The organism is Microbacterium gawkjiense, assembly GCF_031932225.1.
In the GTDB taxonomy this organism is placed as follows: Bacteria; Actinomycetota; Actinomycetes; order Actinomycetales; family Microbacteriaceae; genus Microbacterium; species Microbacterium gawkjiense.
In genome coordinates, this window is sequence record NZ_JAUZVV010000002.1 from 224,636 (window position 1) to 280,992 (window position 56,357).

A 56,357-nucleotide genomic window follows, 5' to 3' on the forward strand; every position below is an offset into this window, starting at 1 on the left:
CTCCCTCGCCGTCGCGGCGGCCGCGGCATCCCACGTCGCGCTCGCGCAGCCGGCGCGGGACGCGCTGGCCGGTCTCGAGGTCGACGGGGGCCGCAGCGTCACGTTCGAGGTCGACGTCGTCGGCAAGGTGGAGCGCTCCGCCACGGGGCACCGCTTCGACGCGATCACGCGGTCCGCGACCGTCGGCGATGACGACCGGGCCGTGTCGGCCCCCGTCGTCGTCCGCGCGCCCGAGCGTGCACCGGGTCTCGACCTGGGTGCTCGCGCGACGGTCACGGGCACGGCGTTCCGGGCGGACCCCGGCGACCGTGCGGTGCTCGTCGTCGAGGCATCCGCCCTCGTCGTCGACCGGCCTCCCTCGGGCCCGTTGGGCATGGCCGCGACGTTGCGCACCGGTCTCGTGTCGGCCGTCGACGGGCTGCCCGATCCCGGCGCGGGCCTCGTCCCCGGACTCGCCGTCGGCGACACCTCGGCCGTGAGCGACGAGCTCGACCAGCAGATGAAGGCGTCGTCGCTGTCCCACCTGACCGCGGTCTCCGGGGCGAATTGCGCGCTCGTGGTCGGGATCGCGTTCGGTATTGCAGCGCTCTGCGGGGCGCGGCGCGGCATCCGCGTCGCAGCCGGGCTCGTGACGCTCATCGCGTTCGTCGTCCTCGTCTCGCCGGAGCCGAGTGTCGTCCGAGCGGGCGCGATGGCCGCGATCGCGATGCTCGCCCTGCTGCTCGGGCGGATCGGCGCGGGTGTCTCGGTGCTGTCGGCGTCGGTGTGCCTGCTCCTCGTGCTCGATCCGTGGCTCGCGGCATCCCTCGGGTTCGCCCTCTCGGCCGTCGCGACCGGATCCTTGCTGCTGTTCGCCGGACCGCTTGCCGACGGACTGTCGAGGTGGATGCCGTCGCCCGCCGCACTCGCGCTGTCGGTGCCGCTCGCCGCGCAGCTGGCCTGCGGACCGCTGCTCGTGCTCATCGAGCCGACGGTTCCCCTTGTCGGAGTCCTCGCGAATCTCCTGGCGGGTCCCGCCGCGCCCGCCGCCACGGTACTCGGCCTGCTCGCCTGCCTCGCGTTGCCCGTTCCGGTCCTCGCACAGGGGCTCGCGGCGATCGCCTGGCTGCCCGCGGCCTGGATCGCAGGGACGGCGGACCTCGCCGCACGCCTGCCCGGGGCATCCCTGCCCTGGCTCGAGGGGATGCCGGGACTCCTCGCACTCGCCGCGACGGGAACAGCGATCGGGGCGGTGATCGCGGCGCGGCATCCCCGTCTGCGGCGCGTGGCGGCGTGGAGTCTCGCCGGCGTCGTCCTCGTGGTCGCCGCCGCCGGCCCGGTGCGGACGCTGCTGGACCGCACCCGCGTGCCGGACGCGTGGGCGATCGCGGCGTGCGAGGTCGGGCAGGGTGACGCGGTCCTCGTGCGCGACGCCGCTTCCGTCATGCTCATCGACACGGGCCCTGAGCCCGCGGCGCTGGCGGGATGCCTCGACCGCTTCGCGATCGACCGCGTCGACATCCTCGTGTTGACCCACTTCGACATGGACCACCGCGGCGGCGCCGGCGCTGTGCTCGGGCGCGCCGACCTCATCGTGCACGGTCCGGTCCCCGATGCGGAGGCCGCGGACCTGCTCGCGCGGTTCACCGCGCGCGGCGCCCGAACGCAGCAGGTGTCCGCGGGTCAGAGCGGTGCGTTGGGGGAGTGCAACTGGCGCACGCTGTGGCCGAAGCCGCGGGAGCCGGTCTATCCCGCCGGGAACGACGCCAGCGTCATCATCGACGTGACCGGATGCCGCGTCCCCGACGCGATCTTCCTCGGCGACCTGTCGGCTCAGCCTCAGCGCTCCCTCGCGGCGACCGGCGCCGTCGATCGCCGCTACGCCGTCGTCAAGGTCGCCCATCACGGCAGCGCCGACCAGGACGATGGGCTGTACCGCGATCTCGACGCTCGCGTCGCCCTCGTCACCGTGGGCGAGAACACCTACGGCCATCCCCGGGACGAGATCCTCGATCTCCTGCACGAGGAACAGGCGACCGTCGCGCGCACCGACACCTCCGGCGACCTCGTCGTCTGGCGCGACGACGCCGGCCTGCGCCTCTGGCGCTCGCGCGAGGGCTGACGCTCCCGTCACCGTCCGCCGCCCTCGGTAGGCTGGACACCATGCCGAGCCCCCGTCGTCCCGCCGCGAAGACGACGAAGTCGGCGATCCCGCAGATCTCCTGGCGGGCGCCGCAGCCGGCACCGGTCGTGCTCGTCTCCGGTCCCGAAGAGGTCTGCGCCGAGCGGGCGACCGCCGGCATCCGCGATTACCTGCGCGCCGAGGATCCGAGTCTCGAGGTCACCGACGTCCGCGCCGACGACTACGCGCCCGGCACGCTGCTGGCCGTCTCGTCGCCGTCGCTGTTCGGTGAGCCGCGGCTCGTCCGGGTGTCGGGGGTCGAGAAGTGCTCCGACGCGTTCCTCGCCGAGGCGCTCCGCTACCTCGAGGCGCCGCAGGACGGCGCGACGATCGTCCTCCGCCATACCGGCGCGAGCGTCCGCGGCAAGAAGCTGCTCGACACGATCCGCGCGGGCGTCGGCGGCGGTATCGAGATCGCCTGCCCCGCCGTCAAACGCGACTCCGACCGCTTCGACTTCGCCGCGGGCGAGTTCCAGGCCGCGAAACGACGCATCGCCCCGCCCGCCCTCCGTGCCCTCGTCTCTGCGTTCTCGGACGATCTCACCGAGCTCGCGGCCGCGTGCCAGCAGCTCATCTCGGACGTCGACGGCGACATCACCGAGCAGGTCGTCACCCGCTATTACGGTGGTCGCGTCGAGACCACCGCGTTCGCCGTTGCCGACACGGCCATCGCGGGTCGCTACGGCGACGCCCTCATCACCCTCCGGCACGCTCTCGCCTCGGGCGCCGATCCGGTCCCGATGGTCGCCGCCATCGCGTCGAAGCTGCGCACCATGGCGCGCGTGGCCGGCTCCCGCGAACCGTCCGGCGCCCTCGCCGCGCGCATCGGCATGAAGGACTGGCAGGTCGACCGGGCCCGCCGCGACCTCGCTGGCTGGACGGAGTCGTCGCTCGGCGTCGCCATCCAGGCGGCAGCGCGAGCGGATGCCGAGGTGAAGGGCGCCTCGCGCGACGCCGTCTTCGCGGTGGAGCGGCTCGTCACCGTCGTCGCGACGCGCGCGCCCTACGGCGCCTGAGACCACATCCGGGAACGACGAAGGCCCGCCCCCAGGGGGACGGGCCTTCGGAAGTTGCGGCTCAGAGAGCGGCGACCTGCTTGGCGATCGAGGACTTGCGGTTGGCCGCCTGGTTCTCGTGAATGACGCCCTTGCTGACGGCCTTGTCGAGCTTCTTGGTGGCCTTGAGCAGCGCCTTCTCGGCAGCGGCCTTGTCGCCGGCCGAGATGGCCTCACGGGTCTGACGGACGACGGTCCGCAGCTCGCTCTTCACGGCCTTGTTGCGCTCGCGGGCCTTCTCGTTGGTCTTGTTGCGCTTGATCTGCGACTTGATGTTCGCCACGTTCGACGTATCTTTCGTTCGGAGTTATCGGTTGGAAGTGCCGGCGACAGAAGAGGGCTGTCACGCAGCGGTCGTGTGAGGGAGGAACCCACACGCAAGCCAAAAACCGATTCTATCAGGTGCGCGCCTCATCCCGAAGTCGGCCGGTCCCGCGCCATCGTCGCCAGCGCCAGGTCCACGATCGCGTTGAACACACGGGGCCGCATCGCGGTGACGAGATGGGATGTCCGGGGCACGACGATGAGCTCCGCCTCGGGCTTGAGCTTCGTGAACAGGCGCTCGTTGAGCCGCAGCTGGTCCCACTGCCCGTTCACGAACCACATGGGAACGGAGATCCGCTGCAGCGCGACGACGAGGTCGAGGACCGACAGGCTGCGCAGAGCGATGTCCTGCGTGTCGTACGCGTAGCCGCCGGCGCCGAAGTCCGCCCGTGTCTCGGGTGGGAGCGTCCGGTCGAGCACGAGGTCGGCGAGCGGCTGACCGCGTCGGGGCAGGCGATCGAACCCCCGCGCCAGTGCCCGATAGATCGCGAGGCCGGCGCCGCGGGGGATCGACGTGCAGCCGGCGGCGATGAACGCATCCACGGGCGGGGGCTCCTCACGGCCCATGTACTCGATCGCCACCAGCCCACCCATCGAGTGCGCGACCAACAGCACGGGGCCGCGGGCCGCGGCATCCCTCACCGCGGTGTCGATCGTCTCGAACGCGCCGTCCAGCGTGAACGTCTCGCTCATCCGGCGACCGTGCCCCGGCAGGTCGACGGCGATCGCGCCGACGCCCGCCGCGGTGAGATGCTCCACCTGCGCGCGCCACATCGTCGCGGAGGTCCGGATGCCGTGCACGAACACCACCTGAGGCGTCATCCCCTCAGCCTACGAATTCGGCGCCCCTTCGACGCGGAAACGGGGCGGATCCATGGATCCGCCCCCGTTCCGGATGCGTCCGATCAGAAGAGGACGCGCACCTTCACAGCCTTGCTCTCCGATCCCTCGGCGACCGTCGGGTCGTCGGGGACGAAGGTCGCCGTGTAGGCGTGGGTCCCGCGGGACAGCCGGCCGAGCGTCGTCGACGCGGTGCCGCGGCGGACCTCCGCCGTCGCGATCACGGTGTCGCCCTCGCGGAACTCGACGACGCCCTCGGCGCGGCCGCCCTCCTGCGTGACGATCGCGACGAGCGTCGTGGGCAGGAACCGGTTGATGTGGACCGGCGTGACGGCCACCAGACGCGTCCTCGTCGCCGCGGCGGGCTCAGCCGACTCCTCGACGGTGACGGGCACCTGCACGACCGTGCCGCTGGGGGCGGCGGTCACGGTCAGCTGCGCGGCGCCGGCGAGCGTTCCGGCGGGCAGGGTGACGCTGACGGATGCCGCGCCCTCCGACACCGGCGCCGTGCCGAGCACCTGCTCGCCCAGGCTCACCGAGACCTCGGCGTTGGCGGGAGCGCCCTTGCTGGTCAGGTCGAGCCCGGCCACCTGGAACGACACCGTCTCGCCCGCGGCGACCGTTTCGGGCACGCCCGAGACCTGCACACCGTGCTTCGCGAACGAGGGGGCGACGGGCGACCCCTCGGCGAGGTAGTCGACCCACGCCTCGTAGTCGAGCAGACCCGTGTCGACGTAGTCCTCGCCCTCCGTGAAGGCGCGGAAGTTGTCGCCGCCGGCCGCGAGGAACGAGAACGTGCCGATGCGGTAGGTCTCTTCGGGATCGATCGGAGCCCCGTCGACCGTCACGGACGTGATGCGCTCACCCTCCGGCAGCGCCGGGTCGTAGGTGTACGAGACGTTGTCCGAGAGTCCCAGCTGCAGGTAGGGGCGCTGGGGGACGTTGCCCGCGGCATCCCGCTGCCACTGCTGCTCGAGCATCGTCGTGAACTCCTCACCCGTGAGGGTGACCAGCGCGAGCGTGTTGTTGAACGGCAGCACCGCGTTCGCCTGGCTGAACGAGATCGATCCGTCCTCGAGACCCGCGACCGCACCGGCCCCGAACTCCGCCTGCGTGTCGAACAGATCGGCGCGCAGACCACCCGGGTTGGTGACGCCGATGACGGCGCCGTTCGGCAGGTCCGCGAGGCTGTCGCGGAGCATGTTGGCGACCGTGTTGCCGAGCGTCGACTCCGCCGCCCGATTGTCGCGCGATCCGCCGGTGTAGACGCCGTCGACGTACGAGCCGCCGCTGTAGGCGGTCGTGATGTCGCCCGAGACCTGACCGACCTCGGTGTTGCCGATCGCGGCGGCGTTCGCCAGCGCGGCCTTCGTGATGCGGTCGACCTCCGCGACCCGCGGGTAGGCGGCGACGAGGTCGGCGGCGGGGGTCGTCGTCCGGGCGACGTTGCGCTCGGTGTGCGCCGAGACCTCGCCCGTGGCGGCATCCACCGTCAGCGTGATCTCCCCGATCTTGGCGCCGTACGAGCCGGTCTGCACGACGGGACGCGTGCGGTCCGTGCCGGGGATCGGTGCCGACCACGCGTACTCCTTGTGCGTGTGACCGGTGAAGATCGCGTCGACCTCGGGGGAGGTGTCCTCGATGATCGCCCCGAACGCGCCGCCCGCGGCGACCTCCTCCTCGAGGGTCGCGCCGTCCGGCGTGCCGGCCCCGGCGCCCTCGTGGTAGAGCGCGACGATGACGTCCGCCTCGCCGTTGGAGGCGTCGCCGTCGGTCAGCTGCGCGGCGACGCGGTTGACCGCCTCGACCGGGTCGCCGAAGTCCACCGACTCGATGCCGGTCGGCGTGACGAGCGTCGGGGTCTCCTCCGTGACGGCGCCGATGACGCCGACCGTCAGTCCGTCGGCCTCCAGCAGCGCGTACTCGTCGAGCGCCGGGGTCGTCGTGCCCTTCTCGTAGACGTTCGCACCCAGTTGCGGCGTATCGAACGCGTCCGACACCCGACCCGACAGGTCGGCGAAGCCGCGATCGAACTCGTGGTTGCCGACCGCGCTCGCCTGCAGGCCCAGAGCGTTCAGGACGTCGATCGTGGGCTCGTCCTGCGCCACGGACGACGCGAACAGCGAGGCGCCGATGTTGTCGCCGGCCGACAGGAACAGGGTGGGCCCGGATGCGGCCTTCCGCAGCTCTTCGACAGTCCCCGCGAACGCGACGGTGTTGCCGTCGATGCGTCCGTGGAAGTCGTTGATCCCGAGAAGGGTCAGCTGCACGGGGGCGGCATCCGCGTCCATTCCGACGATGACCGGATCGTGGTCGCTCGAACGGAACGGGTCGGCCGAGTAGAACTCGGTGCCGTGGGTGCGGAAGCGGCTGTACTCGAGGGCGATCGACTCTCCGGAGTTGATGTTCCAGATGTCCGCGCCGGTGGAGCGCGCGAGCGCCGCCTCGTTCAGCAGGACGTGGTCGAGCGAGCCCGAGAGCCCCGAGAAGCTGTACGACGACGAGTCGAGGTCGAACGCCTGCTCGGCATCCGCGTACCCCGCCTCGTAGAGCACCTGCAGCGGGTCCTCCTGGCTGTACGAGTTGAAGTCGCCGGCGAGGGCCACCGCATCCACGTCGCCCTGGATCTCCGCCACCCAGTCGCGCAGCGCCGTCGCCTGGCGCACGCGCGACTCGTTCGACGTTCCCTGACCGTCGCCGGTGTCGGCGTCGCCCGGCCAGGGGCCGACCGATCCCTTCGACTTGAAGTGGTTCACGACGAACAGGAACGGGTCGCCGCCGGCGGCCGGCTCGAACACCTGCGCGATCGGCTCCCGCGCGTTGCCGAACGCCTCGCCGTCGGCGCTCTGGTCGCCCAGGGCGCGCGCGGCGCCGACGGGGGAGACGAGGGCGGGCTGGTAGATGATCGCGTTGGTGATGACGTCCTGCTCGGATGCCGAGGGCAGATCCGCCGACGAGGGGACGAAGGCCCAGGTGCCGGCACCCGCCTCCGCGTTCAGCGCGTCGACGAGCGTGGCGGTCGCCTCATCCTTCTCCTCGCCGAGAGCGGCCGAGTTCTCGATCTCCATGAGACCGATCACGGCGGCATCCACCGAGGTGATGGCCTCGACGAGCTTGGCCTGCTGACGCTCCAGGTCGGCGGCGTCCCACGCGCCGCGCTGGGCGCAGCCGTCGCGGACGGTGACGCCGTCGCCGAACCGGTCGGGGTAGGCCTCGCAGCTCGCCGAGTCCGTGCCGAGGGTCGTGAAGTAGTTGAGGACGTTGAACGACGCGATCGACAGGTCCCCGCCGACGTCCTGCGGAGCGTCGGTGCGGACGTTCTCGAAGACGACCTCGTCGGCTCCCGTGCCGTCGCCGACGAGCGGCTCGGTCGGGTTCAGCTTCCACGTGCCGTTGCGGTAGTCGACGATCAACGGCGCCGTGAAGGACACCCCGGCGCCCACGGTGACGGGCTCGGTGAGCGAGACGTACGCCGGGGTCAGCGCGCGGTTGGCGCCCGACGTGTAGTCGATCCCGGCGCCGTCGTCGAGGCGCACACCGCGCGCGGCGTTGTCGGCGGCCACCGCGGCGGCGGCGTCACTGCCCGGGCGGGCGGCGTCGGTGGGCTGACGCAGAGGGGTGTCGCCGGCAGCCAGACCCACCTCGCCGAAGCGGTTCGTGCTGTAAGTGTCGCTGACGGTGAACGCGCCTTCCGGGGCGACGAGCATCGACTCGAGCGACTCGCGCTGCGCCGCCGTCGTCGGCCAGCCGATCGTCGCGGGCGTGGGCGCCGCGGCGTCGTCGATGACGTCGGCGTCGCCCGGCTCCACGGTGATCTCGGTCAGTCCGTCGAACTCCGACACGACGCCGGTGACCGACACGGTGTCGCCGAGCGCGACCTCGCCGGTGGCGCCGGGCGCGTAGACGAAGACGGCGTCGGAGGCGGTGTGCGTGTCGAGATCGAGCGCGCCGCCGGTGCCGGGCGTCTGGATGACGTACCCGTTGTAGCCGCCGGTGGGGTAGTGCGCCGTGACCACGCCGGTCGTGGTGACGGTGCGGCCCGTCAGCGGGGACGCATCCGTCGTGCCCTGGATCTCGGCGATCGTGGCGACCTGCGGCTCGGGGTCGGGTTCGGGCTCAGGCTCGGGGTCGACGTCCGCGCCGAGCCCGGTGGGCGTGGGTGCCCCGGCGGCGAAGTCCGTCGCGTTGTCCGCGCTGTTCGAGGCGTCCTCGTCGCGGGAGACGCTCGTCGCGTTCGAGGTCCCGGGCGCCGGCGCGGAGCCGGCGAAGGCCGAGGCGGTGCTGCCCCAGCCGACCAGGTCGACGACCTGGTCCAGATCGGCGATCCCGGTGCTGCCGGTCAGTGCCGTCTCGGTGGACACAAGGGCGACCTTGGCGCCGCTGCCGCTCATCGCGATCGAGCCGTCGACGTCGGCCTCGAACGCGGGGAGCGTCGTGTTGCTCCCGAAGGCCTGACCGATGAGCAGGTTCTCGCCGGCGGGAAGGTCGACGTCGCCGAGCTTCGTCACCTGCCAGGTGGCGCCGGTCGCAGAGGCGTACTGCACGCTGAACCCGCTGAGGTCGACCGTCTCGTCGCCCGTGTTGGCGAGCTCGATGAAGTCGCGGTTGACGGCGGCGCCGCTGTTGCCGCCGCCGCCGTACACCTCCGAGATGACGACGGGTGCGTCGGCCGACACGGCGGCGTTCGCCGCGCTCGGCACGAGGGCGAGACCCGCGGCCGTCACGGCGGTGACGGTCAGCAGGGCGCCGGTGCGGCGGAAGGCGGACGGTGAGGCGGGCGCGGGAACGGGTGGGTTCGACACGGTGGGATCTCCCGAAGCGGCACGGGCGCGGGGCTTATCGCGCAGGAACCGACCGCCACATTGAGCATTCGGTCGGTTCCACAGCCCCGCAAGTGTCAGATCGGTTAACTCTTTCTCATGCGTCCGCGTGCTGGCGTGTCGTCGACGCGGCGGCTATCGTGCCGGATCCCCGGGCCGGCCGCGCGGCCGTGCGCCGGTAGACTCGGCTGGTCATGTCACCCCGCGCCCTTCAGCCCCTGCAGCCCGCGGCCACGCCGCCCGCGCAGCTCCGCAACTTCTGCATCATCGCCCACATCGACCACGGCAAGTCCACCCTGGCCGACCGCATGCTGCAGATCACCGGCGTGGTCGCCGACCGCGACATGCGTGCCCAGTACCTCGACCGCATGGACATCGAGCGCGAGCGCGGCATCACCATCAAGAGCCAGGCGGTCCGGATGCCGTGGGCCACCGCCGACGGCACCTTCGCCCTCAACATGATCGACACCCCCGGCCACGTCGACTTCACCTACGAGGTCAGCCGGTCGCTCGCGGCCTGCGAAGGCGCGATCCTCCTCGTCGACGCGGCGCAGGGCATCGAGGCGCAGACCCTCGCCAACCTCTACCTCGCCCTCGAGAACGACCTCGAGATCATCCCGGTCCTCAACAAGATCGACCTGCCCGCGGCGGACCCCGAGAAGTACGCCGCCGAGCTCGCGAACCTCATCGGCGGCGACCCGGCCGACGTGCTCAAGGTGAGCGGCAAGACCGGCATGGGGGTCGAGGCCCTCCTCGACCGCATCGTCGAGCGCATCCCCGCACCCGTCGGGGATGCCGACGCCCCCGCCCGGGCCATGATCTTCGACTCGGTCTACGACGCCTACCGCGGCGTCGTGACGTACGTGCGGATGGTCGACGGCAAGCTCGAGCCGCGCGAGCGGATCCAGATGATGTCGTCGAAGGCGGCCCACGACCTCCTCGAGATCGGGGTGTCGAGCCCCGAGCCCGTGCCCACCAAGGGTCTCGGCGTCGGCGAGGTGGGCTACCTCATCACCGGTGTGAAGGATGTCCGCCAGTCCAAGGTCGGCGACACGATCACCAATCACCGCAAGCCCGCATCCGAGGCGCTCGCGGGGTACACCGACCCGAAGCCCATGGTCTTCTCGGGCATCTACCCGATCGACGGCAGCGACTACGCCGAGCTTCGCGAGGCGCTCGACAAGCTGAAACTGTCGGATGCCTCGCTGCAGTACGAGCCGGAGACCTCGGTCGCCCTCGGGTTCGGGTTCCGCTGCGGCTTCCTCGGTCTGCTGCACCTCGAGATCATCACCGAGCGCCTCGCCCGCGAGTTCGGACTCGACCTCATCACGACCGCGCCGTCCGTGACGTACGAGGTGATGACCGACACGGGCGAGACCGTGACGGTGACGAACCCGTCCGAGTACCCCGACGGCCGCGTCGCCGAGGTCTCCGAGCCGGTCGTGAAGGTCGGCATCCTCCTGCCGAAGGACTACGTCGGCACCGTCATGGAGCTCTGCCAGTCCCGCCGCGGCACCCTGCTCGGCATGGACTACCTCAGCGAGGACCGCGTCGAGCTGCGCTACAACATGCCCCTCGGCGAGATCGTCTTCGACTTCTTCGACCACCTGAAGTCCAAGACGCAGGGCTACGCGAGCCTCGACTACGAGCCGGCCGGTTCTCAGACCGCCGACCTCGTCAAGGTCGACATCCTGCTGCAGGGCGAGAAGGTCGACGCGTTCAGCTCGATCGTCCACCGTGAGAAGGCCTACGCCTACGGGACGATGATGACCGAGCGGCTGCGCAAGCTCATCCCGCGTCAGCAGTTCGAGGTCCCCATCCAGGCCGCGATCGGCGCCCGCATCATCGCCCGCGAGAACATCCGCGCGATCCGCAAGGACGTCCTCGCGAAGTGCTACGGCGGTGACATCACCCGTAAGCGCAAGCTGCTGGAGAAGCAGAAGGAGGGCAAGAAGCGCATGAAGATGGTCGGCCGCGTCGAGGTCCCCCAGGAGGCGTTCATCGCCGCGCTCTCGGGAGACGTCGAGGGCAAGGACAAGAAGTAGGCTGGCACGATGCGCCGCGGGAGTTTCCAGGCAGGGACCGTCGACTACGCCGCCGTCGGGGCCACGCAGGCCCCCGATCTCATGGGCTATCCGCCGAAGGGCACGACCCCGGCGGAGGCGTCCTGGCGTCTCGGCAGCGGTGAGAGCCGTTTCGTCACCTCGACCGAGTCGCTCCTCGGGTGGGGAGCGCAGCGCGGGGCGGGTCTCCAGGTGACCGATGTGCGCCCGGCATCCGGTCCGATGTACTCCGGTGTCGGCTTCGACGCCGACGGCAACGCCGTCCAGCCCAGTCGTCTCGACGACGAGCAGCGCTTCGACGCCGACGGTGTGCCGTTCGCGAGCGCCGGGACGACCGTGCACCTTCGGGGGCGCGTCGGCGGGATGCGAGCGGATGCCGAGCTCCGGGTCATCTCGGTCGTCGACGAGCCGCGTCGGGTCGGGTTCTCGCTCGGCACCGTCGGCGGATCCGTCGTCAGCGGCGAGGAGTCCTTCCTGCTCGAATGGCGCGACGACGACGAGGTCTGGTTCACGGTCCGCGCCTTCGACAAGCCGACCGGCGTGCTCTACCGCCTCTGGCGTCCGCTGGTGAAGCGTCGGCGTCGCGCCCTGTTCCAGGGGTACCTGCAGGCGATGTCGCCGATGTACGCCACCGGCTCCTGATGGGCTCGGCCCTTCCCCTCGGCGATCCCGCTCCTCTCGACGGCGCACTGCCCGCCGACGTGCGCGTGTCGGACGACGTCGACTTCGGCGTCTACCTGCACGTCCCGTTCTGCCGCGTCCGCTGCGGCTACTGCGACTTCAACACCTACACGGCGACCGAACTGCGCGGCGCCCGACAGGACGCGTACGCCGACGAGGTCCTGCGCGAGATCGCGATCTCCCGGCGCGTGCTGGCCGAACGCGGACCGCTCCGCCCCGCGCAGACGGTGTTCTTCGGCGGCGGCACCCCGACGCTCCTGCCGCCCGGCGACCTGGCGCGCATGCTCGACGGCGTCCGGGAGGCCTTCGGTCTGGCGGACGGTGCCGAGGTGACGGTCGAGGCGAACCCCGACACGATGACGGACGCCGTGGCCGAGACCCTCGCGGCCGCCGGTGTGACACGCCTGTCGATCGGCATGCAGTCGGCTGTCCCGCACGTCCTCGCCGCCCTCGACCGCACCCACGACCCCGCGAACATCGCCACCGCGGTCGCCGCGGCACGGAACGCGGGGCTGGCGGTCAGCCTCGACCTCATCTACGGCGCTCCGGGGGAGTCGTGGGAGGACTGGCGGACCTCGCTCGAGACGGCGACGGCCCTCGCACCCGATCACGTCTCGGCCTACGCGCTCATCGTCGAGGACGGCACGAAACTCGAGCGGCAGATCCGCCGCGGCGAGGTGCCCGCTCCCGATGACGATCTGCAGGCCGACATGTACGAGCTGGCCGACGAACTGCTCGCCGCGGCGGGATACGGGTGGTACGAGGTCTCGAACTGGGCGACGAACCGCGCGCAGCGGTCACGCCACAACCTGTCGTACTGGCGCGGCCAGGACTGGTGGGGGTACGGCCCGGGCGCCCACAGCCACATCGGCGGACTCCGGTGGTGGAACGTGAAGCACCCCGCGGCGTACGCGCAGCGCCTCGCGGCGGGACAGTCGCCGGCGGCCGGACGGGAGCGACCGGATGCCGAGGCCCGCCGCCTCGAGGACATCCTGCTGCGCTCGCGCATCGTCGATGGGGTGGCCGTCGACGAGGCGACGGCCACCGGGCGGCGGAACGTGGCATCCCTCATCGCCGACGGGCTCGTCGACGGCGCGGCGGCGGTCCACGGCACGATCGTGCTGACCCGCCGCGGGCGGCTTCTCGCCGACGCCGTCGTGCGGGCGCTCACCGAGTGATCCGAGCAGAACGCTCCGCGCGCGGTAGAATTGGCACTCCAAGATCGAGAGTGCCAGCGGAGGAGGGATGATGGTCTCGGAACGCGGTCTTCAGGTGTTGCGCGCGATCGTCCAGGACTACGTGGACACGCGGGAACCCGTCGGCAGCAAGGCGATCGTCGACCGCCACCAGTTCGGTGTGTCCGCCGCCACGATCCGCAACGACATGGCCCTCCTCGAGGACGAGGAACTCATCATCGCGCCGCACACGTCGTCGGGCCGTGTGCCCACCGACAAGGGGTACCGGGTCTTCGTCGACCATCTCGCCGAGGTCCGTCCGCTGACCTCCGCGCAGCGCTCCGCGATCGGCGCGTTCCTGGAGGACACCGGCGACCTCGACGACCTGCTCGTCCGCACGGTCCGCACGCTCACCCGCCTCACCGGACAGGTCGCGATCGTGCAGTACCCGTCGTTCGCCCGGGCGAACGTCTCGCACGTCGAGGTCGTCCACCTCGGCGGCACCCGCATCGTCATCATCGTCGTGACCGACACCGGACGGGTCTCGCAGCGGGTCGCGTTCCTCGCGACCGAGCCGTCCGCCGAGGAGGCCGAGCAGCTCAAGCTCGCGATGGCCGCGCTGCTGACCGGCAAGAGCGTCCGCGACGGTGCCGCGGCGATCGCCCGCATCCTCGAGGAGGAGGCTCCGGCCCCCCGCGAGGAGAACCGGCGGATCGTCCTGCGCGCGATCGGCGAGGAGCTCGACGAGTTCCGCTCGGACCGCATGGTCATGGCCGGGTCCGCGACCCTCGCCCGTCGCGAAGCGGACTTCCGCGGCAGCATCTACCCTCTGCTCGAGGCGATCGAGGAGCAGGTCACGCTCCTCCGCCTCATGGGCGAGATGGTCGCGGACGACCGGGGACTGGCGACCAGCATCGGCCGCGAGAACGAGCCGTTCGGGCTCGCCGAGGCATCCGTCGTCGCGGGGGACTACGACGCCGGCGGCTCGCAGGCGCGCGTGGGCGTGCTGGGTCCGACCCGCATGGACTACCCCACCAATCTCGCGGCGGTCCGTGCCGTCGCGCACTATCTGACGCGTCTGCTCGAAGAAGACGAGAAGTCGCGCTGAACGAATCGGCCTCCGGGCCGGAGAGGTGATTGTGGCTGACCACTACGAGGTCCTGGGTGTCGCGCGCGACGCGAGCCCCGAGGAGATCAAGAAGGCGTACCGCCGACTGGCGCGACAGCTCCACCCCGATGTGAACCCGGGAGAGGATGCGGCGGAGCGCTTCAAGCTCGTGACGCACGCGTACGACGTGCTGAGCGACCCCGACCAGCGCCAGCGGTACGACCTCGGTGGCGACTCCGGGGCGTTCGGCGGCGCCGGGGCCGGCTTCGGCGGCTTCAGCGACATCTTCGAGACGTTCTTCGGCGGAGGCGGCGGGGGCACGCGTGCCGGACGCCCGCGCTCGCGTCGCGAGCGGGGCCAGGACGCCCTCGTGCGCGTCGACCTGACTCTCGGCGACGTCGTCTTCGGCGTGCACCGCGACATCGAGGTCGACACGGCGGTGCTGTGCGAGACCTGCCAGGGCTCGTGCTGCCAGCCCGGCACCCAGCCGGTGACCTGCGACATCTGCCACGGCTCGGGGCAGATCCAGCGGACCGTGCGGAGCCTGCTCGGCAACGTCGTCACGTCGCAGCCCTGCACGACCTGCCAGGGCTACGGCACGACCATCCCCTACCCGTGTTCCACGTGCCAGGGCCAGGGCCGCGTTCGCGCGCGCCGCACCGTGTCGATCGACATCCCCGCCGGCGTCGAGACGGGACTGCGCCTGCAGCTGCCCGGATCGGGCGAGGTCGGCCCCGCGGGCGGGCCCAACGGCGACCTGTACCTCGAGGTGACGGTCGCGCCGCACGACGTCTTCAGCCGTGACGGCGACGATCTGCTCGCGACCCTCGAGGTGTCGATGATCGACGCGATCCTCGGCACGAGTGTGACGATCGATTCGCTCGACGGCCCCGTCGATCTCGAGATCCGCCAGGGTGTCCAGGCGGGCGACGAGCTGACCATCCGCGGGCGCGGCATCACCCCGCTCCGCGGCGAGCAGCGCGGCGACCTCCGCGTCGCCGTGCAGGTGGTCACCCCGTCGCACCTCGATCCCAAGTCGCGGGCCCTCGTCCAGGAGCTCGCCAAGCGCACGCGCCCCGCGCCGCCGCACCTCGCCGAGTTCCACCCGGGCCTGTTCTCCAAGCTCCGCGGCAAGTTCAAGCGCTGACCGTGGCCCTGCACTTCCTGATCGAGGATGCCGGTGCCGCGCGCCCGGGCGACGTCGTCCGGCTGACGGGCGCCGAGGCGCACCACGCGGCCGCCGTGCGCCGCATCCGGGTCGGGGAGGGGGTGAGCGTGGGCGACGGACGCGGCCTCTGGCTCACGGGAACCGTCGCCTCGGTCGCACCGAAGGAGGTCATCGTCGAGGTCGTCGAGCGGCGGGAGCACCCGGCGCCGTCGCCGCGCTCGGTGCTCGTGCAGGCGCTCGCGAAGGGTGATCGCGACGAGCTCGCGGTGCAGGCCGCGACCGAACTCGGCGTCGACGCGATCCTCCCGTGGCAGGCAGCCCGGTCCGTCTCGCGGTGGGACGGCGCGAAGGTCGCCAAGGGCGTCGCACGCTGGGAGTCGATCGTCCGCGAGGCGGCCAAGCAGGCCCACCGTGCCTGGCTGCCCGAGGTGGCCGACCCGGTGACGACGCGGCTACTCGTCTCGCACGCCGAGTCGGCACGGATGCTGGTGCTCGAACCCACGGCATCCGCTGCGCTCTCCGCGGTCGACCTCGACGCCGCAGACACCCGTGACGTGCTGCTCGTCGTCGGGCCGGAGGGCGGGATCTCGCCCGACGAGCTCGACGCGTTGCAGGCCGCCGGCGCTACCCTCGTGCGGCTCGGCGACACGGTCCTGCGCACCTCGACCGCCGGTCCCGCAGCGCTCGCGCTGGTCAACCGGGCGCTCGGCCGCTGGTGAGTCGGCACCGGCCGACGCCGGGAGCCGCTGACTAGACTGGGAGGATGAGCGAGTCTTCGGTGTTCACCCGCATCCTCCGGGGTGAGATCCCCTCCGAGATCATCGCGGAGACCGAGAACGCGTTCGCTATCCGTGACATCGCCCCGCAGGCTCCCGTGCACCTGCTCGTGATACCGAAGAGCGAGCAGTACCGCGACGTCGTCGAGCTCGCCGCGGGCGACCCTGCCCTGCTCGCCGAGCTGGTGGGGCTCGCGAACAGCCTGGCCGCCGAGCACGCCGACGGCGACTTCCGATTGATCTTCAACACCGGCCCCGGCGCCGGTCAGACCGTCTTCCACGTCCACGCCCACGTGCTGGGCGGCGGGCTCAGCGAAGGGAGCCTCGGTGGCTGACAGCACCGAACCCACCGTCGACCGCATCTACGCGGACGGCGTCGCGATGGTGCAGCTGCTGGGTCCTCAGGACCGCCTGCTGCGCACCGTCGAACGCGAACACCCCGACGTGCAGGTGCACGTCCGCGGCAACGAGATCACGCTCACCGGCGAGGGCGACGCCGTGGCGCGTGCCCGCGAACTCGTGGACGAGCTCATCGGCATGGCGCGGGCGGGGCAAGGCCTCGACCCGAGCGACGTCACCCAGTCGAGCCGCATCCTGCGGGACAACGGCGGGATGCGTCCCTCCGAGGTCCTCGGCGAAGCCATCCTCTCCTCGCGCGGCAAGGTCATCCGTCCCAAGACGCTCGGCCAGAAGGAGTACGTCGACGCGATCGAGGAGAACACGATCGTCTTCGGCATCGGCCCCGCCGGCACCGGTAAGACCTACCTCGCGATGGCCAAGGCCGTCCAGGCGCTGCAACGCAAGGAGGTCAGCCGCATCATCCTGACCCGTCCCGCCGTCGAAGCGGGGGAGCGCCTCGGATTCCTGCCGGGCACGCTGACCGACAAGATCGACCCGTACCTGCGGCCGCTCTACGACGCGCTGAACGAGATGATGGACCCCGAGCTCGTCCCGAAGCTCATGGCGTCGGGAACGATCGAGGTCGCCCCCCTCGCCTACATGCGCGGGCGCACCCTGAACGACTCCTTCGTCGTCCTCGACGAGGCGCAGAACACGACGCCCGAGCAGATGAAGATGTTCCTCACCCGTCTCGGGTTCGGCACGCGAATGGTCGTCACGGGCGACATCACGCAGGTCGACCTGCCGCAGGGCGCGTCGGGCCTCCGGCTCGTCACGCGGGTGCTCAAGGACATCGACGACATCCACTTCGCGCGCCTGACGAGCGACGACGTCGTGCGCCACACCCTGGTGGGCCGCATCGTCGACGCCTACAGCGCGTACGACGAGGAGAAGCTCGCCGCACGCCGTGAGCGCGACGAGGCGAGCGAGTTCGCGAACCGCGCCGAGCGCCGCGCGGGCCTGCGGCCCGCCGGACCCCGCGACCGACAGCCCAAACGAGGACGATCATGACCATCGAGATCACCAACGAGTCCGGTGTGGAGGTCGACGAGACCGTCCTGCTGCGCCTCACCGAGCACAACTTCGCCGAACTGCACGTCAGCCCCGACGCGGACGTCGCGATCCTCCTCGTCGACGAGGGTGCGATGGAGGCGCTGCACGTGCAGTGGATGGACGAGCCCGGTCCGACCGACGTGCTGAGCTTCCCCATGGATGAGCTGCGCCCCGGGACCGAGGAGGCGCCCACTCCTCCCGGGCTTCTCGGCGACATCGTGCTGTGCCCGCAGGTCGCCGAGACCCAGGCGCAGGCGGCGAAGCACTCCACGATGGACGAGCTCATCCTCCTGACGACGCACGGACTGCTCCACCTGCTCGGCTTCGACCACGCCGAGCCCGAGGAGGAGCGCGAGATGTTCGGACTCCAGAAGGAACTCATCGGCGCGTTCCACTCCAGCGAGCGCCGCCGGCGCGCATGACCGAGATCCTCCTCCTCGTCGCGGCGGGCCTGCTCGTCGCGCTCGGCGGGCTGATGGCCTCGCTCGAGGCCGCGCTCGACGTGACGGGTCGCGCCGACCTCGCCGACCTCGCGGACGAGGCGCGCTCGGGAACGGCCCTGCGGCGGATCGCCGCCGACCCCGACGCCCACCGCACGGCGGTCGTGTTCATCCGCATCCTCGTCGAGACGGCGGCCGCGGTGCTCGTGACGGTCGCGTTCACGCTGATCTTCGACAACATCTGGTGGGCGATGCTCGCCGCCGTCGTCCTCATGACGATCGCCTCCTTCGTCCTCGTCGGCGCCTCGCCGCGCGCCGTCGGGCGTCAGCACGCGAAGGGCTTCCTGCGGGCCTGCGCCCCGCTCATCCGCGGCGCGCGCATCGTGCTCGGGCCCCTCGCGCACCTCCTCGTCCTCGTGGGGGACCGGCTGACCCCCGGCATCCACCGGGGTGCTTCGTTCGCCTCCGAGGAGCAGCTCCTCAGCATGGTCGACGAGGCCGCCTCGCAGGACCTCATCGAGGCGGACGACCGCGACCTCATCCACTCCGTGTTCGACTTCACCGATCGGTTCGTGCGCGCCGTCATGGTGCCGCGCACCGACATGGTGACGATGGATGCCGCGGCCACGACGCAGCAGGCGATGACGCTCTTCCTCGACAAGGGCGTCTCGCGCATCCCGATCGCCGACGGCGAGGCCGATGACATCACCGGTGTCGTGTACCTGAAGGACCTCGTCCAGTTCGCCTACCGCGACGAGACCGCGTGGCGCGGCGTGCCGGTCGCCCAGATCGCCCGGCCGGCGGTCTTCGTGCCCGAGTCGATGCGCGCCGAGACGCTGCTGCAGCAGATGAAGCGCGAAGCCGTGCACGTCTGCCTCGTCGTCGACGAGTACGGCGGGGTGTCGGGGCTCGTCACCCTCGAGGACCTCATCGAGGAGCTCGTCGGGGAGATTGCCGACGAGTACGACCTGCGCACGAGCGAGGTCACGGACCTCGGCGACGGCCGCTTCCGCGTGAGCACGCGCCTCGGGCTCGACGAGGTCGGCGACCTCTTCGGCATCGAGCTCGAGGACGACGACGTCGACTCGATCGGCGGCCTGTTCGGCAAGGCGCTCGGCAGCGTCCCGGTGCCGGGCGCCCGCGTCGAGCACAGCGGCCTGATCCTCACCGGCGGCACCTCCCTCGGTCGCGGCCGCGGTCTCGCCACCGTGTTCGTCGAGCGCGCCGAGAGCCTGGAGGCCGCCGAGAGCGCCTTCGCACCCACCACCGGAGAGATCCGCGTCTCGCGGGGATCGGAGTGACCGTGACCGACCGTTCCGGTTTCGTGACGTTCGTCGGACGCCCCAACGTGGGCAAGTCGACGCTGACCAACGCCCTCGTCGGCGAGAAGGTGGCGATCACGAGCGACAAGCCGCAGACGACCCGAAAGGCGATCCGCGGCATCCTGAACCGCCCGAGCGGACAGCTCGTCATCGTCGACACCCCCGGCATCCACAAGCCGCGGACGCTGCTGGGTCAGCGCCTCAACGACCTCGTCGAGCAGGTGCTCGGCGACGTCGACGCCATCGGATTCCTCGTGCCGGCCACCGAGAAGGTCGGGCCCGGCGACCGGCGGATCGCGGCATCCCTCGACGGGTACGGTCGCGCGAAGAAGGTGGCCATCGTCACGAAGGTCGATATCGCGACCCGCGAGGAGATCACCGAGCGCCTCATCGAGGTCGACGCGCTGCGCGAGGACTGGGCCGCCGTCATCCCGCTCTCGGCCGTCACCGACGACCAGCTCGACGTGCTCGCCGACGAACTGCTGAAGCTCATGCCCGAGGGCCCCGCGCTCTACCCCGAAGGGGTCGTCACCGACGAGAGCGTCGAGGATCGGATCGCCGAGATCATCCGCGAGGCGGCGCTCGACGGCGTCCGCGACGAGCTGCCCCACTCCATTGCCGTGACGGTCGAGGACATCTCGGCCCGCGAGGACAGTGATCTGACCGACGTGTACGCGAACATCGTCGTCGAGCGCGACAGCCAGAAGGCCATCATCATCGGCCGCGGCGGGTCCCGTCTGAAGGAGGTCGGGGCGCGGTCGCGAGCGGGCATCGAGCCGCTCGTCGGCGGCCGCGTGTTCCTGTCGTTGCGCGTCCGGGTGGCCAAGGAATGGCAGCGCGACCCCAAGCAACTGGGGCGCCTCGGATTCTGACCGGCGACGGCGTCGGCATCTCACGGAAGGACGACGGCATGGCACAGGCATGGTTCGCGACGGGGCCGGAGGGTCTGTCGCAGTGGGAGCTCCGCGAGGTCGAGGTGCCGGCACCGGGCCCCGGCGAGGTGACGATCCGGGTGCACGCCGCCGGGATGAACCCCGCGGATGTGAAGTACCCCACTCGTCCCGGCGCGTCGTTCCCCTTCCCGATCGGGTACGAGGTGTCCGGCGAGATCACCGCGCTCGGTGCCGACACGCAGATCGGCTCGGGCGCGGCGACGGTCGGCGACGAGGTGCTCGCGTTCCGCGTGAGCGGCGGGTACGCGACCGAGCTGACGGTCCCCGCCGAGAAGGTCTTCGCGAAGCCGTCGAGCCTCACGTATCCCGAAGCCGCGAACCTGCTCCTGGCCGGGGCGACGGCCGCCGAGCTGCTCGAGCTGAGCGGTGCGCGAAGCGGCGACACGGTGCTGTTCCACGCCGCCTCCGGCGCGGTCGGCGTGAGCTTCCTGCAGCAGGCGGCGATCCGCGGTGTCCGCGTGGTCGGGACGGCGAGCGAGCGGAACGCCGACGTCGTGCGGCGCTACGGCGGCATCCCGATCGCGTACGGCCCGGGCCTCGTCGACCGGGCGAAGGATGCCGCGGCGGGCGCCTCCTTCGTCGCGTCGCTCGACGGGGTGGGGACCGACGAGGCGATCGAGGCCTCGCTCGCGCTCGTCGAGGACCGGACCCGCATCATCACGATCGTCCGTCGCGACCTCGAGTCCGAGGGCATCGTCGCGATCGGCGGCATGCTGCGCGCGAGCGCGGCCTTCCGTGACGCCGTCCGCGGCGAGCTCGTCGACCTCGCGCAGCGCGGACTGCTCGAGGTGCCGGTCGCCCGCACCTTCCCGTTCGCCGACGCGGTCGAGGCGGCGCGTTTCCTCATGGAGGGGCACCCGGGCGGCAAGCTCGCGTTGCTGCCCTGACGGAGAGCGACGCCGCTCAGTCGACGGAGCGCAGCGCGGACCGGATGATCACCTTGCCGGGACCGAAGTCCTCGTTCGCCGCGCGCTGCCAGGTGCCGTCGTCCCAGATCACGTCGACGTACACCCAGCCGTCCTGTTCGTACGAACCGAGGTAGCCCGAGCCGAGGGCATTGGGCACGATCGACTGGATCGTCGCGGCGTCCTGAGCGGACGCGGCGCCCGCCTTCCCGCCGGTGGGGTCGGGCAGTGCGATCGGGTCGAACAGTGCGAGGGGGACGGGTGTGTCGCGGACGGTGAAGCTCTCGCCGTCGTAGACACCGCGCACCGCGTACGTCCCCCAGGTCGTGCCGCCGGCAGTAGCCGCGTCCGTGAGGCCCTCCCAGGACCATCCGACGAGGGGGATGCCGCTGCACTGCGGCGGCGCGGACTCGGCGACGGCCCCCAGGCACAGCTTCGCCGTCGTCTCGTCGTCGAGGACGGTTCCCTGTGCGAGCACCTCGCCGGTCGGGTTCTCCGGTGTCAGCGCGGCGAGGGCAGCCCCTGGAGGCGCAGCGGAGCCGCCCGCATCAGCCGCGGCGGCGCAGGAGGTGAGCAGCAGGGTGGCGCCGGCGAGCAGGACGGCGGCGGATCGGCGGAGCGTCATACCGGGAGAGTGTCGGGGCCGCGGCATCCGTCTCGTATGTCGGCGCTTCGGATCGGGGTGTAACGTGTCGGTATGCGCTTCTGCGGCCTCCTTCTTCGTCGCCGCGACGAGTCCTCGATCTAGGACCAACTCGTCGCGGAGGTTGTCGTGGGTCCGCACCAGTGACGAGAGAAGAAGCACCCATCATGCGAAACACCCAGAAGCCCTCCGGCGCCCCGATCCACAAGTACCGCCCGTTCCACGAGCAGATCCGCGTCGAGCTGCCCGATCGCACGTGGCCGGGCGAGCGCATCGAGGTCGCACCCCGCTGGTGCGCCGTCGACCTGCGCGACGGCAACCAGGCGCTCATCGACCCGATGAGCCCCGAGCGCAAGCGGATCATGTTCGAGCTGCTCGTGAAGATGGGCTACAAGGAGATCGAGGTCGGCTTCCCGAGCGCGAGCCAGACCGACTTCGACTTCGTGCGCCAGCTGATCGAAGAGGACCTCATCCCCGAGGACGTCACGATCCAGGTGCTGACGCAGGCCCGCGACCACCTCATCAAGCGCACGTACGAGTCGATCGCCGGTGCCAAGCAGGCGATCGTCCACCTGTACAACTCCACGAGCGTGCTGCAGCGCGAGGTCGTCTTCCGCACCGACCAGCAGGGCATCATCGACATCGCCCTCGAGGGCGCCCGCCTGTGCCGCGAGTACGAGAAGACGATCCCCGAGACGACCGTCTACTACGAGTACTCGCCCGAGAGCTACACCGGCACCGAGCTCGAGTTCGCCGTCGACGTCTGCAACCAGGTCATCGAGGTCTTCGAGCCGACTCCCGAGCGCAAGGTCATCATCAACCTGCCGGCGACGGTCGAGATGGCGACGCCGAACGTGTACGCCGACTCGATCGAGTGGATGAGCCGGCACCTGGCGCACCGCGAGAACGTCATCCTGTCGCTGCACCCCCACAATGACCGCGGCACCGCGATCGCCGCGGCGGAGCTCGGCTACATGGCCGGGGCCGATCGCATCGAGGGATGCCTCTTCGGCAACGGCGAGCGCACGGGCAACGTCGACCTGGTCGCCCTGGGGATCAACCTGCTGACGCAGGGCATCGACCCGCAGATCGACTTCAGCGACATCGACCACGTCAAGCGCACCGCCGAGTACTGCAACCAGCTGCCCGTGCCCGAGCGGAGCCCCTGGGCGGGCGACTTGGTCTTCACCGCGTTCAGCGGGTCGCACCAGGACGCCATCAAGAAGGGCTTCGAGGCGATGGAGGCGCGTGCCCAGGCGGCGGGCGTCTCGGTCGACGAGATCGAGTGGGCCGTGCCGTACCTGCCGATCGACCCGAAGGATCTGGGACGCTCGTACGAGGCGGTCATCCGGGTCAACTCGCAGTCCGGCAAGGGCGGTGTCGCGTACCTGCTGAAGACCGACCACGCGCTCGACCTGCCGCGCAAGCTGCAGATCGAGTTCTCGGGGGTCGTGCAGGCGAAGACGGATGCCGAGGGCGGCGAGGTCTCGAGCGGTCAGATCTGGTCGATCTTCTCCGACGAGTACCTGCCCGCTGCCGCCGCCGACGAGAAGTGGGGTCGCTTCGAACTGCTGTCGACCCGTACGCAGAGCGACATGTCCGGGGAGGTCGCGCTCGAGGTGACGCTCCGCGACGGCGAGGAGCGCGTCTCGGCGACGGGCGCCGGCAACGGTCCCATCGCGGCTTTCCTGAAGGTGCTGGGCGAGCGCGGTTTCGAGATCTCCCTCTACGACTACGTCGAGCACACCCTGGGTGCCGGCGGCGACGCGCACGCGGCCGCGTACGTCGAGCTGCAGGTCGGGGACCAGCGCCTGTGGGGCGTCGGCATCGACGGTGACATCTCGACGGCGAGCCTGAAGGCGGTCGTCTCGGCGGTCAACCGGGCGATCCGCAGCCGCGTGTCCGAGAGTGAGCTCGCCGGCGTCTGAGTCCGCGCGGTCGCCGTCGGGACCGGATCACGGTCTGATGATCGGGATGGTCGAGGTCTCGACGGCGACCTTGCGCCGATAGAGGGCGCGCTGCTCCGGCAGCGAGATGTCGAACGCGACGGCGAGGACCCGGATGACGGCGGTCACCGCGATGCAGGTGATCGCCGCCGGCACCGCCGCGACGCCGACGAGGTCGAGGACGGCCAGGACGGCGCATCCCACCGCCGCGGCGACGGCGTAGAGCGAGCCGACGTGCATCATCGCGACGGGGAGACCCATGAACACGTCGCGCAGGAGGCCCCCGCCGACCGCCGCGCACGCGCCGACGAAGACCGACGGGATGAGGGGGAGGCCGAGCGCCAACGCCTTGGTCGTCCCCAGCGCGCCGAACATGCCGATCGCGACGGCGTCGAGCGCCACGATGACGGCGTTGAGCCGCTGGAAGAGGTTCGCCAGCAGCATCCCGACGAGGGCCGCGGCGGTGACGGTGATGAGGTATCCGTCGCTCTGGAGGGCGACCGGTGTCGTGTTCAGGAGCAGATCGCGGATCATGCCGCCGCCGAGGCCCATGACGACGCCGATGATCGCGACCCCGAGCAGATCGAGTCGGCGCTGACCCTGGAACCCCGAGGCGAACAGGGCGCCCTGTACGCCGCCGAGCCCGACGGCGGTCAGGTCGGCCCAGAGGGGGATGAGGAACTGCGGCTCGGTCACGCCTTCATTGTGCCCGGTCACGGGATAATCGAGGGGTGCCCACTTACCGCGACGAGGTCGTGGTCCTTCGCACCCACAAACTGGGGGAGGCGGACCGCATCGTGACGATGCTCAGCCGTCGTCACGGCAAGGTGCGCGCCGTCGCGAAGGGGGTGCGCCGCACCTCGTCGAAGTTCGGTGCCCGGCTCGAGCCCTTCATGGTCGCCGACGTCCAGATGTACAAGGGCCGCTCGCTCGACATCGTGCAGCAGGCCGAGTCCCTCGGCGCCTACGGTGCGGACATCGCGACCGATTACGACCGGTACACCGCGGCATCCGCCATGTCCGAGACCGCCGACCGGCTCAACGAGGCCGAGACGACGCCGCAGCAGTACCTCCTCCTCGTCGGCGGGCTCCGCGCCCTCGCCCGCGGCGACCACGCCCCGCGGTCGGTACTCGACTCGTACCTGCTGAGGGTCATGTCCCTCTCGGGGTGGGCGCCGTCCCTGCGGGAGTGTGCGCGGTGCGGTGCTCCGGGGCCGCACGAGTGGTTCGTCGCGCAGCTGGGCGGCATCGTCTGCGCCGCGTGCGCGCCCACCGGTGCTCCGCGGGTGAGTGTCGAGACCAGCGATCTGCTGCGGGCGCTGCTGGCGGGGGAGTGGGATGTGGTGGATGCCGCCTCGTCCGGCGCCACCGCGGCATCCTCCGGCCTCATCGCCGCCTACGCGCAGTGGCACACCGAGCGCGGCATCCGTTCCCTGTCCCACCTGGAGGCGCCTCGGTGAGTCCCAAGCCGTACACGCATCGCGACGCGGTGCCCTATCGACCGCTCGACTGGACCGGCGTCTATCCGCCGGAGTTCCCGAAGGGCTCGGTCCCCGCTCACGTCGCGATCGTGATGGACGGCAACGGCCGGTGGGCGAACCGCCGCGGGCTGACCCGGATCGAAGGGCACCGCGCGGGCGAGGAGGTGCTGCTCGACGTCGTCGCCGGGGCGATTCAGGCGGGCGTCAGGCACCTCAGCGTCTACGCGTTCTCGACGGAGAATTGGGCGCGTTCGCCCGAGGAGGTGCGCTTCCTCATGGGGTACAACCGCGACGTGCTGCACCGCCGCCGGGACCAGCTCAACGAGTGGAACGTCCGCATCCGCTGGGCCGGACGCAAGCCGCGGCTGTGGGGATCGGTCATCAAGGAACTGCAGTACGCCGAGCAGCTCACGTCCGGCAACACCGGCCTGACCCTGACGATGTGCATCAACTACGGCGGGCGGCTGGAGATCATCGACGCGATGCGGGCGATGGGTGAGGAGATCGCCCGCGGAAAGCTGAAGCCCTCGGCCATCACCGAGAAGACGCTCCGGCGCCACCTGTACGTCCCCGACATGCCCGACGTCGATCTCTTCGTGCGGTCGAGCGGTGAGCAGCGGACGTCCAACTTCCTGTTGTGGGAGGCGGCGTACGCCGAGATGGTGTTCCTCGACACGCTGTGGCCCGACTTCTCGCGGACCGACCTCTGGGGAGCAATCGAGCTCTATCTGTCGCGCGACCGCCGCTTCGGCGGGGCGAAGGACGCCCCGACGTCCTCCTGAGGTCAGTCCGCGGCTCGCGCGGCGGGGCCCGCGAGCCAGCGCTCGACCTCCCGCGGATGCCGGAGGTGCACGACGGGCAGGCCGTACTCGGCCGCGACTCGCGGCATCCGTTCCCGCCAGGTGCCGTGCGTGCGCATCTCCCACCGCAGGATGTGGTCGGGGTCGCGGAGGACCGTCCACAGGGGAGGCTCGACGTTCCCGTTCCACAGGGGTTGCCGCAGGATGCTGCGCCGCAGGGTGCGTCGCACCAGCCGGGCGCGCGCGATGCGACGGGGAAGGTCGAGCCACACCGCGAGGTCGGCGCGCTCGCCGAGCACCTGCCCGCCGCCCGCGCTGAAGTAGTTCCACTCCGAGACCCACCGCTCACCGGCGGCGACGCGGCGCACGTCGTGGAGGAATTCGGGCCGGGGCGTCCAGCCCGGTCCGTGGAAGAGCGAGTCGAGCTCGGTGTACTCGAGGCGCCACAGGTCTGCGAGCCGTCGTGCGAGGGTGGACTTGCCCACCCCCGTCGTGCCCGCGATCACCAGGCGACGCGGCAGGGCCGGCAGCGGGTCGTCGGCGGAGAGCATCCCGCCAGCCTAGGACGGCGGCGGGAATAGATGCGAGTGTCGGGCGCGTTGCAGGCGATGTGACGGATGCCATCAAGATCGACGTGTGGAGTGACATCGCCTGCCCCTGGTGCTACATCGGCAAGCGCAACCTCGAGACGGGGCTCGCGGCGACGGCGGATGACGCCGACGCCCCCCGCGTGGAGGTGACGTTCCACTCGTACGAGCTGTCCCCGGACACCCCCGTCGACTTCGACGGGAACGAGGTCGACTTCCTGTCGCAGCACAAGGGCATGACACCCGAGCAGGTCAAGCCGATGCTCGACCGGGTGACAGGTGTCGCCGCCGAGGCGGGCCTCGAGTACCGGTTCGACCTGCTGAAGCACACGAACACGGTGAAGGCGCACGAGCTGCTCCATTTCGCGAAGGAGCAGGGTCTCCAGAAGGAGATGACCGAGCGGCTCATGTCGGCCTACTTCACCGAGGGCCGTCATGTCGGTCGCATCGACGACCTCGTGGAGCTCGCCGCCGACGCGGGACTCGACCGGGAGGCCGCGCGCGACGCGCTGGAGTCCGGTCGCTACCTCGAGGCGGTGCGGGCCGACCAGGCGCAGGCGCAGGCCTACGGCATCCAGGGTGTGCCGTTCTTCGTCATCGACGGCAAGTACGGCGTCAGCGGGGCGCAGCCCGCCGAGGCGTTCGCGCAGATCGCACGTCAGGTGTGGTCCGAGCGCGCGGAGGCCTCGGCCGCGAGCTGATCAGGCCAGCGCGTCCTCGATCGCCGCGATCACCTCGGGCTCGTTCGGCTTGGTCTGCGGACGGAACCGGTGCAGCTCGCCGTCCCGCGTCACGAGGAACTTCTCGAAGTTCCACATGACGGGGCCCTTCGCGCGCTCCGCGTTCGGGGTCTTCTTCAGCGCCTTGTAGAGCGGAGCGGCGTGCGAGCCGTTCACCCGGATCTTGTCCATGACGGGGAACGTGATGCCCCAGTTGACGGCGCAGTAGTCGAGGATCTCCTCCATCGACCCGGGCTCCTGCCCCATGAACTGGTTGCACGGGAACCCGATGACCTGCAGGCCGCGCTCGCCGTACGTCTTCTGCAGCTCCTCGAGCTGCTCGTACTGCGGGGCCAAACCGCACTTCGACGCGACGTTGACGATGAGGAACGCCTTGTCGCCGAAGTCGCCCAGTGTCGCCTCCTTCCCGTCGGCCGTGGTGAACGGGATGTCGCGGAGGGAGGGGGTCTCGGTCATGTCTCCACGATAGGACGCGCACGTATGCCGCAAGCGCTCGCCGTCTGGGAGAATGGGAAGGATATGTCCTCGACCCTCGCACCCCCCGCGCCCCTGCGTATCGGGCCGATCACCCTCGACGCCCCCGTCGTCCTGGCACCCATGGCCGGCATCACCAACACGGCGTTCCGCCGCCTGTGCCGCGAGTACGGTGCGGGCCTCTACGTGAGCGAGATGATCACGACGCGCGCTCTGGTCGAGCGCAACGCGACGACGATGCGGCTCATCCGCCACCACGAGTCGGAGACCCCCCGGTCGATCCAGCTGTACGGCGTCGACCCGGCGACCGTCGAGGCCGCGGTCCGGATCATCGTCGAGGAGGATCACGCCGATCACGTCGATCTGAACTTCGGATGCCCCGTCCCCAAGGTGACCCGCAAGGGCGGCGGCGCGGCGTTGCCGTGGAAGACCGAGCTGTTCCGCGAGATCGTCGAACGCGCCGCGAAGGCCGCCGGCGACATCCCGTTGACCGTCAAGATGCGCAAGGGCATCGACTCCGACCACCTGACCTACCTCGAGGCGGGCCGGATCGCCGAAGGCGCCGGCGTCGCCGCCGTCGCGCTGCACGCGCGAACGGCATCGGAGTTCTACTCGGGCCACGCGGACTGGTCCGCGATCGCGAAGCTGAAGGAGACGGTCACGAGCGTCCCCGTGCTCGGCAACGGCGACATCTGGTCGGCGGAGGACGCCCGCCGGATGATGGCCGAGACCGGTTGCGACGGTGTCGTCGTCGGACGCGGATGCCTCGGCCGCCCCTGGCTCTTCGGTGACCTCGCGCGCGAACTCGGCACCGGCCACGCCGCTCCGCCCGTCGATGCGACCCTCGGGTTCGTCGCGGCCGCGTTCCGTCGCCACGCGGAGCTGCTGGTCGAGTTCTTCGAGGACGAGGACCGCGGCTGCCGCGACATCCGAAAGCACGTCGCCTGGTACTTCAAGGGCTACCCCGTCGGGGGCGACCTGCGGGCTCGCCTCGCGACCGCGTCGAGCCTCGCGGAGATCGACGAGCTGCTCGCGACGCTCGACCTCGACGCGCCGTACCCCGGCGCCGCCGCGGAGGGTCAGCGCGGGCGTGCGGGCACGCCGAAGCGGCCGGCCCTGCCCGACGGGTGGCTCGACTCGCGCGAGATCGGACACGCGGCATCCACCGCCCTTGCGGATGCGGAGCTCGACACCAGTGGCGGCTGAGTCGGTGGTCGGCGCGAGCGTGGGCATCGCCGCCGGACGTCCCACGGGCTACGACGACCACGACGCCGAGCGTTTCCACCCGGAGAAGCACCGTTCCCTGCGCGACGGGTTCGCCCGTGACCGCGCCCGGGTGCTGCACTCCGCGGCGTTCCGACGGCTCGCGGCGAAGACGCAGGTGCTGAGCCCCGCGAGCCCCGACGACTTCGCCCGCAACCGGCTGACCCACTCGCTCGAAGTGGCACAGGTGGGACGCGAGCTCGCGATCGCGCTCGAGCTCTCGCCCGACGTGGTCGACACGGCGTGCCTGAGCCATGACCTCGGGCATCCGCCCTTCGGGCACAACGGCGAGCGGGCGCTCAACGAGTGGGCCGAGGACATCGGCGGGTTCGAGGGCAATGCGCAGTCGCTCCGGATCCTCGCCCGTCTCGAGCCGAAGGTCGTCGACGACGACGGCGAGAGCTTCGGGCTGAACCTCACCCGCGCGAGCCTCGACGCGACCTGCAAGTACCCGTGGACGGCGGATCACGCAATCCCGGATCCCGGAGGACGCCAGAAGTTCGGTGTGTACGCCGAGGACGAGGCGATTTTCCGGTGGATGCGGCAGGGCGCGCCCGGTCGGGTGCGGTGCATCGAGGCCGAGGTCATGGACCTCTCCGACGACATCGCCTACTCGGTGCACGACTTCGAGGACGCCGTCCTGAACGGCTACCTCGATCCCCGCCGACTCGCGGATGCCCGGGAGCGCGAGGCGCTGCTGACGGCGATCCAGTCGTGGGTCGGGCTCGGGTTCAGCCGCGATGAACTCGCCGATGCGCTGTACCGACTCGTGCGACTTCCCGAGTGGATGACCGACTTCGACGGCACGCGGGCGTCGGTGGCCCGGCTGAAGAACCTCACGTCCGACTTCATCGGGCGCTTCGCTCGTGCCGCGACGGCGGCGACGCGCGAGCACTACGACACGCCCGCGCTGACCCGCTACCGGGGACGGATGATCGTGCCGCGGGTCATCGAAGCCGAGATGGCGGTGCTGAAGGGCACGATCGGGGCGTTCGTCGTGTCGATCGACGGTCGTAAGGGGCTCTACAAGGAGCAGCGTCGGGTGCTGAAGCGCCTCGCGTCGGCTCTGCTGGAGCGTCCGGAGCACCTCGATCGGGTGCACGCGGTGGACTTCGCGGCGGCGTCGAGCGATGTCGAACGCAAGCGCGTCGTGGTCGATCAGGTGGCGACGCTCACCGACCGTTTCGCGATCGAGTGGCACTCGGCTCTCGTCGGGCCGGTGGACTTGCGCGAACTCGGCCTGTGGCCGGCGGGGTCTCGGGTCGTCGCGAACGCGAGCTTCGCCCTTCCCGAGCCGATCGAAGGTCTCTGATGGCCCGCATCCGGCAGTCCGACGTCGACGAGGTGAAGGCCCGGACGAACATCGCGGACATCGTGGGGGAGCGGGTCGCCCTGAAGTCAGCGGGCGTGGGGTCCCTCAAGGGGCTCTGCCCGTTCCACGATGAGCGCAGTCCGAGCTTCAACGTGCGGCCCCAGGCGGGCTACTACCACTGCTTCGGATGCGGGGAGTCGGGCGACGTCTACTCGTTCCTGCGCGCGATGGACCACCTGTCGTTCACCGAGGCGGTCGAGCGTCTCGCGGCTCGCATCGGGTACCAGCTGCACTACGAGGACGGCGGTGCTGCGCCCGAGACCGGCGGCCGCACGCGGCTCTACCAGGCGAACACGGCCGCGGCCGAGTACTTCCGGGGGCAGCTCGCGACGGCGGAGGCCGACGCGGGTCGCCGGTTCCTCGGCGAACGCGGGTTCGATGCCGGTGCCGCCGCGCACTTCGGTGTCGGATACGCCCCGAAGGGGTGGAACAACATGCGCGACGCCCTGCGTGCGCAGGGCTTCACCGACGAGGAGTTGGCGACGGCGGGGCTCGTGTCGCAGGGGCAGCGCGGGGTGTACGACCGGTTCCGCGGACGGGTGGTGTGGCCGATCCGCGACCTCACGGGCCAGACGATCGGCTTCGGGGCGCGGAAGCTGTACGAGGACGACCAGGGGCCCAAGTACCTGAATACGCCCGAGACGCCGATCTACAAGAAGGCGCAGGTCCTCTACGGTCTCGACCTCGCGAAGAAGGACGTCTCCCGCTCGCACCGTGTCGTCGTCGTCGAGGGGTACACCGACGTGATGGCGTGCCACCTCGCCGGGGTGACGACGGCGATCGCGACGTGCGGCACCGCGTTCGGGTCGGACCACATCACGGTGCTGCGTCGGGTGATGGGTGACGACAGCGCTTCGGGCGAGGTGATCTTCACGTTCGATCCGGATGCCGCGGGGCAGAAGGCGGCGTTGCGGGCGTTCTCGGAGGAGAAGCGGTTCGCGGCGCAGACATACGTGGCGGTCGCGCCGGACGGTCTCGACCCGTGCGATCTGCGGCTCAATCGCGGCGACGGTGCCGTGCGGGCGTTGATGGACGCGAAGGCGCCGATGTTCGAGTTCGTGATCGACCAGAAGCTGGCCGGGTTCGATCTCGGGAGCGTCGAGGGCCGGGTCGGCGCGTTGCGCGCGGCCGCGCCGATCGTCGCGGAGATCCGCGACTCGTCGCTGCGGCCGGGGTACACGCGGGTGCTGGCGCGCAAGCTCGGGATGGACCTCGGTGAGGTCACTCCGGCGGTGGAGCGCGCGGCGCGCGGGCCGCGCGGCCCGCGGGAGCCGGAGGCGGCTCCGGTCGCGAGGTCCTCGGATGGGGCGGCACCGTCGTTGCGGGTGACGGTGGCGAGCCTTCCGCGGACGGCGAGCGTGACCCTCGAGCGGGATGCGCTGATGGGTGTGCTGCAGTACGGGCACGTCATCGACCGGGAAGAGGTGGATGCCGCGTTGCAGATCCCGATGGAGCATCCGGCGCTCGACGCGGTGCGCCAGGCCGTGGCGGCGCAGCCGGACCGTTCGCGTGTCGGGTGGTCGACGGCCGCCGTGGATGCGACGCGGGAGCCGTATCGGGGGCTCGCCGCTGAGTTGTTGACGGCGTCGTTCCCGGCGCTGACGGAGGTGGAGGCGACGACGTCGGCGCGTGCGCTGTGCCGTCGGCTTCGGCTGCGGGCGATGGATCGGGAGAAGGCGGAGCTGCTCGGCGCCGTCCAGCGCGTGCCGGCGGACTCCGAGGAGGGTCGCGCGGTTCGGGTCGCGCTGCGCGACCTTGACCAGCGGCGCCGGACGCTGGCTGATCTCGTCTGACGCTCTGTGTCGCCGCGCAGAAACGCGGGATGGTGGGATGCGGGGCGTTCTCGCACCGCCGCGTGACGGTGGGCTGCGCGGGCGACGCTCTCTCCCCGCCGCGTCACGCTCAGGAGTGTTCGCTGGGCTACGAGAGCGACGCGCTCTGATTGCCGAGTGATGCTTAGAAGGGTGCGGGTTTCGCTGGTGCGGTCGGTGGCGGCGGTGATGGTGCGGCAGGGGTGAAGGCGACGGCCGGGGTGGGGGCGTCTTCGCGGTAGGTCCTGCCGAGGGGTGAGGTCCATTCGAGGACGCCACCCTGGAGTTGTCGGACCCTCCACGCGGTGAACTGCTTCATCGAGTGATGCCTGTGGCACAGGTGGGCGAGGTTCGAGAGTTCGGTTCGTCCGCCGAGCGCGTGATCGTGAGTGTGGTCGACTTCGCAGTGGATGGCTGCGACGCGGCATCCGGGGAATCGGCAGTGCTGGTCGCGGGCTTGCAGGAATCGTCGCATCCCGAAGGGGACACGGTACGAGTCGGTTGAGACGGTGACCTTGGTCGTGGGGTCGTGGAACAGGCGCTCCCAGATCTGCGCACCGCTGGCGAGGGTGCGGGCGGTCGCGGGATCGATGGCGGAGCGGCCCGCGAGGTCGCACGGCCCATCGTCCTCTCCCGTGAGGGTCGCGGCGGGGACCAGCACCTGCACGCGAGCGCGGATCGCGCCGAGCGGCCCGGCGGTGGTGTCGCGGGTGTCATCCAGCGCCGGTGTCCCTGCGAGGAGGAGGTCGGCGAACACGTCCGCCCGGACCTGATCCGTGGAACGCTGATCGGTGGCGATGACCGTGGCCAAATCTCCGTCGCCGTCGCCATTGCCCGTGCCGTCGTCGCTCTGCGCGGCTTCGCGCCCGGACGCGACACCCGCGTCGCCGCGCGCGGCGGCACGCTCGTCACGGGTGTCGATGATCGCCCTCGCCTGCTGCGTCAGCCTGTCGTGAATCCCCTCCGCAATCACTGTCGGAAGGGTCGCGATCAGGTCGCTCATCCCGTCCCGCCCCGGCACGATCCGCACGCACCGCCCGGCCGCGGCTTCCTCGTGCCGTTCCGCGAACGAGCGCGGGTGCATCCGGTGCGCAAGGATCTCGAGCTCGCCTCGCACCCGGTTCGGGGTGTCCCGTTCACACCGCGGGATTGCGACCTGCTCGAACTCCGCCCACATCTCGGCCGGAAGACTCGTCCCGGTCTCGAGGATCGCGATCGCGTGACCACGCACGATCCGCCCTTGCTCCCATGCCTCGACCGTCGCGGGGAAGCCTTCGACCAGGGTTCGTGCTTCGCCGATCCGGCGTTGCACGGTCCGATCAGTGACACGCATGACCCCGCCGACCTCCGCCGCGATCGACCGAAGGGCCATGTCATGGACCTGCACACGGGCGTTGCGCTGCGCGATCTGCGCTTCGGCCAGACGGCCCGCCGCAGCGAGCATACGCAGCTCGTCGATCTGCGCTGCGGCGATCCGTCGAGCCGCGGAATCGACGCCCGCGACAACCCCCGCCAGAGCAGCGAGATAGTCCTCGCCACCGGGGGTTTCCGCCGCATCCGTCATACCTGCACTCTGCCACTGGCCACCGACATCCACCCCGGCAAAACCGGCCCAGAACACACGTTATGCACACCCCGAAAATGAGAGTCCTCTCATCCTCGTCAGCCGGCCGCGAGCGGATGATGCGCCACGACACCCCGCGCCCCCAAAAGCCCCGGCGGAACAACGCACCGCCCCGGACTGGCGCCCGCGTCCCCGACGGATGAGGATGGATCGCATGCCTCGAGTGACCGAACCGGATGCCGCCATCTACTGCTCCGACCTGTCGATCGCTCGTGTCTCCGCAGATACGCGTGTCATCGACGGGGTGTCTCTGCGGGTCGCGCCGGGCGAGGTCGTCGCGGTGATGGGCGCGACGGGTTCCGGCAAGTCGAGTCTCGCCTCCTGTCTCGCGGGGGCGGACCACCGCGACCTGCGCATCGTCGGCGGGGTCGGGGAGGTCGCCGGCATCTCCCTTCGTGCACGGGGTCGCGCCCGGCGGGTCCTGACCTATCGCACCGGGCACCTGCGTCAAGGCGCGAACTCGGATCTTCCGGCGCGGCTCACCATCTCGGAGATCGTCGCGGAACCGATCACCGCCCGTGATCGCAAGGTCAACGCGCGCGCCCTCGCGCTGCGGGTCGCCGCGCTGCTCGACGAGTTGCAGCTCCCCATCGGGGCGTCGGAGAAGTACCCGTACGAGCTGAGCTCCGGCATGCGTCAACGCGTCGCGATCGCGCGCAGCCTCGTGCTCGATCCCACGGTCCTCATCGCGGACGAGCCCTATGCGAACCTCGATGTCGACGTCCGGCCCGCCGTCCTCGACGCTCTCCGGCGACGTGTCGACGACGGGATGGCTCTGCTCGTCGTCACGAACGAGCGCGAGCTCGTTGCCGACCTCGAGGCCCAGGTCCTCGTCCTGCGCGCCGGTCGCCCGATCGGTGTCGGCCCCACCCTGGACGACGTGCTCTGGACCCCCGACGAAGCGACACGCATCGGCGGCTGATGTCACGAGCACCCCTCGGGCTTTGCTACGATTGTGTGGTTGCCCGGTGGCGGGTGACTGATCCTCGGTAGCTCAATTGGCAGAGCAATCGGCTGTTAACCGATAGGTTCTTGGTTCGAGTCCAAGCCGGGGAGCCATTGAACGAAACCCCCGGTCCCGCCGGGGGTTCTCGCTTTCGCGGCACGGATGCCGGGGCGCGGCATCCGCTCTTGCGAGAAGTTTTCTTGCGCGGGGCCCGGAGCGGCCTCATCCTGGAGCCATGAGCACCGTCGTCGGAGGCTGGAAGGTGTGGAGCTGGGGCGAACGCGCGGGCGTGATCGTCCTCGCCGCCTCCGTGGTCCTGCTGGTCTGGGCCGCGTTCCAGTACGGCGGCGGCCAGGACGTCGCCTTCTTCGCCCTCTTCGGCGCGCTCGTCGCGGGCATCACGGGACTCGGCGTCCACGTCGCGTCCCGCGAAGCCCGGTTCCGCCGGCAGTCGCGCCCGTGCCGGCGCTGACCCTCAGCGCAGGACGCTGACCCCGCGCCGTTCGAGAGCGGACAGCGTCGCGGCGCCGGCAGCATCCTCCGCGTCGACGATCACCCCGTCGACCGCATCCCAGGTCAGGACCTGGTACCGTGACGCGGCCCCGATCTTCTCCGCACTGCCGAGGACGAACGTCTCCGCCGCGCGGCTCGCGAGCGTGCGCTTCATCGCGGCCTCGTCGGCGTCGCCGGTGGTGAGACCGGCGTCCTCGTGGACACCCGTGACGCCGAGCAGGAACCGGTCCGCGGAAACGGTCATCGCCGCCTCGACGGCGGCGGCGCCCGAGGCGACCGCCGAGTGCTTGAACAGGCGGCCCCCGAGGATGATGACCTCGGCTGTGTGGTGCAGCAGCGCGGCCGCCACGGTGGGGTTGTGCGTGATGATCGTGCACTCGCGTCCGGGGTCGAGGGCGCGCACGGTCGCGAGCGCGGTCGTCCCGCCGTCGAGGATGACGGTGCTGCCCGGTTCGATCAGCTGGGCCGCGCGCCGCGCGACGCGTGTCTTGCTGTCGGTCGCGACGGTTTCGCGCACCCCGTAGTCTGCGACGGCGGGGGATGCGGGAAGGGCGCCGCCGTACACCCGGACGGCCAGCCCGGCGGCATCCAGTTCGCGGAGATCGCGGCGGATGCTGTCCTCGGAGAGCCCCAGTTCCGCGGCGAGCTCCTTCGCGACGATGCGGCCGTCCGAGCGGAGTCGGTCGAGCAGCAACTGTTTGCGGGTGGCGGCGAGCATTCGCGATCCTTCACGTTTATGCATGTTTGTGCTTATTCTATCGGCATGACCGCCTCCGACGCACCTCGCCCCCTCCTGATCCTCATCGCCGGCCCGTACGCCTCGGGTACGAACGGAAACCCCGACCTCATGCGGCGCAATCTCGAGCGCCTCGAGCAGGCCGCCTGGCCGATCTTCCGAGCCGGCCACATCCCGATGATCGGGGAGTGGGTGGCACTGCCCGTTCTGCGCAGCGCCGGCGCCGAAGGTCCGCACGATCCCCTGGCCGCGCAGGTCATGTACCCGACGGCCGAGCGACTGCTGCAGCACTGCGACGCCGTGCTGCGCCTTCCGGGCGAGTCCCGAGGCGCAGATCAGGACGTGGCGATCGCGCGGGAGCGCGGCCTCCCGGTGTACACCTCCCTCGCCGAGGTGCCGGGCGTCGCCGTCGCGACCTGACGACAGCTTTCCGAGCCGCTTTCTCACGGTGTTTCTGGTAGACAGATCAGGTCGTCAGTCCCTGGGGGCTCTGAGGAGCAGGGCTGACGGGAGCGAACGGGGATCGCGTGCGCGCGAACAGGGATCTTCTGGCCGACGCCGTCGACGCGGTCGTCCGCAACGACAACTGCACGGGCTGCGGTGTCTGTGCGCTGGTGTCCGACCGGATCACGATGGGACTGTCCGCCGACGGATTCATGCGACCCACCGTGGCACCGCGCGGCGGGGACGATGACGCGGCGCGCACCTTCCAGGCATCCTGCCCCGGCGTCCGACTGCGCGCACCCGACTCGGAGGGATCGACGCACTGGCTGTTCGGTCGCGTGGTCGCTGCGTGGGAAGGGCACGCGGTCGACGACTTTGTCCGACGAGCGGGAAGCAGCGGGGGCGTGTTGACGGCGTTGACCGCCTTTCTCGTCGACGTCGGAGAGGCTGCGGTCGTCACCGGTGCCGCGCAGGACGCTTCGCGTCCGAAGCGGACGGTGCCCGTCACGATCACCTCCCGGGAGGAAGCGCTTGCGGCTGCCGGCTCGCGATACGCGCCCGTCAGCGTGCCCTCCGCGTGGAACGGTGGCGGGATGGTCGGTAAGCCCTGCGAGGTCGCCGGTCTTCGCCAGTACCTCGACGCCACCTCCGGGGATGACCCGATCCTGCTCTCGTTCTTCTGCGCCGGCACTCCGAGTCAGCATGCGACCGACGGTCTCGTCCAGAAGCTCGGCGGTGACCCCGAGCAACTCACCTCGCTGCGGTACCGGGGGGACGGGTGGCCGGGCCGGTTCGTCTTCACCGGTGCGGCCAGCGGATCCCAGGACTACAACGAGTCGTGGGGTCACCACCTCGGTCGGCAGCTGCAGTCCCGCTGCAAGATCTGTCCCGACGGCACGGGTGAGCACGCCGACATCGCGGTGGGTGACTTCTGGGCGACGGACGAGCGGGGTTTCCCGACCTTCGACGAGGGTGAGGGGTCGTCGGTGGTGATCGCGCGCACCCGTCGAGGTGCTGCGTTGATCGAGCGTGCCGTCGCGGCGAAAGTCCTGGCGCTCTCACCGATCGACCTCGACGACGTCGCACGCGTGCAGCCGCTGCAGTCCGAGCGCCGCGCGGTGCAGCTCGGACGATCGCTCGGGCGCCTGCTCGCGGGCTTCCGCGTCCCGCGATTCCGCGGATACGGAGCGCTCGTCCTGGCGCTCAAGAACCCGCAGCGGAACATACGAGCTGCGCGCGGAACGCGGAGTCGAGCGCGGCGCTCACGCCGAGCCTGACCTCACCCGTCGCGGAGCACAGCGCCCGACCACACCCAGCACCGGCGCTCCTGATCGCCGACCCGGAATCGGATCGCCGCGGCCCGGTCGGTCCACATGCACAGATCCGCATCGACGAGCACCGGCTCGGCGCCGAAGCGCACCCACGCCTGCACCCGGGCGGGGCGCGGATCGGTCGTCACGGGCCTGCGGTCGAGCTCCAGCTCCTCTTTCGTGAGGGACTGCAGGATGCCGCGCGACGCCACCCGCTGCAGGATGCGGTCGTCCATCCGCGCATCGACGCTCGCCGCGTACCGCCTGTTCGCACCCAACCGGCATCCCTCTCTCCGGCCGACTCCGCGATCGTACGCAGAGCGGCGGACATCGGTGTCAGTCGGTGAGTTGGGCCTGTACGGCCTCGTCGCCCGATCCGGTCACGGCGACCACGCGTCCCGCCGTGATGCGCAGGAACAGGAACTCGGCGACGTTCACGTGCCGACGCGTCGGCGGGATGCCGCGCCACACCCCGGTGTGCGTTCCGCCGGCGCGCAGGTGCGCGGCGATCCGATCGTCCTCGGCGACCACCTGGATCGTCTTCCACCGCCAGTCCGGGAAGCCGTGGAACAGGTCGGCCAGGTCATCGATCCAGGCGTCCGCTCCTGCGGGCAGGTGGGCGCGCCGGACACCCGGATCGAGAAGATCCCGGATCGCCGCCAGATCGTGCCGGTTGCAGGTGTCGACGAAGTCGTCGAACCACCCGTGCAGCTCCCACGGCTCCATGGCGGGACGGTCGTTCAAGCGTCGAGGTCGTCGACGCCCGGCATCCAGCTCTGTCCGGGCTTGCCCCAGCCGCGCTTGCGGGCGATCTTCTGGGTGGTCTTCCAGTCGGAGTCCGACAGGCGGTCGACGTAGAGGATGCCGTTGAGGTGGTCGAACTCGTGCTGCATGATGCGTGCGCGCCACCCCTCGACGCGGATCTCGACCGGAGCCCCGTCGAGGTCCGTGCCCGTCACCAGGACCGCGTCGGCCCGGCGCAGGGGGAACCGCTCGCCCGGGAAGGACAGGCACCCCTCGGACTCGTCGTCGGGGTCGGGGGAGCCGGGCTCGGGAGGCGTCATCCAGAGTTCCGGATTGATCAGGACGCCCCGCCACGGCTGCCCGTCGTCGTCCTGATACGAGTACGTGTAGATGCGGAGCCCGACGCCGACCTGCGGGGCGGCGAGGCCGACACCCGGTGCCGTGTCCATCGTCTCGAACATGTCGGCGACGAGCGTGCGGATGTCGTCGGTCACCTCGTCGACGGGAGCGGCGACGGAATGGAGGACGGGATCGCCCATGATGCGAATCGGAAGTACGGCCACGTCAAAAGCCTAACGAGGCTCGCGCCCGGTATCGTCGAGGCGTGATTCTTCCCGGGACGCCGATCGACGACCTCACCGACGAGCTCGTCGGCGTCTTCGGCAACCCGGCGATCCTCATCGGCATCCCGCTCGCGATCATCGGCGCGGTGTTCATGTCGTTCGGGGCGCAGTACCAGCACCGCGGCGTGCAGAAGGTCGAGCAGCTCACTGCGCAGGCGGGTGTCTCCGGACTGACCGGCGGTCAGCTACTGCGGTTGCTGCGCCGTCCGTCGTGGGTCCTCGGGACCGTCATGCTGGGCCTCGCGATCCTCTGCCAGCTCGCGGCGTTGTCCTTCGCGCCGCTGATCCTCGTGCAGCCGATCGGTGCGATCTCTCTCGTCATCACCACGCTGCTCAACGCGCGGGTCAGCGGTCACAAGCCGACGCGACGGTCGATCACCTCGATCGCCCTGTGCGTGGGCGGCATCTTCATCTTCGTGACGGTCGCCGCTCTGTACGCGACCGAGCGTCCGATCAGCGACCCGCAGCTGCTGACGGTCCTGTGGATCCTCCTCGGCGTCGTCGTCGTACTGGGCGTCCTGTGGGTGACCCTCCGCAAGCGGATGCGGGCCCTTTTCTACATCGTCGCGGCCGGCATCGTCTACGGCTTCGTCGCGACCCTCGCGAAGGTCGTCATCAACCGCATCGCCAACGGCGACTTCGAGTGGCTGACGGTCCTGTGCATCGTCGCGCTGCTCGCCGGAACGGCGATGGGCGCCTACTTCGTCCAGACGGCGTACTCGTCGGGCCCGCCGGACCTCGTCATCGCCGGACTCACGGTGATCGACCCGATCGTCGCGATCGTCATCGGCCTCGCCGTCCTCGACGAGGCGAGCGGTGCCCCGTTCTGGGCGTACATCGGGTTCACCGTGGCGGGCGCGCTCGCGATCGTCGGCGTCTTCCAGCTCGCCCGGTACCACCCGCAGGTGATCAGCGACAGCCAGGAGATCCCGATCTCCCGCGGCAGCACCGAGTTCACCGACGGCAAGAAGCCCACGACGGGATCGATCCGGATCACCGAGACCGTCGCGAAGGTCTGGCCGGATCCGCCCGTCAAGGACGAGGAACGACCGAAACGATAGGCTCGTCCTCACAGGGGGCGGTGGCCAAGCTGGTCAAGGCAGCGGGCTCATAACCCGACGATCGTGGGTTCAAGTCCCACCCGCCCTACCGATCACCGCGTTGCACGGCGTCGTAGGACGGCTGACGCAGCGCCTCGAACCACGCGGGCATCCGCGCGCCGGGGATGAGGCGACGACCGGCATCCGCCCTCATCACGTCCGGACTGTCGGCCGCTCGCAGGTCGACCAGGGCGAACGGATGCCACGGCCCCGCGGGTGTCGCATGCGAGAGCTCCACCCACCACGCCGTCCGGCGCAGCGTGCGGTGCAGCTCGCCCAGCCGCGCGGGCAGACGCGGCCCGAGCGAGCGCGCACGCACCATCACGCGGCCCTGATCGCTTTCGTAGGGGACGAGCGTGCCGTACACGCCCGGCGACGGTCGCGAGCGCAGCAGGAGGGTGAATCTGAGCGGCACGCCGGACCCGGTCGAGGCGAGCTCGATGTCAGCCGGCCCCTCGGGCGTCTGCACGCGCAGCGCGAGCCCGATGACGTCGGGCAGGGGTGCCGGGAGCCCGATCGAGCGCGAGAGGCGCCCCTCGAGCGGCTGTCGTTCCCCGGCGGCGGGGTCGTCGATCCAACGGATGCCGGAGCGGGTGTTCCGAGGCATCCAGTGCACCGAGCCGGTCAACGGCAATCCGCGGGGATGGATCGGGCGTGGATGCTGCACCCGTTGCACGGCTAGGAACACGAGGGCGAGTGCGCGGCCGACGACCGCGGATCCTCGCCCCATCAGGGATGTGTGATCGACGGTCCCTGGGGGAAGGGGTCGTCCTCGTCGTCCGACAGGCCGTCGTCCGACACCTCGTCGCCGGCTCGGGCCGCGTCGGCCTTGACCTCGTCGCTCGCGGCGTCGGTCGGCGGCGCGTCGTCGGCGTGGGCGTCGTCGGCGTCGCGGTGGTGAGGGGCGTTCTCGTTCATGATCTTCCTTCCGTCGAGCGGCCACTGTGCCTCTGCAGAGGGCAGCGTCCTACGGGGTTGACGGATGACCGGAGCCGTGAGTGTTACACGGTTGTGATTCGACGTCGACGTAGGCGATAATGGCGGCACAACCGGATATCCGGCCAGCACTCTTCATCAGGTCGTAGGGGAAGACGTACCTGAACGAAACGGAGAGATCGATGGCCACACCTCAGGCGCGCGGAGTGATCTTCATCCACTCCGCGCCACGCGCGCTGTGCCCCCACCTCGAGTGGGCGGCCGGGCGTGCCCTCGGGCACGCCGTCAACTTCGAGTGGGCGGACCAGCCCGTCCTCGACGGCAGCCGACGCGCGGAGTTCTACTGGGAGGGACCCGCCGGCACCGGCGCCGCCCTCGCGACCGCCATGCGCGGGTGGGAGCACCTGCGCTACGAGGTGAGCGAGGACCCGACGCCGCGCAGCGACGGCGGCCGGTGGCTGCACACGCCGAGCCTCGGCATCCACTACGCCCAGACGGACTCGGCCGGCAACGTCGTCATCGGCGAGGACCGCCTGCGGTACGCCATGGAGATCGCGGCCGGCGACATCACCGAACTCCAGCGAGAGCTCGACGTCGCGCTCGGCGTCGCCTGGGACGACGAACTCGAGCCGTTCCGTCACGCCAGCGACGACGCACCGGTCGTCTGGCTGCACAAGGTCGGCTGAGACGACCCGTCCCGAGCGGACACTCCACGATCGGACAGGTCTTCAGGCGGGGCAGGAGAGCTTCGACCGGCTTCGGACGGCTTCCCGGAGACCGGGGCGGCCTCGGCCCCGCCTGGATAGAACGACAGACGCCCCCGGTGGCTTCCCGGGGGCGTCTGTCGTGTGTCGGATCAGACCGAGCGGAACGCGACGACGGCGTTGTGACCGCCGAAGCCGAACGAGTTGCTGATGGCCAGCTGGTCACCGTCGCCGAGCGGCACCGCGTCGCCGGACAGGCGGAACGGCACGGCCGGGTCCGGCTCAGTGATGTTGATCGTCGGGGGAGCGACACGGTCGCGCAGGGCGAGCACCGTGAACATCGCCTCGAGGGCGCCCGTACCGCCCAGCAGGTGGCCCGTGGAGGCCTTCGTAGCCGAGACCGGCATCTCCTCGACACGGTCGCCGAAGACGGACTTCAGTGCGACGTATTCGTTCGGGTCGCCGACCGGGGTGGAGGTCGCGTGCGCGTTGACGTGGGTCACGTCGTCCGGCGCGGCATCCGCCATCTCCAGGGCGAGACGGACGGCGCGCGCGGCGCCGGTGCCCTCGGGGTCGTTGGCGGTGATGTGGTACGAATCCGCCGTCACGCCGCCGCCGACGAGCTCGGCGTAGATCTTGGCGCCGCGCGCCTTCGCGTGCTCCTCGGTCTCGAGGATCAGCACGGCCGCCCCCTCGCCCATGACGAAGCCGTCGCGGTCGATGCTGCCGGGACGGGATGCCGTCTCCGGGGAGTCGTTGCGTCGCGAGAGCGCCTGCATCGATGCGAACGAGGCGATCGTGATGGGGTGGATCGCCGATTCGGTACCGCCGGCGATCACGACGTCGGCGAGGCCCGCGCGCATGTGCTCGAGGGCGTTGACGATCGACTCGGTGCTCGACGCGCAGGCGCTCGCGAAGGTGCGGGCGTAGGCGCGGGCACCGAAGTGCAGCGACAGGTTGCCCGCCGCCGCGTTGGGCATGAGCATGGGCACCGTCATCGGCATGACGCGACGCGGCCCCTTCTCGCGCAGGGTGTCCCAGGCATCGAGGAGCGTCCACACGCCGCCGATGCCCGTGGCGAACTCGACGCCGAGGCGCTCAGGGTCGACCTCGGGCGAACCCGCGTCCTCCCAGGCCTCCTTGGCGGCGACCATCGCGAGCTGCGACGACGGGTCGAGCCGCTTGGCGACGGGGCGTTCCAGCACAGTCTCGGGGCGCACCTTCGCCTCGGCGGCGAACGTGACGGGCAGCTGGTACTGCTCGACCCACTCGTGCTCGAGGGTGCGCGCGCCGGACTCTCCGGCGAGGAGGGCGTCCCAGCTCTCGCCGGCGGTTCCGCCGATGGGGGAGGTCGCACCGATGCCGGTGACGAAGATTCGCTTGTTGCTCATGGTTCCCTCGTGCTGCTCCGGTGGGGGCGAACCCCCACCGGACGCGCGGATCAGGCCTGGTTGGACGAGATGTAGGTGACGGCGTCGCCGACGGTCTTGAGGTTCTTGACCTCGTCGTCGGGGATGGTGACGCCGAACTTCTCCTCGGCGTTGACGACGATCGTCATCATCGAGATCGAGTCGATGTCGAGGTCGTCCGTGAACGACTTCTCGAGGGCGACCTCGTCGGACGAGATTCCGGTCTCGTCGGTGATGAGCTCGGCCAGGCCGGCGAGGACCTCGTCGTTGGTGAATGCCATGGGATTTCTCCTTCTGTGGGAATCGGGCCCAGCCGGGCCGGTAGTCAGTTTAGGTGGGGGAGTGCCGTCGTCACGGGAGGACGACGACCTGGGCGCCGAACACGAGTCCGGCTCCGAATCCGATCTGCAGGGCGAGGCCGCCGCTGAGTTCGGGGTGCTCTTCGAGCAGACGGTGCGTCGCCAGCGGGATGGATGCCGCGGAGGTGTTGCCCGTCGTCTCGATGTCTCGACCGATCACGACGGACTCGGGCAGCTTCAGCTGCTTGGCGAACTCGTCGATGATGCGCATGTTGGCCTGGTGCGGCACGAAGGCGGCCAGGTCGTCGGGGGTGATCCCGGCGGCTTCGATGGCCTGCCGTGCGACCTTGACCATCTCCCAGACGGCCCAGCGGAACACCGTCGGGCCCTCCTGACGGAGGGTGGGCCAGGGGGCGAGGCCGTCGCGGAACTCGGTCAGCGTGTGGTTCATGCCCACGGCATCCGCCTTCGAGCCGTCCGAGCCCCAGATGGTCGGACCGATGCCCGGAGTCTCACTCGGTCCGACGACGACCGCGCCCGCGCCGTCGCCCAGGAGGAACGAGATCGAGCGGTCGGTGGGGTCCACGACGTCGCTGAGCTTCTCGGTACCGATGACGACCGCGTAGTGGGCGGCGCCGGCGCGGATGAGGGCATCGGCCTGGGCGACCCCGTAGGCGAAGCCGGCGCAGGCGGCGTTGAGATCGTAGGCGGCCGCCGGGTTCGCGCCCACGCGGTCGGCGACGATCGCCGAGACCGACGGCGTCTGCTTCGGGTTCGAGATCGTCGCGACGATGACGGCGTCGATCTTGTCGGCCGGGATGCCGGAGCGTTCGATCGCCTCGGCGGCGGCGTCGGCGGCGAGATCGATCGCCGAGGTGTCGGCATCCGCCCTCACGCGGGTGATGATGCCGGTGCGCTGACGGATCCACTCGTCGCTGGAGTCGATCGGTTCGATCAGGTCCTCGTTGGGGACGGCGTTCTGACCGCGCGCCGCACCATAGGAGTAGATGCGGGTGTGGGCGGCGCCGGTCGGCTGGATCAGCTGGGGGGTCATGCGTTCTCTCCGGTCAGGAGGGCGTTCGCGGCGGCGAGGTCCTCGGGCGTCTTCACCGCAACAGACGGTACGCCGCGCAGCCCGCGCTTGGCGAGTCCGACGAGCGTGCCCGCCGGTGCGAGCTCGATGATCCCGGTGACGCCGTTGTCGGCGAACGAAGTCATGCACAGATCCCAGCGGACGGGGTTGGCGACCTGCGCGACGAGCAGATCCAGTGCGGCGCGGCCGTCGGTGACGGTGCCGCCGTCGCGGTTGCTCCAGAGCGTGAGGGAGGGGTCGGATGCCGAGACGTCGGCCGCGGCCGACCGCAGCGTGTCGACGGCCGGCGCCATGTACCGCGTGTGGAACGCTCCGGCGACCTGCAGCGGGATCACGCGGCTGCCGCGCGGCGCTTCGGCGGTGAGCTCCGCGAGGGCGGGCAGCGCGCCGGCGGCGACGATCTGACCGCCGCCGTTGTAGTTGGCGGGGGTGAGGTCCAGCTCCTCGAGGCGGCCGAGCACCGTGGCCTCGTCTCCTCCGACGACGGCGCTCATGCCGGTCTCCTCGAGCGCGGCGGCCTCGGCCATCGCGCGGCCGCGGATGCCCACGAGGCGCATACCGTCCTCCTCGGTGAGGACGCCGGCGGCGACGAGCGCCGCGATCTCGCCCACGGAGTGCCCGGCGACACCGTCCGGGCGGTGACCGGCGGCGACGAGCGCCCGCCAGGAGAGCAGGCTCGCGGCGACGATGAGGGGCTGGGCGACCTTGGTGTCGCGGATGCGGTCGGCATCCCACTCGGTTCCGGCGGCGACGAGGTCGACCTCGGCGAACGCGGAGTACTGCTCGAGCAGCTCGCGGGTGCCTTCGGTGTCGAGCCACGGGGTGAGGAACCCGGGGGTCTGCGAACCCTGGCCCGGGAAGACGGCGATGATCACGGTTTCCATCCTTGCAAGTTCGGGTCGGACGTGCTGTCGGTCGGCGCACAACAAAGTGCGGATCGTTTGTCTATGTCGTACAGGATCAGCCGCGACGCGCCGGGCGTCGGCGGGTCACCTCGGCGCCGATCGAGCCGAGGATCAGCGCCGTCTGGAGGATGAGTGCCTCACGGGGACCGGTGGCATCCCACCCGATCACGTCCGACACCCGCTTCAGGCGGTACCGCACCGTGTTGGGGTGGACGAAGAGCTCGCGGGCCGTCGCTTCGAGCGAGCGACCGTTGTCGAGGTAGCTCCAGAGGGTCGTCACGAGGTCCGTCGAGTGCGCCTGCAGCGGTCGGTAGATCTTGTCGATGAGGGTGGCCTTCGCGAGGGGGTCACCGGCGAGGGCGCGTTCGGGCAGCAGGTCGTCGGCGTCGACCGGCCGCGGCGCGTGACGCCAAGACTTCGCCACCGCGAAGCCGGCGAGGGCGGCACGCGCGCTGATGCCGGCATCCAGCAGGGCGGGCGCCGTCGGGCCCAGCACGAGATGACCGCTCCCGAACCCCGGTTCGAGACGTGTCGCGATCTCGGTGAACGGGAGCTCCTCGGCATCCTCCCGGCCCGTCTGGTCGGCCCGCCCGATGACAAGCACCAGGCGCGAACCCTGCACGCCAATGAGGACGTCGACGCCGAGCTTGCGGGCCGTCCGGCGCACCTGGTCGACGTCCAGCTGAGGCGGTGTCGTCCCCACCAGGACGGCGACCTCGCCGTGGCCGTGCCAGCCGAGCGCCGCGATGCGGCTCGGCAGCTCCTCGTCGGCCTCGCCCGTCAGGATCGAGTCGACGACGAGCGCCTCGAGGCGGGCATCCCACAGTCCGCGCGCCTCGGCCGCGCGGGCGTACACGTCCGCGGCGGCGAAGGCGACCTCGCGCGAGTACAGCAGGATGCTCTCGCGCAGCCCGTTGCCGCGCCCCGCGACACGTTCCTCGGTCGTCTCCACCGTCACGCGGATCAGCTGGAGCGTCTGGGTCAGGCTGATGCTCCGCAGCAGCTCGCGGGGAGCGGAGGCGAAGATGTCGGCCGCGATCCACGGCGTCGAGTTCGGGTCGTCGTACCAGTCGATGAAGGACGAGATGCCCGACTGCGCGACGAGACCGACGGCCGACCGCCGCCCGGGGGGCATCTCGGCGTACCACGGCAGGGACTCTTCGAGCCGGCGCAGTGTGGTGGTCGCGAGATCACCCGAGATGCGACGGAGCCACGCCAGTGTCTCCGCCTTCTCCTGGGCGGTCGGCCGTTCGGTCATCGCGCGGGTCAGGCTTCGCCGCCCGCGTTGCCGGAGGTGCCGGCGTTGACGTCGTGCAGACGGTACTTCTCGATCGCCTGAGCCGACAGGCCGCGGTCGACGACGCCGTCCTCGGCCAGGGCCTGCAGCGTGCGCACGACGATCGACGGGCCGTCGATCTTGAACTGGCGACGGGCCGCGGCGCGCGTGTCCGAGAAGCCGAAGCCGTCGGCACCGAGCGTCGCGTACCGGCGGGGGATCCACTGGCGGATCTGGTCCTGCACGGCGTGCATGAAGTCGCTGACGGCGACGATCGGTCCCTCGGAGTCGCGCAGCTTCTCGGTGACGTAGGCCGTCTTGGGCTCTTCGGTCGGGTGCAGGAAGTTGTGCTCGTCCGCCGCCAGACCGTCACGACGCAGTTCGGTCCAGCTGGTGACCGACCAGACGTCGGCGCTCACGCCCCAGTCCTTCTGCAGCAGATCCTGCGCCTCGAGCGCCCACGGCAGACCCACGCCCGAGGCGAGGATCTGGGCACGGTGGCCCTCACCCGACCCGGTCGCGACGCGGTGGATGCCGCGGATGATGCCGTCGACGTCGACATCCTCCGGCTCCTTCGGCTGGACGATCGGCTCGTTGTAGACCGTGATGTAGTACATGACGTTCGGGTCCTCGTGCTCCCCGCCGTACATGCGCTCGAGTCCCGACTGCACGATGTGCGCGATCTCGTAGCCGTAGGCCGGGTCGTAGGAGACCGTCGCCGGGTTGGTGGAGGCGAGCAGGTGCGAGTGGCCGTCGGCGTGCTGGAGGCCCTCGCCGGTCAGCGTGGTCCGTCCGGCGGTGGCGCCGATGATGAAGCCGCGCGCCATCTGGTCGCCCGCCGCCCACTGGGCGTCGCCCGTGCGCTGGAAGCCGAACATCGAGTAGAAGACGTAGACCGGGATGAGCGGTTCGCCGTGCGTCGCGTAGGAGGTGCCGACACCCGTGAAGGCGGCAAGGGCGCCGGCCTCGTTGATGCCGACGTGCATGATCTGGCCCTGCGGGCTCTCCTTGTAGGCCAGGAGCAGCTCGCGGTCGACGGACGTGTAGTTCTGTCCGTTCGGGTTGTAGATCTTCGCGGTCGGGAAGTAGGCGTCCATACCGAACGTGCGCGCCTCGTCGGGGATGATCGGCACGATGCGGTGGCCGAAGTCCTTCGTGCGCAGCAGGTCCTTGAGCAGGCGGACGAACGCCATCGTGGTGGCAACCTCCTGCGTGCCCGACCCCTTCTTCGGCAGCGCGTAGACGCTGTCGTCGGGGAGGCTGATCGCGGTGTGCGTGCTGCGACGCTGCGGGAGCGTGCCGCCCAGCGCGCGACGGCGCTCGACCATGTACTCGATCGTCTCGTCACCCTCGCCCGGGTGGTAATACGGCGGCTCGTACGGGTTCTCCTCCAGCTGCGCGTCCGTCAGCGGGATGTGCATCTGGTCGCGGAAGAGCTTGAGGTCGTCCAGGGTCATCTTCTTCATCTGGTGCGTCGCGTTGCGCCCCTCGAAGTGCGGACCGAGGCCGTATCCCTTGACCGTCTTGGCGAGGATGACGGTGGGCTGGCCCTTGTGCTCGACGGCGGCCTTGTATGCCGCGAACACCTTGCGGTAGTCGTGCCCGCCGCGCTTGAGGTTCCAGATCTGCTCGTCGGAGTAGTCCTTCACGAGGGCGGCGGCGCGCTCGTCGCGGCCGAAGAAGTGCTCGCGGACGTACGCGCCGTTCTCGGCCTTGTACGTCTGGAAGTCACCGTCGGGGGTGCTGTTCATGAGGTTCAGCAGCGCGCCGTCGGTGTCGCGGGAGAGCAGGTCGTCCCACTCGCGGCCCCAGACGACCTTGATGACGTTCCAGCCGGCGCCGCGGAAGAAGCTCTCGAGCTCCTGCACGATCTTGCCGTTGCCGCGCACCGGGCCGTCGAGTCGCTGCAGGTTGCAGTTGACGACGAAGGTGAGGTTGTCGAGGCCCTCGTTCGCCGCGACCTGCAGCTGACCGCGGCTCTCGACCTCGTCCATCTCGCCGTCGCCGAGGAAGGCCCAGACGTGCGAGTCGGAGAGGTCCTTGATCCCGCGGTTGGTGAGGTACTTGTTCGTCATCGCCTGGTAGATGGCGTTGATCGGACCGAGACCCATCGACACGGTCGGGAACTGCCAGTAGTCCGGCATGAGACGCGGGTGCGGGTACGACGGCAGACCGTGGGGGGCAGCGGATGCCTCCTGGCGGAAGCCGTCGAGCTGCTGGCTCGTGAGCCCGCCCTCGAGGAAGGAGCGGGCGTACATGCCGGGGGAGGCGTGGCCCTGGAAGAAGACCTGGTCGCCGCCGCTGGAGTGGTCGGGGCCGCGGAAGAAGTGGTTGAAACCGACTTCGTAGAGGGCCGCCGACGAGGCGTAGGTCGAGATGTGACCGCCGACGCCGATGCCGGGACGCTGAGCGCGGTGCACCGTCAACGCGGCGTTCCAGCGGATCCAGCGGCGGTAGCGACGCTCGATCTCTTCGTCACCGGGGAACTCGGGCTCGCTGTCTGCCGGGATCGTATTGATGTAGTCCGTGGTGGGGACCTGCGGGACATTCAGGTGCAGTTCGCGCGAGCTCTGCAGCAGGCTCAGCATGATCTCGCGGCCGCGGCCGGCGCCCCGGGCGTCGACGAGCTGGCGCAGGGATTCCTGCCACTCCGACGTCTCTTCCGGGTCGCTGTCCTGCGGGCCCTGCGAGTACGGATCCTGATCGTTGACAGTCACAAGAGGCCTTTCGTCGCCTGGCAGATCGTGCCAGGAAGGAGGGTTCGAGCGAGGGCGCGCTTGTTCGCCGCGCACAACTCGCTTGTCCTCAGCCTACCCATTGCGCCCGGCGGCGTTCGCCGTTCGAGACGGCGAAATGAGACAGCGGAGGGCGGATGCCGGGAGTGGGCCCTGCCGGGATCGAACCGACGACATCCACGGTGTAAACGTGGCGCTCTACCAGCTGAGCTAAAGGCCCTGACGGACCGAGTCTACGGGCGGGAGCCGCAGGCCCGGTGCGCCGTCACCGCGCGGTGGGCGCGGTGTACAGGTCGCCGCCCTTCGCTAGCCGCGAGTGCCGGCGCGAGTACGCGAAGTAGATGACGAAGCCGAGCGCGAGCCAGATGAGGAAGCGCAGCCAGGTCTCGACCGTGAGGTTCAGCATCAGGTAGATGCAGACGACGGCCGACAGGGCGGGAAGCCACGGGTTCAGCGGCACGCGGAACCCGCGCGGCAGGTCGGGGCGACGCCGGCGCAGCACGATGACCCCGACGGAGACGAGGACGAACGCCGACAGCGTGCCGATGTTGACCATCTCCTCCAGCACGCCGACGGGGGTGAGCCCGGCGACCACGGCCACGATGACCGTCACGATGATCGAGATCACCCACGGGGTCCGGAAGCGAGGGTGCACCTTCGCGAGTCCGCGGGGCAGGAGCGCGTCGCGCGACATCGCGAAGATGATGCGGGTCGCGCCGATCATGAGCGTCAGGACGACCGTCGTGAGCCCCGCGACGGCGCCGGCGGAGATGACGGTGGCCATCCAGGTCTGGCCGTGGAAGGCGAAGGCGTTCGCGAGCGCGGCGGCCGGGTCGAGGTCCTGGTACGGCACCATGCCGGTGACGACGAGGGCGACGGCGCCGTAGAGGATCGTGCAGATGACGAGCGAGGCGATGATGCCGATCGGGAGGTCGCGCTGCGGGCGCTTGGTCTCCTCGGCCGTGGTGGCGACGACGTCGAACCCGATGTAGGCGAAGAAGACGAGCGCGGCGCCGGCGAAGATCCCGCCCACGCCGAAGGCGGTCGGCTCGATGCCGGAGAAGAACTGCAGGAGGGGCTGCGTGAGCCCCGACGCCGTCTCGCGCGGCGCGGCATCCGGGATGAAGGGGGAGTAGTTCGCGGGGTTCACGAACAGGAGACCGGCGATGATCACGAAGAGGACGATGAAGAGCTTGACCGCGACGAGGACGAGGTTGACGCGCAGGGATTCCCGGATGCCGAGGGTGATGAGCACGCCCAGCACGACGACGAGCAGCACGGCCATCACGTCGATGGTCCCGCCGTAGCCGATGGCCGCGGGGATCGGTGCGCCGAGCTGTTCCATCAGCGACCCGAGGTAGGCGCTCCACCCCTGCGCCACGACGCTCGCCCCGAGGAACATCTCGAGGATGAGGTCCCACCCGATGATCCAGGCGAAGAGCTCGCCGAGGGAGGCGTAGGAGAAGGTGTACGCCGATCCCGACACCGGGACGGTGGAGGCGAACTCGGCGTAGCACATGGCGGCCAGGCCGCACGCGATGGCCGCGACGACGAAGCTGATGACGATCGCGGGCCCGGCGACCTCGTGCGCGGCGCGCCCGGTCAGGGTGAAGATGCCGGCGCCGATGACGACACCGACGCCGAAGACGGTGAGGTCGAGCGCGGACAGCGACTTCTTGAGGCGGAACTCCGGCTCCTCGGTGTCGGCGATCGACTGTTCGACCGTCTTGGTGCGCAGCATGCTCATGCTGATCTCCTCCCGCGCGATTCCGGCACGTCATGCTAGTGCGTTGCGGCATCCCGCTCGTAGCCGACGCCCCGGCGGTCCGTCGGCCGAGGGTAGGTTGGAGGGCGTGAAAGCCAGCTTCGCCGACCAGCGCCGCCTCCTCGATCTCGCCGATGCGGACCTCGCCGCGCAGCAGGCGGATCACGCTCGCCGCAACCCCGCGCAGGCCGCCCGCGTGAAGGAGCTGCTCGCCGAGCGCGCGACGCACTCGGCCGAGCTCACCCGTCGACTCGGTGCCCGTGACGACGCGAAGGCGGAGCTCGCCCGCATCCAGTCCGACGTCGCCGTCGTCGACGCCCGGACCGCCCGCGACAACGAGCGGCTCGCGTCGACGTCGAGCGCGAAGGACGCGCAGGGGCTCGAGCACGAGATCGCCTCGCTCGCCAAGCGCAAGTCCGACCTCGAGGACGCCGAGCTCGAGGTCATGGAGCGCCTCGAGGAGGCGCAGGCCGCGGTCGCCGCCCAGGAGGCGCTCATCGCCTCGGTCAATGAGGAGGGTGCCCGCCTGAGCGCCGAGGCCAAGGAGGTCGTGGCCGACGCGACCGCCCGCCACGAGGCCGCCACGCGTGACCGCGCCGCGATCGCGGCGAGCCTGCCGGCCGACCTGGTCGCGATGTACGACCGCCTCGCGGCCCGGGGCGTCGGCGCCGGTCTCCTGCAGCACCGCACCTGCGGCGGGTGCCGCATGGTGCTGTCGGGGACCGACCTGAACACCGTCCGCGCGGCGGCCGAGGACGACGTCGTCACGTGTCCCGAGTGCGGCTGCATCCTTGTCCGCGGCGAGGACTCCGGGCTCTGACCGTCCCGGGCGCCTCCGCCGGGGACGCCGTCCCCTGGATCGTGGTGGGGGCCATCGGCGACGGTGTCGCCCTCGTCCCCGTCGCCGCCGACGGATCACGCGGCGACACGACCCGCCTCGACAGGCGCGACTTCGCCGATCGGGTGCGGCGCACGGAGGGCACCGCCCGCTGGGTGTGGAGCGACACGACCGCCTGGTACCCGGCCCTCCTCGCGGGAGGCGTCCGCGTCGCGCGGTGTCACGACCTGCGCCTCGCGCACGCGATCCTGCGCGACAGCGCGCGTGCCGTGGCAGCGGACCGCCTGCGCTCTGCGACGGAGTGGGATGCCGCGGCATCCGTCGTCGATGACGGACCGAGCGCGCTCTTCGACATCGATCCGGGCACGCGCGAGGTGCCCCACGACTTGGACTCGGCCCTGGCGGAGTTCGAACGTCAGCGCGAGGTGATCGCCGCGAGCGCGGCGGGGCTGCGCCTGCTGGTGGCCGCGGAATCGGTCGGAGCCCTCGTCGCGACCGAGATGCACGCGGCGGGCGTTCCCTGGGACGCGGAGGTGCACGACGGGATCCTGACCGGGCTGCTGGGGCCCCGGGAACCCGCCGGACGCCTGCCCGCGCGCATCGAGGCGCTCGGCGCCGAGGTCCGTGCGCTCCTCGGCGACCCCGGTGTCAGCCTCGACTCGCAGCCGAAGCTCCTGCGCGCGCTGCACCGCGTGGGGGTCGCGGCGGCGTCGACCAGCAAGTGGGAGCTGCGCGAGTACGACCATCCGGTGATCGCGCCGCTGCTCGAGTACAAGCGCCTCATGCGGCTGTTCACCGCGAACGGGTGGGCCTGGCGCGACGAGTGGGCACCCGACGGCCGGTTCCGCCCGGTGTACGTGCCGGGCGGCGTGGTCACGGGACGGTGGGCGTCGTCCGGGGGAGGTGCACTCCAGATGCCGCGTCAGCTGCGCCCCGCGGTGCGGGCCGACCCCGGATGGTCGCTCGTGGTCGCCGACGTGGCGCAGCTCGAACCGCGGGTGCTCGCCGCGATGTCGCGGGATGCCGCCCTCGCCGACAGCGCGAGGGACACCGACCTCTACGAGGGCATCGTCTCGCGCGGCGTCGTGAGCACACGGTCCGAGGCGAAGTTCGCGCTGCTCGGCGCGATGTACGGCGCGACGACGGGGGACAGCGGACGACTCGTGCCGGCCCTCCGCCGCGCCTACCCGCGCGCCATGGGGCTCGTCGACGACGCCGCGCGAGTCGGCGAGGAGGGCGGGGTCGTCTCGACGTGGCTGGGGCGCAGCAGCCCGCCGCCGTCGCCGGGGTGGCGAGCGCTGCAGGGGAGCGCGGGGGACCCCGAGGCGACCGAGGCGGACAGGACGCGCGCCCGCCGCGCCGCGCGCGACCGTGGGCGCTTCACGCGCAACTTCGTCGTGCAGGGGACGGCGGCGGAATGGGCCCTCGCGTGGCTGGGCGACCTGCGTGCACGCCTCGCGGCACTGCCGCTCGTCGACGAGGTGGATGCCGCGCCGCGGTCGGGTCCGCTCCACGCACGGCAGGCGCACCTGGCCTTCTTCCTGCACGACGAGGTCATCGTCCACACGCCCGCCGCGCACGCGGCGCTCGCGGCCGAGGCGGTGTCGCTCGCGGCCGATGCGGCCACGCGCCTGCTCTTCGGCGACATCCCGCTGGACTTCCGCCTCGACCTGCAGGTCCGGATCGACGCCGCGAAGGAGTGACCGGCCGGCCGGATAGACTCGACCCCGCGAATGGGTCGGCTGGACGGTCGCGTGGCGCGAGAGCGCACCGAGGAACGTCCGGGCTCCACAGGGCAGGGCGGTGGGTAACACCCACCCGGAGTGATCCGCGAGACAGTGCCACAGAGAGCAGACCGCCCCGGTTCCGACCGGGGTAAGGGTGAAAGGGTGGTGTAAGAGACCACCGGGGTCGTGGTGACACGACCCGCACGGTAAACCTCGCCCGGAGCAAGGTCAGACAGGGGATGCCGACGCGGCCCGCTGAGTCCCCGGGTAGACCGCTGGAGCGGCACGGCAACGTGTCGCCGAGAGAGATGACCGTCCACGGGGTCCGCGAGGACCCCCGGACAGAACCCGGCGTACAGGCCGGCCCATTCGCCCCCCGGACGACGCGTCAGCGCGCGGTGGTGTCCGCCAGGTCGCCGCCCTGCTCGGCCGGCACGTCCTCACGCTCGCCCGCGAGAGCGAGCGCCGCCGCGCCGATGATGCCCGCGTTGTTGCGGTGGACGGCGGGGACGATCTCGGTCTTCAGATCGAGCAGCGGCAGGAACTTGTCGGCGTGCTTCGAGACGCCGCCGCCGACGACGAACAGGTCGGGCGTGAAGAGGAACTCGAGGTGGCTGTAGTACTGCTGCAGACGGCCGGCCCAGGCATCCCATTCGAGTTCCTCGCGCTCCATCGCCGAGTAGGCGGCGAAGTGCTCGAAGTCCTTCTTGTGACCGGGGCGGTGCAGGTGGCCCAGCTCCGTGTTCGGAACGAGGACGCCCTTGTAGATCATCGCGGTGCCGATGCCGGTGCCGAGGGTCGTCAGCAGGACGAGGCCGTCGCGGTCCTTCGCGGCGCCGTAGCGCATCTCGGCGACGCCGGCGACGTCCGCGTCGTTGGCGAAGTGGATCTGGCGGCCGAGTCCCTTCTCGAAGAACGCCTCGGCCTCGAAGTCGATCCACGTGTCGGCGACGTTCGCGGCGGACAGGGTGCGGCCGTTCTTCACGATCGCCGGGAACGCGACGCCCAGGGGGACGTCGGCGTCGGTGACTTCCAGCTTTTCGAGCACCTCGCGCACGGCCGTGAGCACGTCGTCGGGTTCGGCGCCCTTGGGCGTCGGGACCTTGATCCGGTCGGTGAGGAGCGTTCCTTGCGAGAGGTCGACGAGGGCACCCTTGATGCCCGTCCCTCCGATGTCGATGCCGACGGCGGTGGTGGCGGTCCCAGTCATGCCTCCGAGCCTACTGCGACCGCGCGATGCGAATCGTAGGATGCCGGGCGCCGCCTTCGTAGGATGAAGCACACGAGGCCGAGGAGGACCCCATGAGCGACGCCGACAAGTACTGGTACAACCTGAAGACGGGCGAGGTGCAGCAGGGGTTCGAGGTGCCGTCGGCCGATCGGGCCGGCCCGTTCGACACCGCCGAAGAGGCGGCGCGCGCTCCCGAGATCATGCGCGAACGCTCCCGCGCGTGGGCGGCGGAGGACGCGGCCGAAGACGACTGAGGCGCGCCCGCGTCGCGTGAGTGCGGCGCCGTGGCGGACCGATAGTCTTGCAGTCGGCTCGGCACCGGGAAGGATGCGATGGACAAGCAGCGTGACTTCGTTCTGAGGACGATCGAGGAACGGGGGGTCAAGTTCATCCGGTTGTGGTTCACCGATGTGACCGGAACCCTGAAGTCGGTCGCGATCGCCCCCGCCGAGGTGGAGGGCGCCTTCGCGGAGGGTCTCGGCTTCGACGGGTCCGCGATCGAAGGTCTGACCCGTTCCTACGAGTCCGACCTGCTGGCCCACCCGGACCCCTCCACGTTCCAGACCTTGCCCTGGCGCGGCGAGATCGACCCGACGGCGCGCATGTTCTGCGACATCACGACCCCCGACGGGCAGCCCGCGGTCGCCGATCCGCGCAACGTGCTCAAGCGCGCCCTCGCCAAGGCGGGGGACGCCGGCTTCACCTTCTACACGCACCCCGAGATCGAGTTCTACCTGCTCAAGTCGTCGTCCTTCGGTCCCGAGGGCCCCGAGCCCGTCGACTCGGCGGGCTACTTCGACAATGTCCCCGGCGGCACGGCGCACGACTTCCGCCGCCGCTCGGTGCGGATGCTGGAGGACCTCGGCATCTCCGTCGAGTTCAGCCACCACGAGGGTGGGCCGGGTCAGAACGAGATCGACCTCCGGTACGCCGACGCGCTGGCGACGGCCGACAACATCATGACGTTCCGCACCGTCGTGAAGGAGGTGGCGATCGAGCAGGGCGTCTACGCGACGTTCATGCCGAAGCCCCTCAGCGG

53 protein-coding genes, 3 tRNA genes and 1 other RNA gene (2 of these 57 running past the window's edge) are annotated in these 56,357 nt (G+C 70.6%); 34 read left to right on the plus strand and 23 right to left on the minus strand.

The features are described 5' to 3' along the window. Both Q9S71_RS09195 and holA read left to right on the plus strand, forming a co-directional pair. Nucleotides 1-2,101: the 3' portion of a ComEC/Rec2 family competence protein gene (locus Q9S71_RS09195; RefSeq protein WP_311861958.1), read on the plus strand. It extends 197 nt beyond the left edge of the window; only the last 2,101 of its 2,298 coding nucleotides appear in the window; its start codon lies off the left edge, out of view; it ends in the stop codon at nt 2,099-2,101. A gap of 41 nt (nt 2,102-2,142) precedes the next feature. After that, nucleotides 2,143-3,177 (plus strand): DNA polymerase III subunit delta, encoded by a 1,035-nt coding sequence (holA, locus tag Q9S71_RS09200; RefSeq protein ID WP_311861960.1) that lies wholly within the window; start codon nt 2,143-2,145, stop codon nt 3,175-3,177. 61 nt (nt 3,178-3,238) lie between these two features. Here holA and rpsT read toward each other — a convergent pair whose 3' ends face one another. From rpsT to Q9S71_RS09215, 3 genes are all read right to left on the minus strand, one after another. Further along, nucleotides 3,239-3,499 (minus strand): 30S ribosomal protein S20, encoded by a 261-nt coding sequence (gene rpsT, locus Q9S71_RS09205; RefSeq protein ID WP_064002194.1) that lies wholly within the window; start codon nt 3,497-3,499, stop codon nt 3,239-3,241. Nucleotides 3,500-3,627: 128 nt separating this feature from the next. Further along, the gene (locus Q9S71_RS09210; RefSeq protein WP_311861963.1) at nt 3,628-4,362 is read right to left on the minus strand and encodes an alpha/beta fold hydrolase; all 735 of its coding nucleotides are present in this window, start codon (nt 4,360-4,362) and stop codon (nt 3,628-3,630) included. 83 nt (nt 4,363-4,445) lie between these two features. After that, a complete protein-coding gene (locus tag Q9S71_RS09215; protein WP_311861965.1) occupies nt 4,446-9,182 on the minus strand; it encodes an ExeM/NucH family extracellular endonuclease in 4,737 nt (1,578 codons plus the stop codon). 212 nt (nt 9,183-9,394) lie between these two features. Between Q9S71_RS09215 and lepA the strand changes: the two genes are divergently transcribed. From lepA to Q9S71_RS09275, 12 genes are all read left to right on the plus strand, one after another. Further along, nucleotides 9,395-11,245, plus strand: a complete 1,851-nt coding sequence (gene lepA / locus Q9S71_RS09220; RefSeq protein WP_064002191.1) for a translation elongation factor 4 — start codon at nt 9,395-9,397, stop codon at nt 11,243-11,245. 9 nt (nt 11,246-11,254) lie between these two features. Then, entirely contained in the window at nt 11,255-11,905 is a 651-nt protein-coding gene (locus Q9S71_RS09225; protein WP_064002190.1) for a DUF1990 family protein, read from the plus strand. After that, nucleotides 11,905-13,122, plus strand: a complete 1,218-nt coding sequence (hemW, locus tag Q9S71_RS09230) for a radical SAM family heme chaperone HemW (protein WP_311861967.1) — start codon at nt 11,905-11,907, stop codon at nt 13,120-13,122. The genes Q9S71_RS09225 and hemW overlap by 1 nt, the downstream gene beginning before the upstream one ends. Nucleotides 13,123-13,192: 70 nt before the next feature. Continuing rightward, a complete protein-coding gene (gene hrcA, locus Q9S71_RS09235; protein ID WP_253034724.1) occupies nt 13,193-14,227 on the plus strand; it encodes a heat-inducible transcriptional repressor HrcA in 1,035 nt (344 codons plus the stop codon). Nucleotides 14,228-14,258: 31 nt separating this feature from the next. Next, entirely contained in the window at nt 14,259-15,374 is a 1,116-nt protein-coding gene (gene dnaJ, locus Q9S71_RS09240; RefSeq protein ID WP_253034725.1) for a molecular chaperone DnaJ, read from the plus strand. Between the two features lie 2 nt (nt 15,375-15,376). Further along, complete coding sequence (locus Q9S71_RS09245; protein ID WP_311861969.1) at nt 15,377-16,114, plus strand: 16S rRNA (uracil(1498)-N(3))-methyltransferase; 738 nt, start codon at nt 15,377-15,379, stop codon at nt 16,112-16,114. A 44-nt stretch (nt 16,115-16,158) separates the two neighbouring features. Further along, nucleotides 16,159-16,506 (plus strand): HIT domain-containing protein, encoded by a 348-nt coding sequence (locus tag Q9S71_RS09250; RefSeq protein ID WP_064002185.1) that lies wholly within the window; start codon nt 16,159-16,161, stop codon nt 16,504-16,506. Nucleotides 16,507-16,552: 46 nt separating this feature from the next. After that, entirely contained in the window at nt 16,553-17,581 is a 1,029-nt protein-coding gene (locus tag Q9S71_RS09255; RefSeq protein ID WP_231872748.1) for a PhoH family protein, read from the plus strand. Then, nucleotides 17,578-18,045, plus strand: coding sequence for an rRNA maturation RNase YbeY (ybeY, locus tag Q9S71_RS09260; RefSeq protein WP_064002183.1), 468 nt, complete (start codon nt 17,578-17,580; stop codon nt 18,043-18,045). The genes Q9S71_RS09255 and ybeY overlap by 4 nt, the downstream gene beginning before the upstream one ends. Continuing rightward, on the plus strand, nt 18,042-19,364 hold the full coding sequence (locus Q9S71_RS09265) for a hemolysin family protein (RefSeq protein WP_217531464.1): 1,323 nt from the start codon (nt 18,042-18,044) through the stop codon (nt 19,362-19,364). Before ybeY ends, Q9S71_RS09265 begins: the two co-directional genes overlap by 4 nt. Then, a complete protein-coding gene (gene era, locus Q9S71_RS09270; protein ID WP_422880351.1) occupies nt 19,361-20,257 on the plus strand; it encodes a GTPase Era in 897 nt (298 codons plus the stop codon). The genes Q9S71_RS09265 and era overlap by 4 nt, the downstream gene beginning before the upstream one ends. Nucleotides 20,258-20,295: 38 nt before the next feature. Beyond that, nucleotides 20,296-21,225, plus strand: coding sequence for a quinone oxidoreductase family protein (locus tag Q9S71_RS09275; protein WP_311861971.1), 930 nt, complete (start codon nt 20,296-20,298; stop codon nt 21,223-21,225). 16 nt (nt 21,226-21,241) lie between these two features. Here the strand turns inward: Q9S71_RS09275 and Q9S71_RS09280 are convergent, their stop codons facing one another. Beyond that, nucleotides 21,242-21,868, minus strand: a complete 627-nt coding sequence (locus tag Q9S71_RS09280) for a hypothetical protein (RefSeq protein WP_311861972.1) — start codon at nt 21,866-21,868, stop codon at nt 21,242-21,244. 185 nt (nt 21,869-22,053) lie between these two features. Here Q9S71_RS09280 and leuA point away from each other — a divergent pair, with 185 nt between their 5' ends. Then, complete coding sequence (leuA, locus tag Q9S71_RS09285) at nt 22,054-23,814, plus strand: 2-isopropylmalate synthase (RefSeq protein ID WP_311861973.1); 1,761 nt, start codon at nt 22,054-22,056, stop codon at nt 23,812-23,814. A 27-nt stretch (nt 23,815-23,841) separates the two neighbouring features. Here the strand turns inward: leuA and Q9S71_RS09290 are convergent, their stop codons facing one another. Then, on the minus strand, nt 23,842-24,528 hold the full coding sequence (locus Q9S71_RS09290; RefSeq protein WP_217531459.1) for a trimeric intracellular cation channel family protein: 687 nt from the start codon (nt 24,526-24,528) through the stop codon (nt 23,842-23,844). Between the two features lie 35 nt (nt 24,529-24,563). Here Q9S71_RS09290 and recO point away from each other — a divergent pair, with 35 nt between their 5' ends. After that, a complete protein-coding gene (gene recO / locus Q9S71_RS09295; protein ID WP_217531458.1) occupies nt 24,564-25,292 on the plus strand; it encodes a DNA repair protein RecO in 729 nt (242 codons plus the stop codon). Next, a complete protein-coding gene (locus tag Q9S71_RS09300; RefSeq protein WP_311861975.1) occupies nt 25,289-26,095 on the plus strand; it encodes an isoprenyl transferase in 807 nt (268 codons plus the stop codon). Before recO ends, Q9S71_RS09300 begins: the two co-directional genes overlap by 4 nt. Before the next feature lie 2 nt (nt 26,096-26,097). Here Q9S71_RS09300 and Q9S71_RS09305 read toward each other — a convergent pair whose 3' ends face one another. Then, nucleotides 26,098-26,664 (minus strand): P-loop NTPase family protein, encoded by a 567-nt coding sequence (locus Q9S71_RS09305; RefSeq protein ID WP_311861977.1) that lies wholly within the window; start codon nt 26,662-26,664, stop codon nt 26,098-26,100. Between the two features lie 59 nt (nt 26,665-26,723). Between Q9S71_RS09305 and Q9S71_RS09310 the strand changes: the two genes are divergently transcribed. Then, a complete protein-coding gene (locus Q9S71_RS09310) occupies nt 26,724-27,401 on the plus strand; it encodes a DsbA family oxidoreductase (protein WP_311861978.1) in 678 nt (225 codons plus the stop codon). On the opposite strand, the gene Q9S71_RS09315 is transcribed toward Q9S71_RS09310, so the two are convergent. After that, entirely contained in the window at nt 27,402-27,896 is a 495-nt protein-coding gene (locus Q9S71_RS09315; protein WP_311861979.1) for a glutathione peroxidase, read from the minus strand. It abuts the gene before it with no gap. A gap of 63 nt (nt 27,897-27,959) precedes the next feature. Here Q9S71_RS09315 and dusB point away from each other — a divergent pair, with 63 nt between their 5' ends. From dusB to dnaG, 3 genes are read left to right on the plus strand one after another with little or no spacing between them, the layout of a single operon-like run. Further along, nucleotides 27,960-29,120: a tRNA dihydrouridine synthase DusB gene (gene dusB, locus Q9S71_RS09320; RefSeq protein WP_217531453.1), complete on the plus strand. Its 1,161-nt coding sequence runs from the start codon at nt 27,960-27,962 to the stop codon at nt 29,118-29,120. After that, a complete protein-coding gene (locus Q9S71_RS09325) occupies nt 29,092-30,489 on the plus strand; it encodes a deoxyguanosinetriphosphate triphosphohydrolase (RefSeq protein WP_311863229.1) in 1,398 nt (465 codons plus the stop codon). The genes dusB and Q9S71_RS09325 overlap by 29 nt, the downstream gene beginning before the upstream one ends. Next, entirely contained in the window at nt 30,489-32,342 is a 1,854-nt protein-coding gene (gene dnaG, locus Q9S71_RS09330) for a DNA primase (RefSeq protein ID WP_311861980.1), read from the plus strand. Before Q9S71_RS09325 ends, dnaG begins: the two co-directional genes overlap by 1 nt. Before the next feature lie 163 nt (nt 32,343-32,505). Here the strand turns inward: dnaG and Q9S71_RS09335 are convergent, their stop codons facing one another. Continuing rightward, entirely contained in the window at nt 32,506-33,924 is a 1,419-nt protein-coding gene (locus Q9S71_RS09335; RefSeq protein WP_311861981.1) for an HNH endonuclease signature motif containing protein, read from the minus strand. A gap of 214 nt (nt 33,925-34,138) precedes the next feature. Between Q9S71_RS09335 and Q9S71_RS09340 the strand changes: the two genes are divergently transcribed. The 3 genes from Q9S71_RS09340 to Q9S71_RS09350 all read left to right on the plus strand — a co-directional run bounded on the left by Q9S71_RS09340 (nt 34,139) and on the right by Q9S71_RS09350 (nt 35,402). Continuing rightward, on the plus strand, nt 34,139-34,906 hold the full coding sequence (locus Q9S71_RS09340) for an ATP-binding cassette domain-containing protein (protein ID WP_311861983.1): 768 nt from the start codon (nt 34,139-34,141) through the stop codon (nt 34,904-34,906). A 61-nt stretch (nt 34,907-34,967) separates the two neighbouring features. Then, nucleotides 34,968-35,043 (plus strand) — tRNA-Asn (locus Q9S71_RS09345). A gap of 122 nt (nt 35,044-35,165) precedes the next feature. Further along, nucleotides 35,166-35,402 carry a hypothetical protein gene (locus tag Q9S71_RS09350; RefSeq protein WP_311861984.1) on the plus strand — a complete coding sequence of 79 codons (237 nt, stop codon included), beginning with the start codon at nt 35,166-35,168 and terminating at the stop codon, nt 35,400-35,402. A gap of 3 nt (nt 35,403-35,405) precedes the next feature. On the opposite strand, the gene Q9S71_RS09355 is transcribed toward Q9S71_RS09350, so the two are convergent. Continuing rightward, nucleotides 35,406-36,161 carry a DeoR/GlpR family DNA-binding transcription regulator gene (locus tag Q9S71_RS09355; RefSeq protein ID WP_311861985.1) on the minus strand — a complete coding sequence of 252 codons (756 nt, stop codon included), beginning with the start codon at nt 36,159-36,161 and terminating at the stop codon, nt 35,406-35,408. Nucleotides 36,162-36,206: 45 nt separating this feature from the next. On the opposite strand from Q9S71_RS09355, the gene Q9S71_RS09360 reads away from it, so the two are divergent. Continuing rightward, on the plus strand, nt 36,207-36,599 hold the full coding sequence (locus Q9S71_RS09360) for a DUF4406 domain-containing protein (protein WP_311861986.1): 393 nt from the start codon (nt 36,207-36,209) through the stop codon (nt 36,597-36,599). 107 nt (nt 36,600-36,706) lie between these two features. Further along, nucleotides 36,707-37,900 (plus strand): Coenzyme F420 hydrogenase/dehydrogenase, beta subunit C-terminal domain, encoded by a 1,194-nt coding sequence (locus Q9S71_RS09365; RefSeq protein WP_311861988.1) that lies wholly within the window; start codon nt 36,707-36,709, stop codon nt 37,898-37,900. Nucleotides 37,901-37,902: 2 nt separating this feature from the next. On the opposite strand, the gene Q9S71_RS09370 is transcribed toward Q9S71_RS09365, so the two are convergent. The 3 genes from Q9S71_RS09370 to def all read right to left on the minus strand — a co-directional run bounded on the left by Q9S71_RS09370 (nt 37,903) and on the right by def (nt 39,240). Then, a complete protein-coding gene (locus tag Q9S71_RS09370; protein ID WP_311861989.1) occupies nt 37,903-38,169 on the minus strand; it encodes a hypothetical protein in 267 nt (88 codons plus the stop codon). 100 nt (nt 38,170-38,269) lie between these two features. Next, a complete protein-coding gene (locus tag Q9S71_RS09375; RefSeq protein WP_311861990.1) occupies nt 38,270-38,659 on the minus strand; it encodes an ester cyclase in 390 nt (129 codons plus the stop codon). A 14-nt stretch (nt 38,660-38,673) separates the two neighbouring features. Next, complete coding sequence (gene def, locus Q9S71_RS09380; RefSeq protein ID WP_217531752.1) at nt 38,674-39,240, minus strand: peptide deformylase; 567 nt, start codon at nt 39,238-39,240, stop codon at nt 38,674-38,676. Nucleotides 39,241-39,281: 41 nt separating this feature from the next. Here def and Q9S71_RS09385 point away from each other — a divergent pair, with 41 nt between their 5' ends. Together Q9S71_RS09385 and Q9S71_RS09390 are read left to right on the plus strand one after the other, a co-directional pair. Beyond that, nucleotides 39,282-40,361 carry a DMT family transporter gene (locus Q9S71_RS09385; RefSeq protein ID WP_064002163.1) on the plus strand — a complete coding sequence of 360 codons (1,080 nt, stop codon included), beginning with the start codon at nt 39,282-39,284 and terminating at the stop codon, nt 40,359-40,361. Between the two features lie 14 nt (nt 40,362-40,375). Further along, nucleotides 40,376-40,449 (plus strand) — tRNA-Ile (locus Q9S71_RS09390). Here Q9S71_RS09390 and Q9S71_RS09395 read toward each other — a convergent pair. Next, nucleotides 40,447-41,007: a hypothetical protein gene (locus tag Q9S71_RS09395; protein ID WP_311861991.1), complete on the minus strand. Its 561-nt coding sequence runs from the start codon at nt 41,005-41,007 to the stop codon at nt 40,447-40,449. The two genes, Q9S71_RS09390 and Q9S71_RS09395, sit on opposite strands and share 3 nt — an antisense overlap. A gap of 122 nt (nt 41,008-41,129) precedes the next feature. Next, complete coding sequence (locus Q9S71_RS09400) at nt 41,130-41,318, minus strand: hypothetical protein (protein WP_311861992.1); 189 nt, start codon at nt 41,316-41,318, stop codon at nt 41,130-41,132. A gap of 200 nt (nt 41,319-41,518) precedes the next feature. Between Q9S71_RS09400 and Q9S71_RS09405 the strand changes: the two genes are divergently transcribed. Then, complete coding sequence (locus Q9S71_RS09405) at nt 41,519-42,022, plus strand: DUF3145 domain-containing protein (RefSeq protein WP_064002159.1); 504 nt, start codon at nt 41,519-41,521, stop codon at nt 42,020-42,022. Nucleotides 42,023-42,192: 170 nt separating this feature from the next. On the opposite strand, the gene Q9S71_RS09410 is transcribed toward Q9S71_RS09405, so the two are convergent. The 8 genes from Q9S71_RS09410 to Q9S71_RS09445 form a co-directional block, all read right to left on the minus strand. Then, a complete protein-coding gene (locus Q9S71_RS09410; RefSeq protein ID WP_064002158.1) occupies nt 42,193-43,431 on the minus strand; it encodes a beta-ketoacyl-[acyl-carrier-protein] synthase family protein in 1,239 nt (412 codons plus the stop codon). A 50-nt stretch (nt 43,432-43,481) separates the two neighbouring features. Next, complete coding sequence (locus Q9S71_RS09415; RefSeq protein WP_036308817.1) at nt 43,482-43,730, minus strand: acyl carrier protein; 249 nt, start codon at nt 43,728-43,730, stop codon at nt 43,482-43,484. Nucleotides 43,731-43,800: 70 nt separating this feature from the next. Beyond that, nucleotides 43,801-44,802: a beta-ketoacyl-ACP synthase III gene (locus tag Q9S71_RS09420; RefSeq protein ID WP_311861993.1), complete on the minus strand. Its 1,002-nt coding sequence runs from the start codon at nt 44,800-44,802 to the stop codon at nt 43,801-43,803. After that, entirely contained in the window at nt 44,799-45,716 is a 918-nt protein-coding gene (locus Q9S71_RS09425; RefSeq protein WP_311861994.1) for an ACP S-malonyltransferase, read from the minus strand. The genes Q9S71_RS09420 and Q9S71_RS09425 overlap by 4 nt, the downstream gene beginning before the upstream one ends. An 85-nt stretch (nt 45,717-45,801) precedes the next feature. Next, entirely contained in the window at nt 45,802-47,004 is a 1,203-nt protein-coding gene (locus Q9S71_RS09430) for a PucR family transcriptional regulator (protein ID WP_311861995.1), read from the minus strand. 8 nt (nt 47,005-47,012) lie between these two features. Further along, nucleotides 47,013-49,739 (minus strand): pyruvate dehydrogenase (acetyl-transferring), homodimeric type, encoded by a 2,727-nt coding sequence (gene aceE, locus Q9S71_RS09435; RefSeq protein ID WP_311861996.1) that lies wholly within the window; start codon nt 49,737-49,739, stop codon nt 47,013-47,015. A gap of 165 nt (nt 49,740-49,904) precedes the next feature. Next, nucleotides 49,905-49,977: transfer RNA gene (locus Q9S71_RS09440), tRNA-Val, on the minus strand. A 45-nt stretch (nt 49,978-50,022) separates the two neighbouring features. Continuing rightward, on the minus strand, nt 50,023-51,504 hold the full coding sequence (locus tag Q9S71_RS09445; protein ID WP_311861997.1) for an amino acid permease: 1,482 nt from the start codon (nt 51,502-51,504) through the stop codon (nt 50,023-50,025). A gap of 106 nt (nt 51,505-51,610) precedes the next feature. Here Q9S71_RS09445 and Q9S71_RS09450 point away from each other — a divergent pair, with 106 nt between their 5' ends. From Q9S71_RS09450 to rnpB, 3 genes are all read left to right on the plus strand, one after another. Then, nucleotides 51,611-52,342 carry a zinc ribbon domain-containing protein gene (locus Q9S71_RS09450; RefSeq protein ID WP_311861998.1) on the plus strand — a complete coding sequence of 244 codons (732 nt, stop codon included), beginning with the start codon at nt 51,611-51,613 and terminating at the stop codon, nt 52,340-52,342. After that, nucleotides 52,339-54,063 carry a bifunctional 3'-5' exonuclease/DNA polymerase gene (locus Q9S71_RS09455; protein ID WP_422880361.1) on the plus strand — a complete coding sequence of 575 codons (1,725 nt, stop codon included), beginning with the start codon at nt 52,339-52,341 and terminating at the stop codon, nt 54,061-54,063. The genes Q9S71_RS09450 and Q9S71_RS09455 overlap by 4 nt, the downstream gene beginning before the upstream one ends. A 31-nt stretch (nt 54,064-54,094) precedes the next feature. Further along, nucleotides 54,095-54,459, plus strand: an RNA gene (gene rnpB, locus Q9S71_RS09460) — RNase P RNA component class A. A 16-nt stretch (nt 54,460-54,475) separates the two neighbouring features. On the opposite strand, the gene ppgK is transcribed toward rnpB, so the two are convergent. Next, a complete protein-coding gene (ppgK, locus tag Q9S71_RS09465) occupies nt 54,476-55,297 on the minus strand; it encodes a polyphosphate--glucose phosphotransferase (RefSeq protein WP_311861999.1) in 822 nt (273 codons plus the stop codon). A gap of 92 nt (nt 55,298-55,389) precedes the next feature. Between ppgK and Q9S71_RS09470 the strand changes: the two genes are divergently transcribed. Then, the gene (locus Q9S71_RS09470; RefSeq protein WP_064002149.1) at nt 55,390-55,572 is read left to right on the plus strand and encodes a hypothetical protein; all 183 of its coding nucleotides are present in this window, start codon (nt 55,390-55,392) and stop codon (nt 55,570-55,572) included. A 78-nt stretch (nt 55,573-55,650) separates the two neighbouring features. Next, a protein-coding gene (gene glnA / locus Q9S71_RS09475) for a type I glutamate--ammonia ligase (RefSeq protein WP_064002148.1) crosses the window boundary here: on the plus strand, nt 55,651-56,357 show its 5' portion. 631 nt of this gene lie beyond the right edge of the window; only the first 707 of its 1,338 coding nucleotides appear in the window; the start codon lies at nt 55,651-55,653; its stop codon lies beyond the right edge, outside the window.

Bases quoted from the DNA above. Each gene is read 5' to 3' on its own strand.
- Q9S71_RS09355 (WP_311861985.1), bottom strand. From the start codon at position 36,161: ATGCTCGCCGCCACCCGCAAACAGTTGCTGCTCGACCGACTCCGCTCG.
- Q9S71_RS09375 (WP_311861990.1), bottom strand. From the start codon at position 38,659: ATGGAGCCGTGGGAGCTGCACGGGTGGTTCGACGACTTCGTCGACACC.
- Q9S71_RS09280 (WP_311861972.1), bottom strand. From the start codon at position 21,868: ATGACGCTCCGCCGATCCGCCGCCGTCCTGCTCGCCGGCGCCACCCTG.
- Q9S71_RS09370 (WP_311861989.1), bottom strand. From the start codon at position 38,169: ATGGACGACCGCATCCTGCAGCGGGTGGCGTCGCGCGGCATCCTGCAG.
- hemW (WP_311861967.1), top strand. From the start codon at position 11,905: ATGGGCTCGGCCCTTCCCCTCGGCGATCCCGCTCCTCTCGACGGCGCA.
- ybeY (WP_064002183.1), top strand. From the start codon at position 17,578: ATGACCATCGAGATCACCAACGAGTCCGGTGTGGAGGTCGACGAGACC.
- Q9S71_RS09315 (WP_311861979.1), bottom strand. From the start codon at position 27,896: ATGACCGAGACCCCCTCCCTCCGCGACATCCCGTTCACCACGGCCGAC.
- Q9S71_RS09470 (WP_064002149.1), top strand. From the start codon at position 55,390: ATGAGCGACGCCGACAAGTACTGGTACAACCTGAAGACGGGCGAGGTG.
- Q9S71_RS09405 (WP_064002159.1), top strand. From the start codon at position 41,519: ATGGCCACACCTCAGGCGCGCGGAGTGATCTTCATCCACTCCGCGCCA.
- Q9S71_RS09350 (WP_311861984.1), top strand. From the start codon at position 35,166: ATGAGCACCGTCGTCGGAGGCTGGAAGGTGTGGAGCTGGGGCGAACGC.
- Q9S71_RS09335 (WP_311861981.1), bottom strand. From the start codon at position 33,924: ATGACGGATGCGGCGGAAACCCCCGGTGGCGAGGACTATCTCGCTGCT.
- Q9S71_RS09415 (WP_036308817.1), bottom strand. From the start codon at position 43,730: ATGGCATTCACCAACGACGAGGTCCTCGCCGGCCTGGCCGAGCTCATC.
- Q9S71_RS09360 (WP_311861986.1), top strand. From the start codon at position 36,207: ATGACCGCCTCCGACGCACCTCGCCCCCTCCTGATCCTCATCGCCGGC.
- Q9S71_RS09400 (WP_311861992.1), bottom strand. From the start codon at position 41,318: ATGAACGAGAACGCCCCTCACCACCGCGACGCCGACGACGCCCACGCC.
- dnaG (WP_311861980.1), top strand. From the start codon at position 30,489: ATGGCCCGCATCCGGCAGTCCGACGTCGACGAGGTGAAGGCCCGGACG.
- ppgK (WP_311861999.1), bottom strand. From the start codon at position 55,297: ATGACTGGGACCGCCACCACCGCCGTCGGCATCGACATCGGAGGGACG.
- holA (WP_311861960.1), top strand. From the start codon at position 2,143: ATGCCGAGCCCCCGTCGTCCCGCCGCGAAGACGACGAAGTCGGCGATC.
- Q9S71_RS09410 (WP_064002158.1), bottom strand. From the start codon at position 43,431: ATGAGCAACAAGCGAATCTTCGTCACCGGCATCGGTGCGACCTCCCCC.
- Q9S71_RS09445 (WP_311861997.1), bottom strand. From the start codon at position 51,504: ATGAGCATGCTGCGCACCAAGACGGTCGAACAGTCGATCGCCGACACC.
- Q9S71_RS09265 (WP_217531464.1), top strand. From the start codon at position 18,042: ATGACCGAGATCCTCCTCCTCGTCGCGGCGGGCCTGCTCGTCGCGCTC.
- Q9S71_RS09250 (WP_064002185.1), top strand. From the start codon at position 16,159: ATGAGCGAGTCTTCGGTGTTCACCCGCATCCTCCGGGGTGAGATCCCC.
- Q9S71_RS09305 (WP_311861977.1), bottom strand. From the start codon at position 26,664: ATGCTCTCCGCCGACGACCCGCTGCCGGCCCTGCCGCGTCGCCTGGTG.
- lepA (WP_064002191.1), top strand. From the start codon at position 9,395: ATGTCACCCCGCGCCCTTCAGCCCCTGCAGCCCGCGGCCACGCCGCCC.
- Q9S71_RS09430 (WP_311861995.1), bottom strand. From the start codon at position 47,004: ATGACCGAACGGCCGACCGCCCAGGAGAAGGCGGAGACACTGGCGTGG.
- Q9S71_RS09210 (WP_311861963.1), bottom strand. From the start codon at position 4,362: ATGACGCCTCAGGTGGTGTTCGTGCACGGCATCCGGACCTCCGCGACG.
- hrcA (WP_253034724.1), top strand. From the start codon at position 13,193: ATGGTCTCGGAACGCGGTCTTCAGGTGTTGCGCGCGATCGTCCAGGAC.
- Q9S71_RS09275 (WP_311861971.1), top strand. From the start codon at position 20,296: ATGGCACAGGCATGGTTCGCGACGGGGCCGGAGGGTCTGTCGCAGTGG.
- Q9S71_RS09340 (WP_311861983.1), top strand. From the start codon at position 34,139: ATGCCTCGAGTGACCGAACCGGATGCCGCCATCTACTGCTCCGACCTG.
- dusB (WP_217531453.1), top strand. From the start codon at position 27,960: ATGTCCTCGACCCTCGCACCCCCCGCGCCCCTGCGTATCGGGCCGATC.
- leuA (WP_311861973.1), top strand. From the start codon at position 22,054: ATGCGAAACACCCAGAAGCCCTCCGGCGCCCCGATCCACAAGTACCGC.
- Q9S71_RS09395 (WP_311861991.1), bottom strand. From the start codon at position 41,007: ATGCCTCGGAACACCCGCTCCGGCATCCGTTGGATCGACGACCCCGCC.
- Q9S71_RS09255 (WP_231872748.1), top strand. From the start codon at position 16,553: ATGGTGCAGCTGCTGGGTCCTCAGGACCGCCTGCTGCGCACCGTCGAA.
- Q9S71_RS09325 (WP_311863229.1), top strand. From the start codon at position 29,092: ATGCGGAGCTCGACACCAGTGGCGGCTGAGTCGGTGGTCGGCGCGAGC.
- Q9S71_RS09225 (WP_064002190.1), top strand. From the start codon at position 11,255: ATGCGCCGCGGGAGTTTCCAGGCAGGGACCGTCGACTACGCCGCCGTC.
- Q9S71_RS09420 (WP_311861993.1), bottom strand. From the start codon at position 44,802: ATGACCCCCCAGCTGATCCAGCCGACCGGCGCCGCCCACACCCGCATC.